Raw genomic sequence first — 57671 nt, forward strand, 5'->3', positions numbered from 1 at the left:
TCATCATGTAACACAAACTCTTTTTTAGCTCATTTAATGCACAAAATTATCCCGAATTTATTTGTTCAAAAATTGTGTGGATTACTTAGGCCCAGGCCTCTATGTTCCAATACATTTCTATAAACTGTGCATCTTTTTGATTATCACATTGGACAAGATCAGTTTCTCCGGAGATTCTTTTGAAAAAACGAGGCATCGCAGTCATTATTAAGTTAACTTAGGCATCATTTTACCTGAATACTTGTTATTTTTCTATTTGAACTGGTAAATTTATGTTCTCAAGTGTGATCCTGCTATAATGAATTGTTATAGACAACACTATCTTGATTCAAATTTTCAGATGCAACATAATGCTAGCGAATGAAATGGGAGCAAGTCCTAGGATTTCTTGACAAACTCCGATTTTAATTTCATGGCACCAATCCCATCAATTTTACAATCAATGTCATGGTCCCCTTCAACCAAGCGGATATTTTTTACTTTCGTTCCAACCTTAACCACCAAAGAAGTGCCTTTGACCTTTAAATCCTTGATAACAGTAACGCTGTCGCCATCATTTAATACATTCCCATAGGCATCTTGCACAATATTTTCTTGTTCAGCTGTGCCTTGAGCTGTTTCTATATCCCATTCGTAAGAACATTCAGGACAGATGAATAAATTTCCATCCTGGTAGGTATAGTCACAATCGCATTTTGGGCAGCTAGGTAATGTTGTCATGGCATTATCACTTATCATTAAGAATTATGTAGTTGATACTATAACCAAAACAGTTAGATTATAGAACACTTTATTTGTTGTCCTTAATTCATTTAAAATCGAGTATAGTAACTAAAACGACGGGCTGAAAGCCTTAATTAACATCAATCATTAGGTAAGCAAATGAACCGATATCCATTTATCACAGCTATTGCAATGATGCTATTTTCAATGCCGATTTGGGCAGACGATTGTGATCAACTGTGTTGGCAAAAGCGCCTATATGTATTACAAAAGCAACAAATCGTCAAACAGCGAAATCAGGTTAATACCGTAATGAAAGAAAATGAGAGACTAAGAAAGGAAAACGAGCTGTTAAAAAAAGCAAATGAAGCAACAGACAAAGCAGCTACCCGAAAGAATTTGTTAAACGCAATTCATGAACGTTGTGCAAAAGAAGATTTAAATCATGCAACCTTTGAAGAAAAATCATTATGCAGTGTGGTCAATAGCCATTTTGCCTATGGTAGCTCTGTTCCAGACGAAATGCTCGGCCTCAAATAATACAGGATTAACTCTGGCCACAGGCAGTCTAACGAGACAATAACCTACTGTTAACATTAATATTTTTGCAACCAAGCCTAAAACTTTGCTAATCTAGTTGCTAACGTTCATTAACAACAAACCATTGTGACTATTAATAAGCGACCCCTTGGCTGCCCATCAAAACGACAAATCACCCTTTGTTTTGTCACGGTCTTGATTGGCATTGGTTCGGGGTGTATTGGCATGATAATGGCACTTTTACTGAAAGCCGTGCAGCATCTTTCCTATGGATTAAGTCCTTTTGACGTGGTTAGTCATGAATCTTTTTTGCAACTTGTCTATCAAGCCTCGCCCATGCGGCGCATTATGGTGCTTACATTAGCTGGTTTTATTGCGGGATTTGGCTGGTGGGCTGTGCATCGTTATGGGAAAGGGCTAGTGAGTATCGCTAACGCGGTGAAAACAAATACTCGTATGCCACGATGGACCACTATTTTTAACGGGCTGTTACAAATTATCACAATTGGTATGGGCTCTCCACTAGGGCGTGAAAGAGCACCGCGTGAATTTGGTGTGGTTTGTGCGCAATGGATTTCTGCGAAAGCAGGGTTAAGTACGCAAGACACAAAAATCATGGTCGCTTGCGGCGCAGGGGCTGCTTTTGGTGCTATCTATAATGTCCCTTTGGCTGGTGCCCTGTATGTTATGGAAGTCTTAGTTTTCACCATGAACTGGACTGTGCTTCTGCCAGCCTTTGCCAGCTCCGCCATTGCAGTTCTCATCTCCTGGATTGGCTTAGGCAATGTGCTGCAATACCATGTCGCCCATGAACATTTCAGCCAATTGTTATTGCTATGGGCAGGATTAACAGGCCCAATCTTTGGTATAACCGCTTATTGGTTTATTAGACTTGCCAATCAAGCGAGCAATGCAGCACCTACCGGCAGGAAATTGCCCATTTATAGCATGCTTAATTATATCATGATCGGGGCGTTCGCCATTTATTTTCCGGCTTTGTTAGGCAATGGCAAAAGCCCCGTGCAATTAGAGTTTAATGATGCCATTGGGTTAGGTTTAAGTTTTACGCTTTTATTGCTAAGAGTGTTAATCACCTATACCAGTTTGCGCTCAGGGAGTTATGGCGGATTACTGACCCCTTCGTTAGCGAATGGCGCGTTACTTGGTGTGGTGCTTGGAGGATGTTGGGATTTGCTCTGGCCTGGTATTCAATTCAAAAACTTCGCCATCGTCGGTGCAACGGCCTTTTTGGCTGCCGCGCAAAAAATGCCAATTACAGCGATTATCTTGATGTTCGAGCTCATGCCGATGAAGTTGAGTTTTCTCATGCCCATCATGATTGCCGTGATTGGATCGGTATTATGCTTTCAACTTTGCTCAAAGTTATTCGATCTGGATAAATAGGTGGATTAATCAAATCTGACGTAATGAGGCCAATTATTTCACACCCGCCAATCTTTGTCTTGATTTAATCCACCCATGTTGAAGGCTCACAAGATTGTCAGTAGAATCTTTGCGAATCAGGTCGACTTTATTTTGATAAATAAGTAAGAATCATTGGGGTATAAGGAGATGCTAAAAAAAATTTGTCTATTTCTTATCTCTATCAGCATGGCATTGTTCATCTTTTTGGCTTATATCTTCGTCTATTTACCCGGCAGATATCAAATACCAACGGATTCCCTCAGCAATATCCAACTATCCTATCCCAACATTGAGATGCATAAAGACAATCCGATGATTTCTCGAGGGGAGACTTTAGTCAAAATAGGGAATTGTTTATCCTGTCATACCCCTGATTCCGGAGAAGCTTTTGCAGGCGGTAAATGGATAGAAACCCCCTATGGTCGTCTTCCTTCAACCAACATAACGTTTGATCCAGTTACTGGGATAGGAAAATGGCGCTTAGATGACTTTAAACAAGCGATGACCAAAGGAATATCCCCAAAAAATACGCATTATTTTCCGGCATTCCCTTATCCTTATTTTGCGCAACTAAATGAGGATGATCTACAGGCAATTTATGCCTATTTAAGCGTCATACCAAAGGTGTACCGTGAGAATAGCAAACCCGAATTCCCCTATAATTTATGGGGAGCGAGGTGGAGTATGAAGATATGGAACTATTTTGCTTTGCCGCTAACATTTCCAAAAAGCACTTTACCCGGAAAGGTTTATGTTGACGCATTAGGCCATTGTGGTGCCTGTCATACCCCGGCAAACCTTTTGAGCATGCCTAAACAGGATTATTACCTTGGTGGTCAATTCATAGCAGGCTATTATGCGCCCAATTTATCGAAGATAGGACTTCAACATGCCTCAGCCAATCAACTCTATCATTCTTTAAAGGATGGTAAGTTATTATTTGGGGCGGGCAATTATGTAGGTCCCATGGCAGAAGTGTATAGAAATAGTTTAAGCTCCTTGCCTAAAGGCGTACTAAAAGACATCGCAATTTATTTAAAAACTGTTAAATCAAAGCCGCTTCTGGAAGCCAATTTAAGCGGGATAGAATCAAATGATCATTATGCAAAGGGGGCTGCAATCTATCAACAAATATGTGCATTTTGCCATCAAAATGGCAAAATGGGAGCAACGCTATTAGGTAATAAAGCAAGATGGTTATTTCGTCTTAAGTCACAAGGGCTTGAAAACTTATATCAGCGATCCATTGATGGATTTAATCGAATGCCGACACAAGGAGGCTGTGTCAATTGTAGCAACGATGACGTCAAAGACGCCGTGGATTACTTATTATCACGTTCTATCGGCTATAAAAATTGGCAACATTATAAAAGAATCCATACAGAGCAAAAGCAAATGTAGTCATTTGTTGTAGCGCTGACTTTTATCCCAGAGGGACTTGGCTACCAACCTCGAATGGGTATGCCTATGTTTGTATTCTGGTATTTAACTACGAATTGTCATCGCAACGGTTAACCCTTGTAGGACTAAGTCATTGGTATGAGTTCCCGTTCCATCATCAAAGACCTGATATTGATTAAACCAATCTGAAACCTCATAGCCGATTTTGACCGTGGCGTTTTTATATTGGAGTTTAAGCCCAACTAATCCTTGTAATTGCAATGCCCCCATGTTTCGTTTGCCAAGTTGAACAGAACTAATTAGGGGGGAGTTATTTTGGGTCATACTATCCCGGATTGACCATTTCCCCCACATAAATGCAGATGATACTTCACCAGCTAGACTGTATTGTATATTATCGGTTGTATAAAAAATCCATTGTCCATCGATGCCAACTTTCGGACCAGCACCGGAAAAATCATTGGATACTTTTTCTAAAACAATCAGGGTTCCCTGAAAGCGGGTATTAACCTGTTGTTTAATGGCACCTGCTTTGAGACCAATGAGTGGGCGAAAAATAACTTGCTCCCCCAGGTTAATTTGTTTGTACAGATCAAAATCCACCATATGAAAATCAATAACAAAGTTAACCTGCCCTGTTTGATAAATTGACTCAGCAAATTTTCCTGGAAGGAATGCTGAGATAACATTGCCTTGTGTTGAGTCATGTTCATTCACATGATAGTAGGTATACAATAATCGGCCAATCCACGCCTCGTTTTGCATGCCAGCCCCAATTCGAAACCCTGGCGCAAAGTGAAAAGCAATGGTGTTGTAGGAAATGCGTTGGTTTGGCAGGCTTAAATTATTGGTCAACGACCAATCCACTGTTTCAGACGCTTGCCAATAGAGCACATCCGCATAATACTCGATGGCGTGGCTCAAGGATGAAAACAATAAACCAACGACCATTATAATTTGATTAAAATACCGCATGTACCACCTTGTAAAGTCAAATCACCATGAACAGGAAGCGCTTGAAACATCGGCAACCTTAACTGATTACTCCAAAACTGCATTTCATACCCTGCTTTAATAATCACCGTCGCTTTTGCTTGATAAGTATAGGCAAGGCCCAAAAAGTAACGTGCCATGAACGAACCAAGCATGGCGTTTTTGGTATTCGTTCGAATGGTGGTCTGTGGAATAAAGCTCAACAATGGCCCAGGTCCCTTATACACATCTTGAACATCCCAATGTCCCCATAATAACGCTGTTGAAAAATCACTTTGCAGGGTTACATTCTTAAACAGTGAAAAGATAGTATCGATGCCAACACTTGGGCCTATGCCCCAAAAGTTATTTTTTAAGTTTTCTTTGGCAGAATAGAGCTGTATATTTAAAAGAGTTGCTTGCCAGTCTGAGTGGATTGATTGATTGATCGTGCCACCCTTCACCCCAATGAAAGGTCGGACTGTGAGTGTATCGATGGGCTGAAACGCATGCCCCACTTCCGCGTCAAACATGTTCATGATAAGCCGCCAATCCAATTGGGCCGAATTATACAAGTTCGCTGTTGTAAACCCATTAAAAAATTCGGGAACAAAAAATTGGCCTGGAGGGGCGGTAATCGACTCAAGCGCTTTGGTAGAAAAATAAGTCCAATAAAGTTTGGTATCAAAAAACGATTGGGGGGTATAAAGTATGCCGATTCTTCCCCCAGGACTCCAACGAAAATAGGCATTGGGCTCTGTATAAACGGCACCTGGTGGGCGGTTATTTGTTTGCTGATAAGCCCACGGTGATGACGATTGTTGTGAGGTATGCCAATAGAGTAAGTCTTCAAACAAGGTAACTTGCCCGGACGCTGAGCCCATAGCGCTCATGATTGTTAGTAAAACAAAACCAATAAACTGTCCTACTTTCATTCTAAATCGCAACTTAAACATGCAAACTAACATCGAATACACCACCGTGGAAAAACAGAGAATCATTAGTCCGTCCCATATCAAATGAGTAATAGCGCAACTGATTAAACCAGACCTGCCCTTCATAACCAATGCGGATAGTTAGATTGGCATGGTTAAAGGCATTGGCCCATTCTAACCCTAAATAGCCGCGCGCCATGGGTGCTCCGGTTGACATCTTATCGTTTTGGATGGTAATCGAAACGGGGGTGTTGTTTTGATAAACATCGGTGATTGTCCACCTACCCCATAAAAAGGCACCGGAGAAATCACCCCTCAAATTTAAGGCTTGTTTTGGCGCTTGAACAAGATACCAAGTTGATTTCAAACCAACCGAGGGACCAATCCCTTTAAAATTATTCGTTATATTTTCATTGGCATAGGAAAAGGTAGTGATTGGCATTTTAGTGGTATTATTAAAAGGCCTTTGCCAATTGGTCTTCAAGGATTGCCTAATGGCACTTCCTTTGAGTCCGACATAGGGTCTCAAATTGACAAGGTTATCAATGATAATTGAGCGCCCCAGTTCAAGATCAAGCGAATGTAATTGAACCTGCCAATTGATTCCCGCTTGTTTATAGTATGGTCCGGACAGGCCTGCCCCATTTAAATTTTGAGCAAAAAAGTTACCAAGATACGCTGAGTGCACTTCACCATTATTGGTAGCAACGTGATTTTTTCCTCGGGTTTGGTAGCCGGTATAATACACGAGGATATTGCAAGGTCGCTCCTCGTTGTGCAGTCCAAAACCAACTCGAAGACCTGGGCTAAAGGCAAATGGAATGCTTAAAAATTGATTTTGTTGATATGTCCCTACGGGCCCAAGCAGTTGACCCCAATTATCATCACTGACTTCTCGGACCTGCCACATTAATAATTCTGCAAAAAACGAGGGTATTTGATGTGAATGTTGTATCGCAAAAATTTGACTACTAACGATCAGCAGCAAGCACAAAAATCCCTTTTTCAAAAAACCTCTCCAATAACAGTCATTCTTGTGAACGAGTTGCGCTCAAGACAAGAAATCATTAATTAACAGGACTTACGAAAATGAAACGGAGAAATCTACCCCACAAATCTTGGTTTGTCCATAAAATTATTTAATTTTATTAACTTGCAATACGAAACAGGATATATTCTAGTCTACAATGAAATAGTCACACCGTTCGTTTTAAGACACGATTGCAATAAGCTCTGGGAGAAAAGCGATGCAAACAAAAATGCTTATCAATGGAAAGTTAGAAGAAGGTCAAGGCGAATTACTATCCGTCTATAATCCCGCAACCGGTGACGTACTGGTGAAAATAGCTGAAGCAAGTCTTGAACAAGTGCGCAGTGCTGTACAAAGTGCAGACAAAGCGTTCGCGTCATGGCGCAAGCAAACTCCCAAAGATCGCGCTACGATTTTACTTAAAATTGCCGATTTGATTGAACAACACGGTGAACAATTAGCTCGACTGGAATCTGAAAACTGCGGAAAACCCTACCTAGCGGCACTCAATGATGAAATCCCTGCAATTGCGGATGTATTTCGATTTTTTGCTGGCGCAGCGCGTTGCTTAACCGGCTCAGCTGTGACGGACTATTTACCTGGCCACACCTCGATGATTCGCCGTGATCCAATCGGTGTGATTGCATCCATCACCCCCTGGAATTATCCCTTAATGATGGCTGCCTGGAAAATGGCACCGGCCTTAGCAGCCGGAAATTGCATGGTTCTTAAACCTTCTGAAATCACACCACTCACCTCATTGCGCTTTTTTGAACTCATTGCGGATCTCGTTCCAGCTGGGGTGGTTAATATCGTTTTTGGTCGCGGAGGGCTGGTCGGAGAAAGCCTGGTCAGCGCCCCCGAAGTACGAATGATTTCTTTGACGGGCTCTATTGCGACTGGTCAAAAAATGTTAGAAGTGGCATCGAAAACATTGAAGCGGACTCATCTTGAATTAGGCGGCAAAGCCCCCGTCATCATCTTTGACGATGCGGACATTCAAAGCGCTATTGAAGGCATTCGAACGTTTGGCTATTACAATGCGGGACAAGATTGTACCGCAGCTTGCCGGATTTACGTGCAGGACAAAGTGTATGAACGGTTTGTGGCGGATTTAACATCCACGGTGTCAAAAATCAAACTAGGCACCCAAAATGAATCGGGCGTTGAAATGGGCCCGTTGGTGAGTGAAGTGCAACAGCAGCGGGTGGCGGGCTTTATTGAACGATGCCGGCTTGAAAAGCACTTGGAAATCACCACCGGTGGTGCAACCATTGAAAACGGCGGGTATTTCTACCAACCAACCGTCATCGCTGGCGCCCAACAAAGCGATGAAATAGTTCAAAAAGAGGTTTTTGGCCCAGTCGTTTCAGTGTCGCGTTTTCGCGATGTCGAACAAGCCATTCAACTCGCTAATGACAGCGACTATGGATTGGCTTCATCGGTGTGGACGAAAGACGCGAGCAAAGCCATGCAAGTGAGTGCTGAATTACAATACGGTTGCACATGGATTAATTCCCATTTCATGTTATGCAGTGAAATGCCGCATGGTGGTTTGAAAAAATCGGGTTATGGGAAAGATATGTCCATGTATGGATTAGAAGATTATACAGCTATTCGGCATATCATGATTAAACATGGATAACTCAAATGGTCTTTTCAATTTCCTTGAGAGTATCCTCTAATCGGTCAAGCACGGCATCGAGTTGCTCGAGCGTGATGATAAGCGGTGGTTCAATGCGTATTGTTTGTGAGTTTGAAAGCGTACCTGCGACCAATACACCTCGCTTAAATAGCCCAGCAGCAACCTTAAATCCAATCTCTTTACTCACAAAGTGTTGACCGATTAATAACCCCTTACCCGTGATCGTTTGATAGATTTGTGGGTACTGCTGTGCGAGATCTTCCAATTTGGGGATAAAATATTCGCCTTTTGCAGCGGCTTGCTCCCACAGCTTATCGCGTAAAGTGATGTTAATCGCTGCAATTGCTGCACAACAAGCAAGCGCTCCACCGCCTGTGGTGGTGGTATGGATAAATGGATTAGGGTACATCATACATTGCCAGATTTCTTCAGTTGAGGAAAATGCACTAACAGGCATGATGCCGCCCCCCATCGATTTACCTAATACCATAATATCAGGCGTTACATCCCAATTATCGACACCCCAAAGTTGTCCTGTTCGCCCAAACCCTGTTTGCACCTCATCGGCAATTAATAATACATTGTGCTGTTTAGTAAGCTCTCGTATTTTGGGCCAATAATCATCGGGAGGGACAATAACACCCGCCTCCCCTTGAATGGGTTCCATCAAAACAGCAGCAATATCAATCCCAACTTTTTTTGCAATTTCCAATTGATTTTCTAATGCCTTTGCATCACCAAATGGCACATGATATACCGGGCCCCCGTATAACGTTCCAACCGGTTCACGAAAAGCAGGTTTTCCCATCATGCTAAGTGAACCCATCGTCTTTCCATGGAATCCATTTACTGCGACGATAAATCCGTTTTTCTGGGTGTGCATTTTCGCGAGTTTGATAGCTCCTTCAACGGCTTCCGTACCACTGGCTGCAAAAAAACTGTATTTAATATCGCCTGGCATTATCATGGCTAATAACCGAGCTAACGCACCTCGTAAGGGATCGATTAATTCCTGACTGGGCATGGTTGCTCTTTTTAACTGAGCGGTCACATGGTCGATGACTTCCGGATGCATCCAACCGAGATCCATCATGCCATAAGCGCCTAAGCAATCGATAAATTCTCGTCCTAGAATATCCTTTAAGAGTGCACCCGAACCAGTCCATTCAATGGCCGCCCAATCCCCTGCTTCTAAGATTGATTTTCGACATTCGAGCCAACCTCGATTAAAATGCTCTGTGAAGTTATAGATAGATTCTGTAATAATTGATTTTGCTTCGTCTTCATTAACATCGGGTTTATGAATGATATCAATCCATTGTTGAGCGAATTCTAGTGCATCTTTATGAGATTTACCCATGATATCCCTTACCCCAATTCATGTCTTTTTGAAGGCTTCCGATAGCAAAATAATGTTGTCCATGCGCTGCAAATCGATTCTAATCTATTAAAAATCGTTAACAAGGCACAACGACCGCTCTGGTTCTCTTCTTAAGACATGGCCATTTAAGCCATTGATTTTTAGTTCTTTGTATAGTTTAAATATAGCACATAGATTGCAGGCGATCCTGCTAGTCAGGCTGTTTTCTTTCTATGGATATACCCGTACAATCCATCAGACATATTGACCCGCAGCCCATCCGGAAGACCATGCCCACTGGAAATTATAGCCGCCAAGCCATCCGGTCACATCCACCACCTCACCAATAAAATAAAGATTGGGAATGGTATGTGCGGCAAATGTTTTCGAGGATAGCGCATCGCAATCAACCCCACCTAAGGTAACTTCTGCCGTTCGATACCCTTCTGTGCCATTCGGTTTGATTATCCATTGTGAGAGATGGGCTATGATAGTTTGCCAGTCCGTTGGGGTGAGTTGCTTAATGGCTTTTTCGAGTAGATGAACTGGCAATAATGTCAGAACAACGCGTTTCGGAAAATAGTCGCAAAACGCATTCTTGACGGCTACTTCCCGGTGATAGGTACAAAGTTTATCCATTTCCATCGACCAGTCTATATCCGGCAATAACGTGATAGTTAAATTATCGCCGGGTTGCCAATAGGAAGATATTTGCAACATGGCAGGGCCACTCAAGCCTCTATGCGTAAATAACATTTGTTCCCGAAAAGACTGGCCACGGCAGCTGACAATACAATCGAGTGAAATACCTGCCAGATCCGCAAAAATTTCCTTGTCATGGGGTTGTAAGGTGAAAGGGACTAATCCCGCGCGAGTCGGATGGACAGGAATCCCAAATTGCTCAGCCACTTGATAGCCGAATGGACTTGAGCCCATCGTGGGTATGGATAACCCACCCGTGGCAATGACACAGCTTGTGGCTTGTATCATCTGATTTGATGTGGATAGGGTGAAGCCATCCGAAGTTTGGGTAATTTTTTTGATCGTTTGTTGCAATTGAATGGTGACGTTTGCTCGCTCACATTCATTCAAAAGCATATTGACGATATCAGACGCTTTATTTTGACAAAACAGTTGGCCCAGCGTCTTTTCATAATAGGCAATATGATGACGTTCAACCAAGTGAATGAAATCCCATTGGGTATAGCGATTCAATGCCGATTTGCAAAAGTGGGGATTGCGAGAGATGTACTTATCCGGGTCAATATCATAGTTGGTAAAATTGCAGCGACCACCGCCAGACATCAAAATTTTCTTACCCACTTTATTGGATTGATCCAGCACCAACACCCGGCGACCTCGCTTTCCAGCCTCAATGGCACACATCAGGCCGGCTGCTCCAGCGCCTATGATCACCACATCAAATTTATCCAATCGCAACTCTTAGACAAATAAATGAACATTTTAACATGTTTTGTGATGGGACGTCATCCATACCTTTGTGCCGGTAATAGGCCCATACAAACCTGAACGTGTTACCTCAGCATAAAAATAGGAAGCAAACGCTAAGATGGAAATGAATAATCCTGCAGGGATTAGTTTGATTTTTTTTCGTCTGATAGCTTTCATCATCATGATAATTTATCCAAGCTAAACTTTCATTTCTTTAATTTCTTGAATTTTCAGTAAGTTATGCGAGTTAAACAACGGTGATTTATTTAAAGTAAATGGATACCAATATGCGATCAGATATTTTATTATCCGATATAAAATGGGAATATCATAAACACTAAGGAGCATCCCTCTATCGTTGATGCCGCCATAATGGTTGTTATCGAAATAGCGTTATCGAATGGACATTGACCTTTTAAATTTAACTAATGACATTTTTCAATCGAAGGCTTAGCTTTAATAACCCTATGAAAGACTGAATATGCTATATTTACAATAGTCCCTCCCAGAGTTTACCGATGATTGACTGGCATAAGATTTATTTATTTTTAATTGAAAATTTCAATCAGTTACCGTTCTTCTCAACGGGTGAGCGCTTATTTTGGGGTTATGTATTAGGCTATACGATTATTTCATACGGGATGTATATAAAATTACCGCCACATCTTAAACCAAAGCGTTTTTTCAATTATTTATTTCCGTCACAGATATATTTGCATCCGTCCGCAAAAGTTGATTATGTTTATTTTATTTGGATATCCCTTTTTAGCATGGCGATGCTCCCTTTTCTAGCACTTCAAGGAGAGGTCATTTATCGAGCGAGCTTGAGCATTTTAAATAACAACTTGGGTCCTTTATCCAAGCCTTTGTCCGTGACATTAGCATCAAAAATACTACTCAATCTATCGTTTGTTTTGGTTGCTGATTTTATTATTTTTATTACCCATTATATGCAACATAAAAGCACCATCCTTTGGCAATTTCACAAGGTACATCATAGCGCCGAGGTGCTAACGCCGATCACAACACAACGAATGCACCCCATCGATATTTTACTGACCTTTGGCCTATCAGTGGTTCTTATCAGTGGATTTGCAGCAATCTATAGCTATTTATTTGTTGAGCAGTTAAGCCTAGTTACTATCGCTGGCATGAATGCATTTTTCTTTCTTTTCTATATGACGATTTTTCATTTTAGGCATTCTCATATTTGGCTTCATTTCCCTCGTTGGCTATGCTACGTATTTATCAGCCCAGCACAGCATCAAATCCATCATAGCAGCTTAGAAAAGCATTTAAATTGTAATTACGGCTTTATTTTTTCCTGTTGGGACTATCTGTTTGGTAGCCTATACATACCCGATAAAAAAGAATATTTTCCGATGGGGTTGCATAATGACCCGGCGCAAAAAGAAATGTGTTCAACTGGGAAATTATTTTGGCTGCCTTTTACACACGCATTAAACCTCATGAAAAAGGATAAATCTAACAAGGCACACACGCACAATAAATCCTGTGATCACTTCCCTATAAAAAAATAATATTGAATTGCAAAAATCAATTTCACCGCTGACCCCTCCTCCATTTTTCGTTTTTTTCAACATAAATTGGTGTCGATAATTGCACCTAGTGAACCTAATCGTAGTTCACTGGATGCTTAATTTTTAGGGATGAGGCTGTACCTAGATACTGAGAATTTATTTATCTATTGGCGGCAACTACATACGGGTAATCCAACCCATGACGCGTGCAATCATCCACCGTTTTATACCTTATTTATCATAACCGGTTACCGCTCTGCGAAAAGTTGGTGATAAGCCCCCTAATTTTAATTTATTCAATGCTCTAGATAAACCAGTAAACTTTCGGATTATAAAGATAAAGTTGATTTTTTTAGAATGAGCTAACTATGGTTTAATTATCAAATGGACTTGCATGGTTAAATTATTATGAAATATCGATTTAGTTTTCTTGCTTTAATTTTGTTACTTACTGGTAGCGTTCAAGCTGCATCAACAAATATACAATCCACATCAAAAAACTTAATGGATACCCATTGGTAAGCAACCATAGAAACTGGTGGTTTTAAAATAGCTCATGATGTAATATATTGATTTAAATAGGATTTATACTTTATGAAACACATTTTTAAAACCTTTCTCCTATGGTGTCTTGGAGGCTTAATAACAACTGGTCAAGCAGGTACTGCCGGATCAGTTGCCAGCTCCCCCACTGCATTTTATGTTAGTGCAGGGATAGGCGGTTCGTTTTCAAATACTCATGATAGCTTTACGTCCAATTCCAATTCGGTTTTATACACACCCACAGCCGTTGGAACAAGCTTATTTACCTTGCCTAACATCAACATCAATAACACATTTAAATCTGGATTTGATTTGAATGCAGCTATTGGTGGTTATATTAATCCTCATTGGCGTGCAGATTTAGAGTTTTTATACCAAAATATTCGTCGTGATAGCTATGGTACCTACGATTGGTTGGAGCAAAGAGCCGACACATTAGCCATATATGCGCAGCAAGCTAATAATCGTATTAGTAAAGCTTCTAACCGAGCCCATATTTATTCATTTTTAACGAATTTGGCATATGATTTTACCCCCATACAAAAATGGCAACCATTAATAAGTGCCGGAGTCGGGGTAGCTTGGCTAAAAGCTGGTAGTTTACAAACAAATGACATATTAAGCATTGATGATCCCAATACTCCATTGATTGAAACCGCTCCTGCTATTCAAAATAGCCCATCTTTATATGGTACTGCATTTGCGTATCAATTTAAGGCTGGGATGGCGTATCAAGTAAGTGATAGTACTATGGCCATCCTTCAATACCGTCTATACGGAACCTCTCAATTCAAAGCAAACCCTACTACTATTATCACAAATCCAGGAACTGTGGGACAAACTTTGTTTTATACAAGCTCTAATGATATTAAAGGCTTGTTAATTAATTCTATTGAATTAAATATGCGCTTTAACGTTTAATGCAAGCATAGCCAACATTAGCTCGCGAGGGCGAGTCTAATGCGGATAAGAGTTTCATATTGCTTTTGGCCTCTTGTATCATTTTATTTACGTTGCCGTTTAAAGAAATAAAGTTTCCTATGGCCTTACTATGGCGAGATTGTATTAACACGGGCAACAGAGCCGTTTTTTGGGTATGGAGTCTTGCGCTAGTGCTGTTGAATGGCGCAACAAGATACCGGCTATGGGCAAGTGATGGATTTCAAGCACTTACCTTCCATTCCTTGTATTTCTTTGGAAAGTACTTGCGCTTAGTTCATAGGCATATCCAAGGGTATACTGTGATTTTGCATCATTTGTCTTGGATAGCGCCTCAAGAATATACATCGCTTTTGAAAAGCTCTGATGATGGCCTACCCCAAGCAAGTAGCCTAATCCTTCGCGATAACCAATTGGTTGTGAGGATTGAACAAATCTTTTTCTAGCCATTGATGCCATACTTAAAGCTTGCTTGAACTCGTCTAGCGCATGATTAAAACAAAGACGAAGCGATCTATCAAAATAATCGAGTGCATCTTGGGGCATATCTTTTTTTAAGGCTTTGTAAGCTTCATAGTACAGCCTACCTAACATGCAATTATTTTGACCATACAAGCGGCTTTCTTGGAGAGTTAAATCGTTTATTTTTTTTCCCTTCAGGCAATAAGGTCGATTGTTTGTCAATTAGTTTAGATATCGCTGTTTTAAATTGTTCGACATTCATGGATTTCATTTTTAGAATAAAAACTGGTTATTGGTCAGGACTTACGAACTTGGTACCACACATCAGGATATAATTTCATTTCAAAAACCCCTCTCCCGCCCTTTGGGCACCCTCTCCCCGTTTCCGGGGCGAGGGGAACAATGTGGAAAGTTATATAGAAGTCCTGTGGTTATGATAGTGGACGAAAAATATCATGAATTATTGGATAAAGATATTTTAAAAAAGATAACCCTTAGTTAATTAACAGCAAACTGTCTAACGTAGCGCTATGGATAGCTTGATAGATATGGCCCCAGGGTGCTTTGTACCGGACAAAAAACAAAGAACTAATACGAGCCCGTGAGCGTGCCCGATTTTGAAGAATTAAAAGATAAACTTTGATCTTGAAGCAGAGCACCGGAAAAAGTGATTTCTGCCCATTAAAAACCGGGCACGGGCACGTCTTAGATATGAGTTTTTGTCCGGTACAAAGCCCAGGGTGTCAAGCTGATAAAATTTGTATGACTCTCATGCAAAATGCGGCTACACTATCTCAGGCCCAATCAAAAGTTTGATGATGAAAAATAAGTTAGTTTACCTAGTCACCTTATTTCTAGTGACATCGCTCCATGCGACAAACCTACCGATAGACAAGCTACATCTACCGCAAGGGTTGAATGTGACGGTCTATGCACTTGTGCCGAATGCCAGACAAATGGCGCTGGGAGACAATGGTGTTGTTTATGTTGGTAGTACCGGAGATAAAGTATCTGCATTAATCCCCTCACAAGAGTTAACCCATGCTATCGAAGTCAATGTGATTGCAAAAGAACTCAATTTTCCCAATGGGGTCGCTTTTCATCAAGGTTCTCTCTATATTGCAGAAATCCAGCGAATTGTTAGATTAACGCCTAAGTCAAATCAGGGTGACGCTCATTTACAATTAGTCACGGATGACTTACCAGACAAAACATGGCATGGATTGCGAGTGATTCATTTCGGATCTGATAATTATTTATATGTTGGCGTTGGTGTTCCCTGCAATTCGTGCCTCTCTGATAATAAGCAGTTTGGAACCATATTAAGACGTCAGTTAGAGGATGATCACTGGCAAGTTTATGCGGATGGTATTCGCAATACAGTTGGTTTCGATTGGGAACCGAAAACCGGCAAATTATGGTTTAGTGATAATGGCCAAGATTGGATGGGTGATGAACTGCCGCCCGATGAAATTAACCATGCGCCGCAACTAGGTATGAATTTTGGCTTCCCTTATGTGTATGGAGATAATATCCCAACGCCGCAGCAATATCCCATCCCCAAAAATCTCGTTATGACCAAACCAGCTTGGTTATTACCGGCCCATGTTGCCCCTTTGGGTATCCATTTCTATCGAGGCAAGCAATTAGCAAAACAATTTCAGGGCAAGCTACTGGTGTGCGAGCATGGTTCCTGGAATCGCAGTAAAAAAATTGGCTATCGCGTAACTAGCTTAACCATCCAGAATGGCAAAGCGACAAATTATCAAGTGGAAATCGACGGTTGGATAGATGAAAGGGGTAAAGTATGGGGAAGACCCGTAGATATCCTTGAGATGCCGGATGGGGCCTTGTTGATATCCGACGATCATGCGGGCGCTATTTATCGTATTGCTAGTAGTTAAAAAAGTATCCTTCGACATAGGCAACATAAGGAGAGGTTAAGATGTTAAGAACGCGCTTACTTGCTGGTGGGCTGTTATTTTCTGCTTTGGCTATCGCTGGCGGTTATTGGATTGTTCATAACCATTCAACCGAAACCTTCATGAACATTGCCAGCGATTACCAAGCAGCTTTACTGAATGCATGGCCTGAAACTGGATTATTCGAAGGTAAGACGGACGTTTCACTCGATCGCTTTGCTGATTATTCCGAGACGGGTTATCAGAAGTGGCGAGAACTGGAAAACCATTTTCTCGCACGCCTTAATCGCATCGATCCGAAGACGCTTGAAGGAACACCACAATGGATTACCTATCAACAGTTAAAGGCCTCCTTAGAAAATAGTATCGATACTCGCGTTTGTAAGCGAGAACTTTGGGAGGTCAGCCCAATCGCTGGTTGGCATAACATGATGGTAGAGCTTGCTGAAATACAACCGGTTGATACCCTAAAGCATCGACAACAAGCGCTCAAACGCTGGTCACAGTTTGATGAGTTATCAGCCCAACAACTTGCAAATCTTAAACAAGGATTGGAGCAAGGGTATACAGCACCGAAACCCGCCGTGCAACGCGTGATAGCACAATTGAAATTAATGACAGAAGGAAATGCAACCAATTCACCGTTTGCAACGATGGCAAAACGTGCGAACGATCCCCAGTTCGAAAGCAAGATGTTGTATTTGATTAAGAACAAGATCAATCCAGAACTGCAAAAGCATATCACCTTTCTAGAACAAGAATATCTTCCTAATGCACGTGAATCGATTGGTGTTTCTGCATTGCCAAATGGCCAAGCTTGTTACCGTGCCAGGATAAAACAAGAAACAACCCTTGCGATGTCGCCACAAAAAATTCACCAAATCGGTTTGGTGCATATGAAAAAGCTGGCACAGGAAGTTGCCAAAATAGGGGCTGCTCGATATAACGTAGAAGACATGTCTATCGTTTTTTCGCGCGCCAAGAAGGACACCATCGGTGAGTTCGCAGATGAACAAAGCATATTAGCTTATACCAATCATGCCTTAGAAAAAGTGAAGGCGGCAGCCCCAAAGTGGTTTGATAAGATGCCCAAGAGTCGTGGAGAAGTGCATCCTTATCCACTGCACCGTGCAAAAACAGGCGCTCCTGGCGAATATAGTCCGCCAAGCGAAGATGGCTTGAAACCAGGAATCTATTATATGAATACCTATCAGCCGGTCAAACACAGTCGCATTGATGATGAGGCAACGTTATACCACGAATTGATTCCAGGGCATCATTTCCAAATCGCGCTACAAGCCGAAGATAAGACTCAGCTCGAATTGAACAAATTCCTAAGAAATTCAGGGTATTGTGAAGGATGGGGACTTTATGCCGAACGCTTGGCTGATGAAATGGGCTTGTATGAGGATGATATTTCACGCTTGGGCATGTTATCAAATGAAGCGATGCGTGCGTCGCGATTAGTTGTTGATACGGGGATTCACGCATTTGGATGGACACGGCAGCAGGCAGTCGATTATATGAAAGCACATACGGCAGTTGACGATGACATCATCGAAGGGGAAGTAGACCGTTACATCATGCTGCCCGGGCAAGCCAATGCTTATATGCTTGGCAAACGCGCAATCGAATCGTTGCGGGCCGAGGCGCAAAAGCAGTTGGGTGCGGACTTCGATATTCGCGAATTCCACAATCAAGTGCTAAAGCATGGCGCCGTGACACTGCCCATGTTAGCAGCACAAATACATCACTGGTTGGATGATAAAAAACAAAAGCAGAAAACCTAATGCTATTTGGATAAAACAGGAAAACGCCTTGGATTTAAAGCGATAGGCGCCGCATGAGAGTTGATAATGCAATCAGTGCCTTTGAAGCACTTGACGTTAATCCGAAAGAACATCAAGGAAAACACTCCGTCAAGACACATAAATTTCGTGAAGGGAATATGTTATTTTTCCCACTAAATACTGATACTACAAAAGCAACTGCTGATGGCCAAAAAACACCGCGTGCGCCTTCCACGCCCTGAGGCCAGGTCTTGGCTAAATAATGCCCCGGATAATTCTATGATAATAGGATTATCCATCCGTATGCTTCCTTTTTCACCCGACTGCTAGTAGTCGGGTCTGACGTTTAATGAGGCTATTTACTTGCATAAAATACGGCTGCTTTGCCCATCTCACAGCTAAATTTCATGTCAGAATCTATCTTCTCATAGTTATTAGGGTAGATGGTTTGCGCTGTAATATGTAGCACGTTATCATCGCCAAGATTATAAACGAGATACTCATAAATTGACTGACCAGGATGCTTGGGGTTATTGCGAGTAAAATGCGTGGTTGAAAATTTAAGAGTCGAACGCACTTTCATAGCAGGGTTCACATCCACAGTAAATAAGATATCAGTTAGCAGCGTTGTGGGCCCTTCGCATTGATCTAATTTGACTTGTAATTTAAGTGCCTCTCCCGCTTCAAAATGATGGATCACTTCCTGATAATTGCTAAGCGCTGTCGCTGAGTGCACACAAAAACTAGACATTAATAACACAGGCATCAAAAACTTCTTCATTCACCAGACTCCTTGTTGTTTTGGAATCAAGAGCCTAACAAAATGTTTGGTGATTTTCAAAAATATCTTTTTCCTAAAAGCTCCGCCATGCGGTATGTTACGCATGCTTTCCCATTCTTACCCAAACCAGAGTTTCTTTATTTTAAATCAGCCCGGATTCAGGCGCAGCCGAAATCCGGGATATTGAGCGTCTCGCATCCCGGATTTCGTTTCACTTCATCCGGGCTGGCATGCCCCTTCATTGATCAAATATAAATCATTTTACACAAACTTAACTATATTTGTGCTATTTATGCTCATTTTAAGCAGCTATATCCGGTATAATGAAAGTTATCCATCTGCTGTTTGCATACATAAGGATGTCCTATGAGTATTATATATGTTGGCAAAGGTAGTTACACAACTGATTTAGAATCTGGGTTTTCTGGCGTTGAAGACTGGACTGGTCAACCTATCTCACCTTTGGTGACAGATAATATAACTGGGGCCATTCCAACAAATGATTGGTGGTCTTCTTTACTACAACCCATGTTTGGTGATCAACATTCAGCTCCCCTATTTGCCCATCCGTTGGCAGTAAAGGCAGAAGCGGATGGTCTAGGTATTGGTTATACCGATACTGCATTTATTCATAATGCAGCAGATAAGCCGTCAGTGAAATATGAATATGCCTATCGTCCTGACTTAAAAGTAGGAATTGAAGGACTTTCTGCTGAACATACATTGGTAGATGATTTTTCTGACTGGACGGTGACTTCAAAATGGTCTGATAGTGACTCCGCAAACTCGTTCAATGCGACGATTGGTCATGGAATGCCGTTTGTGTATTTCATCCGAGATGGAGATGCGAATGCAAGCATTGAAATTATAGAACAAGCGCCTCTAAATGCCATTGGTCAACCTAATAACACCGTAAAAACCTTTGAAATTGACGGGATTAATGGTGATTATAATGGCGGCGAGATCCAGTTTTCAATATTACTCAATGCTTATGGGGAGCAGGCACGTGTAGTGGGTGATGTTGCTCAGGTTAAAATTTCTATTGATAGTGATGGCAGTGGTCAATATGATTATACGCAAACGTATGACTTTATACCCCTTGATGCTGCCACTGATACGTTTGAGGCATATACTCATACTGAGGAGCGAGGCGATGGTGCTAGCACATTTGGTCAGTTAGCAGATTTAAACAACGCCTCTATAAAAGTGGAAGTTTGGCAGCCTTTCGGAGATTGGGACTTACAACTGGAAACAGGTGTGAGCTCGTTAGTCCACCTTCCATTTGATAATTTAACGACAACCTCCGAACCAATACCTGATTGTAATTTATATCTTCATTCGAATGGTGAACTTGCCACTCTTGCCCCTGCTACAGAAGTGATTGAGTTTGCAGAAGCTCTATCTGGCAGTCCATCGTTATGGAATGGTGCCGGGCATATGTGGTATCACGAGGATGGGGTGATAGGTATAACCATCAATGGAAGTCATTATGGGATTTTTGCTCCCAGTTCTGCGACATGGCAGTTTGTTGATGGCAAAATTCAATCTGATTTAAATGGTGCCAATTATTTCTCTGTCGCTGTGTTACCAGACAATGAAATTGATACGTTGTTATTTTTCAAAGAGCATGCCTATGCATTTGTCACAGATACCACCGTTAGTTTTAGCTATGATCAGGAAACGTCAGAAGTCCTGACAAATTTTGAAGTACACACAGATCTTAAAGAAGCAGGGTTTTCAAGCGATCCGCTGTTAAGTTTATATCGACATCAGTGGCTCAATACCGATAGTGAGTTAACCAGCTATAGCTATCAATCACCCCGTGGTGAGATGAAGTTGTTATCTGGCAGTGATTTTTCAACCACCATGCAGTATCACGGCGTTTTACCAAATCTGCCATTGTTTATGGATAATTCACAAAAGTTGCAGTTATACGATGAGATTGAGTTGGCCTATCAAGAACTACTCGAGCGACCTATCAAAATTCCTGGTCAAGATACTTATTGGGTTGGCAAAGAAATATCGAAATTAGCTGAGCTTGCGAAAATTGCCAGTCAAGTTGGCCATACAGATGCCCTTGAGGAATTTGTGAACACCATCAAAGCTGAGTTAGAAGACTGGTTTACAGTGGGAGAGGGTACGCCAGAAAAGCCAGATAAGCATTTTTATTATAATGAGGAGTGGGGTGTTTTCCAAGGATTACCCGCTAGCTTCCATTCAGAAACACAAATCAATGATCATCACTTCCATTATGGCTACTTTGTTAACGCGGCAGCAACCATCGCACGGTTTGACCAGCAATGGGCTAAAGATTGGGGTGGCATGGTTGATTTGTTGATTGAGGATGTTGCTGGGCTCAATCGAGAGGGTAATTTTCCCTTTTTAAGAAGCTTTGACCCTTATGCGGGTCACTCCTGGGCTTCAGGCCATGGTGCATTTGCAGCGGGAAATAATCACGAGTCATCTTCTGAGGCAATGAATTTTAACGGGGCGTTGATTGAGTGGGGGGCGTTCTCCGCTAACCCGAAAATTCAGGAGTTGGGTATCTATCTCCATACCACAGAAAAAGAAGCAATTGAGCAATATTGGTTTGATGTCGATGATGTGGTGTTTCCTGAGGGATTTTTATATGGTGAAGTTGGCATGGTGTGGGGAGATGGTGGCGCTCATAGTACCTGGTTTTCAGCTGAGCCTGAACATATACATGGTATCAATTATTTGCCCTTAACTGGCCATGCATTATATTTAGGTCATCACATTGCAGATGCACAAGCAAACTATGAATCGCTAATCGCTCTGAATGGTGGGCAAGAAAATCAGTGGGTTGATTTGGTTTGGCAATTTCAGTCATTTTATGATCCCGATGCAGCAATTGATAAATTTTTGGCTAATCCAAACTACCAACCTGAAGAAGGTGAAAGCAAAGCGCATACTTTTCATTGGTTATATAACATGAAATCTTTAGGACAAGTAGAAACCAGTATTACTGCGGATACGCCTTTTTATGCTGTGTTTAATAAAGAGGGTGACCTTACTTATTCTGCTTTTAACCCAACGAATGAGGCCATAACAGTCACGTTCTCCAATGGGGCTACTTTGACGTTAGATGCAAATGAATTTATTGCCACAAATGGTGACAAAACTTGGTCTCTTATTGATGGTGAGCCAGTGGTAGCACCAGAGCGTGAACCAGAGCCAGAGCCTGAACCAGAGCCAGAGCCAGAGCCTGAACCAGAGCCAGAGCCTGAACCAGAGCCAGAGCCAGAGCCAGAACCAGAACCAGAGCCAGAACCAGAGCCAGAGCCAGAGCCAGAGCCAGAGCCAGAGCCAGAACCAGAGCCAGAGCCAGAGCCAGAGCCAGAGCCAGAACCAGAGCCAGACAGTGAAATCCATGGGGATGACAGTGATAACTTGATATATGGCACGTTGGCTTCTGATAAGATAATTGGCTTAAGGGGAAATGACACCCTTCACGGCTTACTTGGTGATGATCAATTACTAGGTAATGAAGGTAATGATACCCTCCATGGAAATAGTGGTCATGATGACTTAAGTGGTGGTGATGGAAATGATTTCTTGCACGGCAATGAAGGTAACGATTTCTTACAAGGCCAGCAAGGTAACGATCAACTTCATGGTAATGATGGCAACGATCGATTGTTTGGTGACACAGGCGATGACTTTTTATTTGGTAACGCTGGCAATGATATTTTAGTAGGAGGGCTTGGGCAGGATTTTTTATCGGGTGGCGCACAACAAGATATTTTTCGATTTGACTCTATACAGGATTCAACCTTCAACCATATCGATACCATTGAAGATTTTGTTCAGAACGAGGATATGATCGATTTATCTAATGTTGGCGTCACATGGCAAGATCTATCATTTCAATTTGAGAATGGCTATACCTTAATTGCCGTCAATGGGGAAGACATGCTTATTCGATTGTTGCGTCTTGTTGACCTAACTGAAGCAGATTTCTTTTTATCGAACAACCCAGAGCCAGAGCCAGAGCCAGAGCCAGAACCAGAGCCAGAACCAGAGCCAGAACCAGAGCCAGAGCCAGAGCCAGAACCAGAGCCTGAGCCAGAGCCAGAGCCAGAGCCAGAGCCAGAGCCTGAGCCTGAGCCTGAGCCAGAACCAGAGCCAGAACCAGAGCCTGAGCCAGAGCCAGAGCCAGAGCCAGAGCCAGAGCCAGAGCCTGAGCCTGAGCCTGAGCCAGAACCAGAGCCAGAGCCAGAGCCAGAACCAGAGCCAGAGCCAGAGCCAGAGCCAGAGCCAGAGCCTGAGCCAGAGCCTGAGCCTGAGCCAGATATAATTGGAACAGACAATGCGGAAACAATCCATGGTGATTTTAATAACAACCATATTGATGCAAAAAGGGGGAACGATACCATTCATGGTTTAGGGGGCGATGATATCCTTCAAGGTGGTGACGGCGATGATCATCTGCATGGAAATGATGGTGCAGATGAACTTTTTGGTGGTGAAGGACTAGACTACTTGTATGGAAACCTAGGAAATGACGAACTATTTGGAGGGGCTGGTGATGATTTCCTCTATGGCAATGAACAGGATGACACATTAACTGGAAATCAAGGTAAGGATTTTCTAGTTGGTGGTGCTGGAGATGATATCTTCCGATATCTCCAACTTGAAGATTCAACTCTGTCAGCAGCTGACATTATCGAAGGTTTTGAAAAGGGACATGATAAAATAGATATTTCCCACTTAAATATTAACAAAAATGATGTCGAAATTTCTTATGCCAATGGCAATACGTATGTCAGTATTGCCAACAAAGACTTTACTATTGAATTATTAGGCACAGTGCCCATAGATGACAGCGACTTTATTTGGTAAAAAATGGTCTGATCTGTCAGCTTTATGCTTTAAACATCCTCATTTTAGGACCCTTTGCAATATTCCATCGAAAAATAACTAGCGAGGGTTTCTTTGCTATTTATTAAATAAAATCTTAGTCCGCCCCCCCCCTATTCCGGTAACCCAGAGCGGATTTTTTGAGAAAAGTCAGTGCTGTCGTTTGCTTGCTGCGCTTTTTTATTTATATTTGACTGTTGACGCAGTTCGACGAACGGAATATCTGTTGGTTTTAATTGTCCCTGAGAATAGAAATAGCTATCGATTAACCCATTCAAGTAATGCCTAAAATCGATACGACCCACTCGCCCTGCTTTATTGGCATAACGGATAATATTGATAGTGCAGCTGTTACTTAAAAGGTGATAAAACTCTGGGTTGTCAGCCAATTCGTTAATACGTCTTAAATACACCAAAAATAACTCTCGCAGTTTTTGTTTTGACATCCTTATTCGATATAAATACACCTGTTCGTTTCTAAAATTTGTGCGAACGCGAACTATATCGCGCTCATCGCCTACCACATAAATTAATTCAAACTGCCTAAACATTGATGCAATCGGGGCAAAGCTTTCACCTATTTCCGGACGTGTTTCAATTGACACTGACAAAGGAGGCGCATTATCAAAAATAAAACTAACAAAGGTATGACCAACTGGCCCGGGCATAAAATATGAAATATATAGGTCAAGTCCGACTAAGTGAGATAATTGTACCGTGCGCTCTTCGTATTTAACCGTGAAATCATCACGACTGCGATAATCGAAGTTGCGTACACCCGTAATTCGCACCGTATCCCCATTAATATAGGCCTTCGGCATCACGGCGACCTCTTTAAGCCAGGGTCTGTCGTGAGAGGGTGTCATCAAGCTCCACCAGCTAATCAATAACCCGATATAGAGTAAGTAATAACCCCTTACCCATCGCTTCGTTTTTTCAAGCCAGAAAACCCAAATGCCAAATAAGGTAAATGAAATCGACAATACACCATTCACATAGGAAAGAGGCAAATCAAGTTTTATATAATACAGTGCCCCTGCCGCCCACAAGATAAAGCCAAGCTTTACTAAAAATAAACCAATTTGATAAAGCCAGTAAAAGGGCTTACCGTACCAAGGTAATTTTTTTTTATTCGAAACTGTTTTCATTCGCCCGCCTTTTAATTTGAGCTTTAACCATCATGACAAACCCATAACATCCAATTGCTGCCGCCACATGCTTGATTGTATGGCCACTCAAGAGCTTGAAATGATCAAATATAAAACGATCATAATATTCGGCTAATTTTGCTAATATATAAAAAAAACCCACGTATAGATAAGCTGTCGTCGGTGGATAAGGTTTGCGAAAAAGCACCAGAATCGCCACAATGATGAACATGGCATAAAATTGCACTAAAGCATAAGGGCGTAAATCACCAACCCCCGCCAGTTCGGTTGCATACCAATATACGACTGAGAAAACACCTAATACGATGAAAGGCAACAGTAAATAGAGCCCTAGCTTAGGGTGAATGCGTTGCATAATGGTTAAAGATAAAAGGGTCATAAAAATCACTGTCATTGGAATTCTATCCCAAACCAAAGTCGCATTATTAGGCGATAAATGATAATAAGTTGACCCGATACCCGTCAGGATAATCGCTATAAAGAGCAACGAATAGACAAAGGTATCAGGTTTGTTTGTTAGGCTATTTTTGTTCTTAACCAATAGAATTAAGCCATAAATTCCAAAGCTCAAAAACAACCCATTAGAGATGACATCAGCAAAGTTTGGGATCATCCAAAATACACGCGAATCTGAAAATTTATGGTAACTTTGCCACTGAGGAAATCTTGGCACCCATAATAAATATAAAATAGCTGGTATGACAGCTAACATGACATAAACAATATAGTTGATATGAAATCGTTTTGGCATACAATCCCTTGTATGAATTGGATGGTAACAACATTTAAAGCATATTATTCCATTCTAGGTAAAAAGAATATTTCCTGCAATTGGCAAATCATACCCACCATAACAAAATAGACATGATGCCTTTGCCTACACCATCGAGTACGACAGTCACCGTGCTAATCAAAAAGAATTAGGAATTGCCGATCTTTTTATACCGAAAAAATAACGTATCAGGAAATGTTTATATTTCGATAATTTCTTAAAGCCAATGCCAAAGCCAAAAAATAGATTCCAGCTATCAAATCAGATGTGTAGGCTAACAGGCAGGGGAAGGGAGTTGGCCGTCAACTAAAAAAATATCTCGGCTAAAATTTATTCTTGCTTGCGTATCATTCGATATGAAACCGATATCTTGATTTGTTATATTGCAGATCCAGTGTTCAATACTAATTGGCTTTTTAGACTGAAATGCTTTTGGCGAGAACAAGGCTATATTTAATCCTTTTTTTGGATCACGGGCAGATACAAATTGAAATGCTTCCAACTTTGCATGTCGCATTGAATTGCCTAATTCTTGCGTATCGGCATAGTATTTGGGGGATGTAATGATATGATGATATGGCTCAAAAGGCGGTTTATTTAAAAAGATCCCGTGAGCCGTTTTTATTCCAACTTTATAGCTTGAAAATCTCGTTAGAATGGTATCTGCGTACGGCTCTTGCATTCCTGCCATAAAAACGAATCGATAGTAAGCAGTCTCCGCTAACGCAGTTGATACATTGAGCGATCCATAAAATAAGCTGGGTTCTAAGCTACTGCCAAATCGTGACCCATATTTTAATGGCGGATATCGAAATGGTGTGATAAGCAAGTAGTCTAAGTCATCATAGCCTTTTGGTTTTTTAGGCTTTGTTTGTTCTAATAAATCTTCTAACACACCTTGTTCATCAATATTTTTAACCAGCGATAATGTCGCCGCTTTTTCCTGGTCTTCAACAACTCGGTGAATAGTTGCCATCATCGGAGTAATAAACTGTTCTCCTTTAACCGCTTCCCATATCTTTACCACTAAATCTTTCCTCTCACTGCATCTAAGTAATTAACAACGCGAGAAAGCCCCATAACCGTTTTCATTTCTTCCAATGGCACACCTTGAATATGATAATTATAGGTATTTAACCAGTGCGTCATTGCCTCTTTATTTCCACCATTGAGCGCATATAAAGCCCGATATACCCGAATTAATAGCAGCGCCAACTCGCCAGGTTTACTGGCAGGATCAAGTTCACCTTTTTTTAAGCATCGATCAATCGTATTTCTGTGTTGACCAATGATAGCGGCTAAGTCCTGGGCTTTAATTTTAATGTCATCTTTAAGCTTGTTTATAGCCGTGGCTAAGACATTGGAAGGATTCGGTGTCTCTACAATATTCATTACCCACCTCACAAATTAACCATATAGTGAATTATAGCATAATTTTCACCATATAGTAAAATTGTTTGGGCGAAGTTTATATGCTTCTATTTGTCCGGGCGGCGAGTTTTGAAAGTACTCCCGCTTTTCTTCGAGAAAATCTTTAAATTGTTCAGGAAATCCATCCAGCGACTGACCGTTAAATTCCGCACGCTGTCGCTGCCCTTCGTTGATAAAGGGATTACGTTCCAACATGCTTAAATTATTTTTCCATGGCCTTGCATGGAAAACCGCCTTACCCACTTCATCAATTGCTAAAAGCCTTTCCATAACAGCTATATCAGCCCTGGAATTAAAGATGTATTCTTTAAAAAACAGTTGGCATATAGAGACCCTATTAGTTGACTCTTGGGCAAAACGATGGTCACGCAAATACAGTTGCTGGACAAAATAAAAATACGCATCATAGTAGTCAATGTTTGCGTCATGAGGGCCACCACGTTTGTAGGAATGACCAATTAAATCGAATATAACTTCGCCATTGAGCAAATTAATAAACAGCTCTTGACGGGTATCATCCATGCTTTGAATATGGTTAAACATTTTATCTAATAGGGAATCTAACTTAATTTTGACGTCCTGTTCAATGTTCGATCTAAATATCACGATTAATTCATCGCGAATTTCATCTGCTAATCGCCCTAAATACTTAAGATCACCCATCAAAACGCTCCTCTTATTACTGTCATTTACTTTAACAAAATGAATGCAATATAAGATGTTTTGTAATGGATACCCATACAGGAATTCTACGGTATCTTAAAGAATCAATGGGATCAGACTGATTGAAATATTATTCAAAATTGGAGTTGAACATAAAATAATTTGCTTAAATCGAAATGATGTCTGATATACAGATAGAAAAACCCAGTGAACAATATCCATTGGCACACTGGGTTATTGACTAGGTTGGCATCTAATTCGCCAATGCATCCATTCTTTGGAGATAGTTTGTATCAGATTCACTTTCCCTTTGCTGCAAAAATGATGTTGATTCCTCTTTCGGTTGGTCAAAAAACGCACAGGAAGATTCTGAGATAGATGAACTTGATGTTTCTGCCATTTCAGGAGCCTTTTCTTGGCTTATTGGCGTTATATCGGAAGAATCATCACCATAGGTATAATTAGACGAGTCATCGCGATATGAATGATTATCGGATGAAACATTTCCCATGCCATTGCTGGTGTTTCTATTACTAAAGATGGAAGAAAAAAATCCCCAATAACTTTCCTTGCTCTCTTTTTTTTCAACTTCCCCTGTAGCAAGATTGATTCTCTCGACGTTATCTTGGCTATTTAAATTAGCTGCAAATTGAGAAGGTGTCGCCCAAGGATTTTTAGCTAAATCGGTCTTACCCCCAGTCACTAATAAATGTTCTGTCAGCGTGACGCAGTTATGGACTTCTACGCTCTGAGTTTTACCTGTTATATAAGGATAGATGAAACTTGGTAGTTTTACACCCGGTAGAAGTTGATAACGCAAATTACCTTCTTCGACTTCTTTTTCAATCCTATCTAGCTCATCCTCCATCTTTTTCTTATCAAGGCCATGTACGACAAATACTTTATCGGGTTGTTCTGGCACGATCTTGTCAGGTTCTAAAAGATTTGAAAAATCTGAAAACGGTCTAATTGCTTCCTGCCTACAATCATCGTCTAATTTTTTAGCAAAGGTGGCTTGTAGTGGAACAACTGAGGTAAATCCTCCTGCAGGTGTCGATTTCGGCCATATACTCAAATAATTATCTGACCCATTATTCAATTGAATTGAAACATGACCAAGGCCATTTAATCCACCTGACCAAACATAAACAGTAGCAGAATCGTCATCTATTTGAGACACCTCAAGTGCCTTTGCATTTTCATTACCCATATGTGATTTCCCTCATGATCTATCAGTTATTTATACAGCAAACCAACCAGATGTTGAACTTTAGACAAACATGTTTGTCATTTTTTTTGCAAAAATTATATGAAACAACTTAGCCGATTGCAAGGCAAGGTTTCTTATTATTGAAAAACCATTGCCTCACTTAGTCGTTAATATAAAATGTTAGGTTCTACATCACCGTGTTAATACCTACCATCCGTTATAAAGACAGTTGATATACACTTGGGCATGCTAGTTAATCATATTATCCATTCTCGTTAGATAAGCCGAATCGTCTTCCTCTGTTCTTTGTGAAATAAATGATTCTGAAGTGCTTGTAGAACTTGAATAACTTGTATCTACGTTGCTAGTATCTGTTGATGTTTCTGTTGCCTGAGTCGTTGAACTATTATCGCTATTCCAATAATAATCAGAATCGCTACTTGTTGAATAATCAGAATCATTACTACGCCAATCTGTATCATCGTTATGTGAGATTTCATACGCTGAAGTAGCGGTTACCGACATAATTGATTGGCTCGTAAAGAAGCTAAATGCACTACAAATATTATTATAAATGCTGCCCAAAAGACTTGGCTCTTCTTTAGTCGCTGTGGTTTTGCTTTCCTCTTTCGCAGCCACCATTGTTTCAGCATTTTGAATCAACGTTGGCTCTGCCTTCGTTTCACTGGGTTGGCTTTGCTCAGGCGCTTTCTCCGTGGTTTGATCGTTTGCCATTATAGCAGCAAAGTGAGTGTTAATACCGGATGGTGTTGGATAGGACAAAATGCCTTTTGGCCTCTTTATGCCAGCAGCTTCGAGGACTCTACAGATTGATTCAGCACAATTAATGACCTCAACTTTTTCCCTTTCTTCCTCAATTAGCTCTTTATCATACGTTTTCATTCCTAATAATATTCTAGCCGTAGAGGTATTTTTATTCAAAATTGTGGCAGTACCCTGCGTGACTACGTTAGGTGTTAAGCTGAAATGAGCATTTCCTGATTCCATTTTTTCATTTAACAATTTAATTTCTTCCATTGCCGCTTCCATATTAATAACCATTTCAGATAGATCATATGACGCATGAATCGGGCTGTCAGATTTTTGTATGTTAGGATGGTTAACTGCCATGATTGGAAATATATTGAAACTTGCAATGGCCAGGGGAGTGAATGGGGATAGATCGCTTTGTGGGTAAACACTAAGCTTAACGGTTTCTTCATTATGAGTACATTCAATGGATACGTGCCCAACTCCACCCACCTCTGGATGCTTGTGATAATTTAATATTAATTTGGAAGAGGTTCTTGTTACTTCAACTTCAACTTTGACTTCACTTTTCTCATTCATGATATATGTCACCTTGTATAATAGACATATGTATTATACTTGGACAATATTAAGAAAATATTAACAATCGGGCATTTATTGTACCATGTGAACAGATAAATTCATTGATTGGTAATTAAAGACCATTTTGCAGGGATTGAGCGCTATCCCAGACTGAGAAGTTTTGCATCTTTTTAAGAGAAATCATTGAGGTCAGAGTCTGACCCCAATGATATTCTGACCTGTTACATTTGAACTCCCTTCAATTTCTGACTAGCTTATCAATGAGCATCGTGCTTACAGTATTACAAGTGACATTCAGCATCGTTGCAATGGGATCAATGATAATACTAATAGCAGCAATTACCATTAATGCGGATGGTGGGAATCCATAAATCGATAAAATTAATAATTCACCTAACATTCCGCCACCGGGAATTCCCCCCATGACGGTACCAACAAGCATTGAAACCCCTAATGCCAGGATCAATACGTGGATTCCTGAAAAAGGAACATGGAAAAGCGCAAATATAAATGCAATTTTAAATATACCACCCATGACAGAACCATCTTTATGAATTAGTGCTCCAAGAGGAATGGTCGTTTCATAAACTTCTGGTTTAACGCCTATCATTTTTGAAGCACTTAGATTTGCTGGAATACTGGCTGCACTACTGCAGGTGGCAATGGAGGTAAACATGGGGAGCTGGATATAACGCCAAAATAAATAAACGCCTTTTTGTTTACCTGCCAGATAAGCAAATAAACTCAAACCGACAATAAAATAAAGCAATACACTGATATAATAGAGTACAGAAATTTGCAGATAATTTTGTACAATTTTCGGTCCTAACTCATGAACGATAGATGAAAAATAGGCAAAAAATCCGATCGGTGCTAAATACATTATAAAATTAAAAACTTGCATACAGACTTCTTCACCCGATTTTAAAAATAATGCAAAATCGTTTCCTCTTTCTTTAGCCTTGATGACTCCCATCCCGATAAACATTGAAAAAATGATTAATGGAAGGATATGTCTCGTTGAAAACAACTGATAAAACTCAGACACTGAAAATATGTTAATGAATTGTTTAGCTACATTAAGTTCTGGCCTGGGCAAAGAGTCTGTTAAAGCAATTGTCATATCCCCAGGGGAATAAAAAATTAAGATAACCCCCATGGCATACATCGCTGCTATGAAACTGGTGACAATAAAAACAAGAAACATCGAGGAGAAGATTTGACCTAACTTGCCGAAGGAATTGGTACTGGCAACAGCCGATGAAATACTAAAAAAAATTAACGGTACAATAATCATTAACAGCAAATTTAAAAAGATATCCCCAATCGGTTTTAACCAATAGGTGATATCTTCAAAATAATAGCCCGTGAACCCACCTGATATAATGGAAGATATGAGAATGATATGAAATAAATAGGATTTTAGTGTTTCGTTTGATTCGGTAATGACCTGGTTCATATTTTCTTTTTAACGAATGTTGACTAGGGGTATATAAGTAAATTAGTTGTAAGTCAATGGCTTTTATCATTATAAGCTTAATCGTGTATTTATTCTTGCGCAATTTCTTATCTGTCGCCAAATCGGAATGAACATTAAAATTCAGCCCGGATGCAGGCGCAGCCGAAATCCGGGATATTGATCTCCGAACATCCCGGATTTCGAGTCACCTCCTCCGGGCTGGTTTACTATGAAATTGACGATTTATAGGGACAATCACCAGGCTCTATATTCATATCAGGTTTAAGGATTGCAACTACCATCTACAGACGAAACCCCAACGCATTTGGTAATTGCTGGCAGGAATATACCCTTGAACTCTTGCTTCGTAATGACTGGTCAAAGCTTCAACGCCTGGGTTAACAAACCAGGCATGCGTATCATTTAATGAATAGGTCTTATCGACAAATACATAGCTGCCTAAGATGACATCGCCCCTTGTTGCTGATTATCAAACAACCCCTGCGCCATAATTCTGGGCGTCCAGGGGGAAGACTGTGTATCAAGTAAGTTTAAAGCCATCACTTGCTTAAAACTTACAGAAACACTTAGTAATGCCAATACTTTGACTAAAGGCTTTAGTTCAAAACGCTTTTTTTGTTCCCGTAGGCAGGGTGCTATTTTTGACTTTTAATCTTACCCACCTAGCTTGACTAATACAACCAGTAGGCTGCCATACAAACCAATTTTACAAACGCGATATTTAAAGAATCAATCGATCACTCAGAGTCTGACCCCATTGTTGTTTTGATGTTGTTATTGTTGAACTCGCCTTTTTTTCGTGCCCTGTCTAGCCCTAGTCCTTTTATTTTTTGGATTAAATTTCGGTTTAGTTCCCTTAATCTCAGCAGATGAGGTGGGTAAATTATGTTGAGGCTCAAAATCTTCAATTTCCTCACGCTGAATTTTCGTTTTGATCAATTTTTCAATGGAATGCAATAAGCCTACTTCATCCGCACTAACCAAAGAAATAGCTAATCCACGAGCGCTCGCACGACCTGTTCGGCCAATTCGATGCACATAATCCTCGGCAACTTGGGGTAAATCGAAATTTATCACACAGGGTAATTCGATAATGTCTAATCCTCTTGCGGCGATATCTGTTGCAACTAAAACATTTAATTCACCTGATTTAAATTCAGTTAATGCCTTCGTGCGTTGTGTCTGAGACTTATTACCATGAATAGCCGAGGCATGGATATTATTTGCGTCTAACTGCTTAACTAATTTATTTGCTCCATGCTTTGTCCGCATAAATACAAGCGTTTGCCTCCACTGATTGCTATGAATGAGGTGGCTTAAAAGTGCCGCTTTCCGACCTTTATCAACGGGATGGATAATTTGCTTGACAGACTTTGCCGCCGTATTGCGAGGCGTTACATTAATTTCTATGGGCTGACTTAAAATCCCTTTAGCTAATTTGCGAACCTCTTCAGAAAAGGTTGCAGAAAAAAGTAAATTTTGCCTGTTTTTTGGCAATAATTGTATTAACTTTCTTATGTCATGAATAAATCCCATATCAAGCATTCTATCTGCTTCATCTAAGACTAACGTATCAATTTGATCAAATTGAATGGCATTTTGCTGATGCAAATCAATTAATCGCCCAGGTGTTGCTACCAATAATTCAACACCTGCTCGCAGCCTCATCATTTGCGGATTAATCTTAACGCCGCCAAACACCACCGCGGAACGAAGTGCTAAATGGCGACCATATTTAACGATACTTTCATGTACCTGGGCCGCCAGCTCTCGAGTTGGCGTTAGAATTAATACCCTTGCTCGGTTACTTTTTGTGGGAGGTTTATTAGAAATATTTTGTAAAATAGGTAATACAAAACTCGCTGTTTTTCCCGTGCCTGTTTGTGCTGAGGCGATAATGTCTTTACCAGATAATATAGCAGGGATTGCTTTTAATTGAATGAGAGAAGGCTCATCATAGCCAAGTTCACTAATAGCCAGAAGAAGGGGTTTAATTAAACCTAACGATTGAAAATTCATTGTGTTCCTAGGTAATAAAGGGCTTTATTGCGAATACACAAATCAAAGCCAATGTGATCTATCAGGGAACAATTATATCATAAAACCCTTACTTATATACGTGTAAACATATATAATGACGTGGTCAAGCAAATGCCAACACTGAAAAGCCTCTCAATATTAATGTTTAAAACGATAGACGATTAATCATTTCCTCAATAATTGAGTCTTGATTATTTGAAGTTTCATATGGGATATTTGCAATCAAGTCTTTAAACCTATCCGGATAATCTCACATAGAAAACTTTGGCTAACTTAAGGAAATCAAGTTTGGTTTACAATAGAGTGAATTTACGCTATGCCATGATGTTGATTTATTGATCATAAAAGGTATAATTTTCCCTTCCGCTTGGTGGTATAGAGAAATAGCTAGGCATGAAAAAACTTGTTCGCAAACAAAAAAAAATTCAGCAAGCTGTATCCAACTTTGATGTTCGCAATCAATTGATTCAAAATCTAAACCAATCTGCACAAACAAATTATATGCGCTGGATTATGGCCCTTTGGTTAGGCTCAAATACCCATTTCGCTGATTTTCTTCGTCATCAACCAATCTCTTTGAAGCGTGGATATATTTGGGCTGGCTACTATTGTATGGTTATACTTGATAATGCTGTCAGCTTACTTGGCCAAGGGAATGAAAATATAGAAAATGACAACATTGAGAGCATTAGAAGCTGCCAATTCAAGATACTTCAGTATCTAAATAATCATTATAAACAACTCGAAGAAAATCCAAATCAATTATACCGTTATATCGAATCTCAAATTCAAAACCTGCCAGAAAAAGGAGCGCATCACGATATATTAACCAAATCAAAATCATTGTGCCTTAGTAATTTAACGACCGTTTTACACGATCCAGAAAAATACTGGTTTAGACTTGATGAGTTTGCTCAATTAGACATAGTCAAGCAATCTAATCTTGGCGTTTTTGTCAACAAAAAAATAACCTGTTATGTTGACAAAAAGCTGCTAGCACGGGAGCGAACTTTTGCAGATCAGAATTATTGGGTTGATAAGTTGCTAGTCCCTACAAAGGATGGTTTGATAATAGATGGGTTATATGTACGAAAGAAAGGAAGCCATTGTAAACAGGTTGTTATCGCTTTAATAGGTCATTTTCCTAATGAATCGTTTTACATTTCAGACTCCATGCTCAACTATCAAAATTTATTCGACTCGGACATAATCTTTATCAATCATAGGAATTATTCGATTAATGCCGCAAAAAAAGCAAGCCATATCACGCAATTAGCAGATGACGTCGTTAGTTTTGCAGACTATTTTCATCAACATAATAAACAAGTAGTTCTTTATGGTATGTGTGGTGGTGCCCCATTCACGATTTTGGCAGCAGAACAATTAAAGCAAAAACAAGTGCCATTCAAAATAATTGTCGATAGATTCTCAACAGATTTTCAAAATTGGCTAGATTACAAAGCAATAACAAGAATATTTGATTACACCAAAGACGATAGAACAGCAAACACGCTATTTAACAATATCGTAAATTCAGAATATGCATTTATTATCATATTTTTGGTCAGTACGCTTCTTTTACTAGTAATGAAAGTGATGCTGACAATTACTCGTTCAAACATTAATTTTGGAAAAATTTTAAAAACCATCCCCGAAGAAGATCAGCTTGTGTTGCAAGCAAAATCACATAAACGACTTCCTAATAATGAGCCGGTAATTCAGGACATATATATTCTACCAGAGCGTGATCTTCGTTCATCACAAAAGGAAAATCGACAGCGAAACAAAACATGTTTCAGAAAATTAATTTCAATTTGCGAGGCAATATGTTCTATATTAGATGAAAAAAGTTCGTTATACCCTATTTTCTCTAGCTTTAAAGATGGTTTTCAATTTTTCATTGATCTCATAAATAATGAAAAGTTAACCTCTTCCCATGTCAAAGAAAATAATACCAAACCTATCGATGGACATATCAAGCGATTATTCGAACTGTCCACTAGAAACGACATCGAAAGTTCGGATAATAACGATAAATCCTTTGGCCTTGCAAATTTCTTGCAAGGCTTTTTTAAGAAGCTTCCGTCAAATTGGTGCCAGAAATTATTCAAAATCGAACCTTATTCTGTTCAACAAATAGAACGTGCGCTTAATCATTCCAGCAACCGCGAAGAATCATTTACTGAATCGGACCAATTGCCCTTGCTATTGCAGCAGTTTTTCACTGAAATCGTTTCTGCCCAAAAACCCATATACAATTATGCAAAACGAGCAAAAGTAATGGAACGCTATGATTTATCCCAGACGATATCACAGCTGATGTCAACCAAATTCTATCAAACGTTGAAAGAGTCTAATGTACTTACCCATCAGGAAAGCTATTGAGCCCAACCACACGATAAAACCATTAACCATGAAGTTATCAGGTTTGAGAATCATTAGAATTTAAATTATAAAAGGAGGTAATTCCTTATGGAATTAGTATTAATGCTCCCAGTTGATCAATGACAACCGGTGGAAGGGGTTAAACGAGAGGAAGCGCAAAAATCGATTCTTTCGTTATTGCAAAAGCTTAGAGGTTCTGGGATGCCGGAAGAATATATCCTGAAGTTAGACGGCGATTGCCATTATGAGATAAACCTGACCTGTACTAATATCGAAAGCGTTTTGAACTATGCCGATGGCTCGTTTTCTGGTTCATCGAAAGCAATGTCGTTTCATTCCCTGGGATCGATGATCGAGCAGACCAGCATCAAAGAAGTACACCTTTTCAAAACAGCAATTCAAGACTATTCAAGCCGATTATATCCAGAAAATCTGCCTGCTTATGAGATGCTCGTCCCTTCCAAACCTGAGTCAATGCTAAGGCAAACCCTCCAAAACAATCTAGAAAACCATCTCATCTTTAACCCCAGACATTACCACAATTACCGTCCAGCAATTGATGATCGATTGTCTGACACAGATATTGCTAACTCATTTGATTGCCCTGAGAACATATCGAGCTCATTAGAACACTCATTCGGACACGCCTGGAATACTTAATAGAATACCTTCCTACGGGCCGTTCTCTCCCTGTCCATCAATCCAATCAATTTGAGTTCAATAATGGCCGACTGGATAAACTATATCTAGAATCCGCTCGAAAAGGGATGCTAAACGCATCCATTTATTTGCGATGGACATGGACCCCGAAGCAAAGGAACAGATAAAGAGCAAAAATTAATAAATTTACGCAAAGAATATTATTTATCCAGTGACAACGCCGAACAACAGCGGTTGATAGATGCTTTCGAGATAAATCTGGAAAATCATGCAAGTACTTATTTAATCTTTGGAAGCACTGCCTCAAAAGCTGCCTATGATGCCGTACTAAATAGCAAAGCGTTTAACCAGAATTTGCTATTAGGGGCCTGCCCCTGATATTCTAAATAAGCAAAAATAGCTTCTAAGATACATATTTATGTTTAACTGATTGTTAAATAATAGATTTTTTAGTCCGCCCCTATATAAGGTTACCCCTTCAGAAAAATGGAATATATTGTAGTGGTCTATCAATTTATTAGATCTTGAACCTACCTTAGGACAAAATGTACTATATTTATACATACATGCTAGGGAGTTTATTATGCGTCCATTCATACTTGCCATAGGCATCATAACCTCAACTTTTCTTCTCAGCAGCTGCGTGGTAGCAACAGTTAGCCCCGTGGTCCCAGCCTATTCACCCGGATATACAAGTGTTGGCATCTATACCTATCCTTCTTGGGGATATGGAGGCTACTATCCTGGTGGACTAAGTTACTTTGGCGGACCAGGATACTATGGGGGATTTGGGGGATTTGGTATGGGCTTTGGTGGCCCCGGTTTTGGCTTTTGGTAAATAGGTGCATTAACTACGCTTGCTTATTTTCTTAAGCGTAAGCGATCGGCGAAGGAGTTATTGTCAAATCTGGTGTCCATCAAACCAAGGCAATATCATCATGGCATAGTGGCTCGGTTTGGGATAATATCGGCCATAGTTAAATGTAATGACAGCATGTGGAGCCCGGATGAAGTGAAACGAAATCCGGGAGGTTCAACGCATAATGCCCTAGATTACGGCTACGCCTGCATCCGGGCTGGTATCTTCAAATGGTCGGCGATTTAGCTTAATCTCAAGGGCACTTGGGATGGGAGAAGAGATCTTGTAAACGGTCTGTAGCGTAGATTAGGACCTTCTCCTGTGCATAGCTAATTGTTATCTAAACCTGTACGTTTGGAATATCGGACAAATACTCGCGCAAACAACGCCTTTTTTGCGGATTTTCTGTAACCCAGAGAGGAAGGCTATCATGCCCATTGTCCAACGCCAGACTCACAAACGATATTGCATCTGGATAATAAATTGAAAGTGCCTCAGCCAGGTTCGTGGGCTTTAGGGCTATCTCAACCAACTCCCAATACATCTGGTTACTAATACTTTGCGCCATCATCTCCGGTGCAAGACTTTGCATCTTATCGACCGCGCGTGTGGCGATTCGCATCTTCAAAGTCTCAATAAAATTATCAGGCATTTCCAAGATCTCCTCCAAATGCCCTATCTCATGACCAAGTTCGATTAGTAAAACACGCTCACACAGGCCAGCATAATTAGCCACGGTTTCTAGTAATGTGGACAATAAAGCCTTGTATCTCGCGATTATCGCTGCCAGATCATTGATTGGTAATATAAAACTTTTTTAGGTTTTATTTGTCTATTTATCGAGCATTGTAATATACATCACGCAAATCAGTATGCAAAAACACCCGCGGATAAATGGGTTTTTCCAACACTTATGGGGAAGTCAGCCTTCGCTCGTCTTCAGCCGCCAATGGTTGGCCAACACCCCATTTGTCGCGTGTGTGTCGCTATTTCTTAATGTATTTTAAAATTCAATTGGCTTTGAAAAACACTCTTTTATTATAAAATACTTAACATGTATATATTTATCGCATTTATTTGTAACTTTGCTGTTGTTTGGTTGAGGTTATGTCTGCCAGATGGTGTGCGTAGAGTTGCCTCTGAAAATATTTCTCTGAGAAATCAACTGGTTTCTTTGACACGCAATAGTAAAAGAGCACCTAAGCTAACAGCCGGTGATAGAACTATATTTGCTATTTTGGCATCGCTTATTGGCGCAAAACGCTTATCACGAATAGCTATAGGGCTAAAACCAGCAACGATATTCAAGTTTCATCAAGCATTAGTAAAGCGAAAATATAGTATTCTGTTTTCAACTAAAGTCTATAAAAAGCCTGGGCCTAAAGGTCAATCTCAGGATTTGATGATAGCCATTCTTGAAATGAAGAAACGAAACCCAAGCTATGGCTATCGATGAATTGCGATGCAAATATCCAATACATTTGCTGTTGATATTGATTAGGATGTTGTTCGCAGGTTGCTGAATACACAATATAAAAATCATCCTGATAATTATGATGGCTCGTCATGGCTCACTTTCATTGGCCATATGAAAGATAGTCTTTGGTCAATTGATTTGTTTAAGTGTGAATCAATCCATCTAGAAACCCACTGGGTAATGGCTGTATTGGATCAATTTACGCGAAGGGTGATTGGATTTGCCACTCATCAAGGTGAACTCACTGGCGTTGATATATGTTGCAGGTTTAATCGAATAATTTCAAAAAATACATTGCAGAAAATTCTTCCATGAATATTTCGCCGGCGAAGGCAAGCTTGTATTTGGTGTTTTGTAAACAGACTTTCTATCAGACGATGCAGAAATTTCAGGTGAGTTTTGTGCGGCCAAAATTAGCATTTTGCAGGATTTTTGGGATATAATAAGCATGAGTTGCGGACGTAGCATGATGCGTTTACTGAAATGAAAAAATGTTCTTTACAAGCTCCTTTTATCAAAATCGATGAGGTGGATAATTTAATTAACTCCTGTCCGCAGAAAATCATCTTTTTGAAAGACAAAAATTCCCGCTATATCATTGGCAATGAGCTGTATGCGCAAAAATATGGTTTTCGAACGGTGGACGAGTTTAAAGGCTTAACCGATAAGGATTTAAATCCAAGGCACAACAGACTCTATTTAAATGATGATCAGGCTGTTGTGAAAACCCTGCGCCCAAAGAATATCTATAATCCTGCATATTATCCCATCCATGGTGATGTTTTTGTTGAAGGAAACATTGCACCGGTCGTCAATAACAATGAAGAGGTGGTGGGTCTCCTCGGAATGATAGAAATAAAAGAGCATCTGCTGGCAGGCTCCTTTTTGTCTGTTTTGCGGTTTATTTGTGATAATAATCTTGGAAAATACCTTAGACAGAATCAGTATGAAATCAATTCACTGCAAATCAGAATATCAAAGAATGAATTAGTTTGTTATTTTTATTCGCAATTACTGAATTTGAGTACCAAACAAGTCAGTCAACTCGTCAATTTGAGCCCGCGAACGGTTGAAAAATATATTGAAAGAGTCCGGGACAAAAGAGCTGAATTACCAGTCCATGTGTTTAATGAGCTCATTCAGCAGCTCATTTTAGATAATTTGTCGTAATTTCTACGATTCTGCCTATCAGGCAAAATCGATAGACTCCCTCTTGTACCATTTCACCTAAGGCATGGCAGCCTGTAATGGGTTAAGGCTGTCCGATGGCACATTAAAAAGTAAGCGAGTGCATTAATTACGCCGAGGTGAGACGTAATGACAAAGGCGTAGTTCGCTAACAAACATAAGCGTAGTAAGGAGAGCTAAAAATGATACAAGATAGTTTCAATTTGAAAAAAGATAAGGCAATATTGCTATTATTATTATTTTCCATGCTGTATGTCACTTTGAAGGTGACCTGCAACCCCCTTTTTTTTAGACAAATAGAGTTAAAGCTTTTTTTCGTTGATTACCCCATAAAATTAACCGGTTCAGCACTTGTCTATTCGTTTATCTATGTTATCAGTGACTTAATTGCATTGTTATCCAATCGTAAAACGGCTATTTTTATTATTTTATGCGGTATTGCCTGTGACGGATTGTTTTCATCAACCTTTTACCTTCTTTCGTCCATTGACATCCCATCGGTTATGAGCAGCAGCGAGCTGATAAAAACACAATCATTTAACCTTCTGGGCGCTGAAATGTGGAGACTGTTCTATCATGGCCTGGCCGCTGCCACTGTGGCTTCTATTGGTGAAGTTTTATTGTTTTCCCTGCTTTATAAAAAAATAAAGAGTTTTTTTGCTTCGACAGCACTGAGTGTGATTTTTACCTTATCTTGTCATAATCTTATTACAGATTATCCGATGCTTAAACATGAGCCTGACGCATGGAATTTAATCATACATAATCTAACGATTAATATCTCGATAATGGTTCTTTATGCTGCTATTGTTTCTTTATTTATTAACCTGGAAAGGCGCGTGTTAAATTGAGCTTAAGCGCATCATTATCCATAATTTCAATTTTTTTATTGAGGGTATTGGTCGCTATATTCTTTGCCTCACTCAAAGAATGCATTAAATAGCTGCCGCATTGATACAGGTTGGCTTCAGGTATTTGTTCTGTTTGGAGGATGTCCTGCATGGATTTCTTCCATGCTTTGGCAATCTCCATTTCGCCTGGGCAACCCGTCACACTCATGTAAAAACCGGTGCGACAGCCCATTGGCGAAATATCTATTATCTGGCAGTCTTGAACCTTTAAATGCTCTCGCATAAAGCCTGCAAATAAATGCTCAAGGGTGTGCATCCCTTTTTCAGGTAATTTTTCTACATTAGGTTTAGTAAACCGCAAATCGTAAACAGTTATGATATCGCCATTGGCTGTACGCAAATCTTTTGCTTTACGCACCGCTGGAGCCGGCATCAGGGTATGATCAACAGTAAAGCTTTCCAGTAATGGCATTGCAAATGCTCCATTGAAACTCATCGAAAATCAATACGATAGCAGATTCGTATAGAACACACCAGACTGACTGAAATCATACAGCCATTCCAAGTGGAATGGCTGGGCTTTTATCAGTGCATGCTTTTGTGAAAGGCGATTTACACAAGAATGCAGCTGCCAGACGGTTGTGGTTCTGCCTTTTTAACGTGTCCTTCTCGAATTACTAGTTTTCAATCAAAATTTAGTAACTAAATCTAAAAGCAATAATTTTCATCACCAATCTGATAAACTGTTGCACATGAAAATAGTATTCTACCTGCTATGCAGCACTTTTCGGTCACTGTTACTACTCCTACGACCAGGAGGAAGCAAAACTCTCATACTAGAAGATCTTCATCTCAAGCAGCAACTTATCGTTCTCTCTCGAAAGCATAAACGCGGTCCCAATCTATCAAGTATTGACAGGCTTCTATTTGGCGCTCTTTCTTCTCTATTACTTACCAAACGTCTCAGTAAAATTGGCATTATTGTTAAGCCTGCAACACTACTTAACATTGGTTAACAGAAAACACGACTTGATGAAAAAAATAAACCAGTTTAAATACTGTTACAATTATCATCGGTCTCACTCCCCAGTAAATGGTAAAACTCCTGGGCTGGTTAACGATAATTGCATCAAACCTATCTTATTAATAAAGAAATTTTCGTGGAAAACTCATTGCAAGGATATGTTTCAACTACCGATAGCTACTTGTACTTAAAATTCGAGAAGCACAGGCTAGGCAGAAATCCTATTTGGACAGAGCAAAAAATCATTGGCTCAGAAGAATTTCAAAATGCATTTTCGCAATAAAATAAACTTGGTCCAGTAATCATTTAATTATATTTGACTGAGATTTATTTAGGGGTTGTAATGCACTCCATGCCATATCTTTTGGTAATTTATTTTAAATAATCTATTTAATATCAATAACTTACTTCATATATTTATGGTGCGACCCCTATATGCTTAGTCGCTTCATTCACCGCATCTTTCGCTTCAATTCTCAGATGCTTCCCACCTGATGGTTGCTCCGTAAACATACTCATTTCTGAAGCAGTCCGTTTGCGTCCCTTCATTGGGCGTTCGGATAAATCGTTTAGTGATAATTCATCACTCACGGAAGAATGTTGTTGGTAAACTTGTTCTATTTCTTCAACTAATTGATCCAAAACCTCAGGTTTGGTCATTTTAAGTATTAAAGCTTGTTGTTTTTTATAAAAGGCATGGTTATGTGTATGTTCACCGGGATACTCTTGTTGAGCATGAACTAATTCATGGGCAACCACTTCAACCAAATTTACTAATGTCCCTCGATGTAATTTGCCTTTATTTGTGATTAACTCTTTTAGGATTGTTTCACCAAGGCCACTGATCATAGCAATAGCATTCCAATAGATGGTCGAACTTGATTGATAGGTATACATCAACGATCCGTTCGGCTTTGTCGATAATCCAACCCCCAGATTTGGATAGCCGTATTTTGCCACAACCAATTGCGTCACTGCAGTTAGCAATCCCCAATTCGATGTCGAGTCAATGTCTTGAGGACGCCATTCGCTATTCTTCATGAAAGTGCTTTCTTCGGTCATTTCCTCTTGCTTTTCTATTCTCGCTTGCTCTTCCTTATAAAAAGAAGTAAATCGCCTAAGACTTTCAGGGACAGACTTTAGAGATGGCAATACTTGTGTCTTATTATATTCTTTGGCGAGATCGACCAACGAATAGGTTTTATCACCGTAACTGGCTTCAAATAGAGGTAAAAAAGCAATTAATGAATGTAACATAAAAGGTGATTCATATTTTGCGTAATCCGACAAAGGTTGATTGTCCATAATTCTTTGTGCATCTTCTTCAATGCCACTATTGATTAATGTCGGGTTATAAAGGAATCTCTCAAAATGGAAGAAAAAGTCATATGGTAACTCATACAGGCCTAAATGATTATTCAAAAAGAGTCGCGCATAGGACTCGATATAGGCTCTTAAAACATAAGGTTTGATCAAATTATTCACTTCGCCTGCATTCGCAAAATCGGTTCTATCCCGACTAAGGGGTAAAGACTTTGGAAAATCGATGATAATGCCTTTCTTGCGAACAATGTCTCTGATTTCACTAGGAATATAAGCATCACTATCACCAATTGGTTTCATTGCAAGCCCGGCAACGGTCATCTTATCTTCAACCGACTTAAACGTTTTGATGTCGCCAAAAGGTGGCATGGCGATGGTTGCTAAGGGGGTTAATGGCTGGTTAATTTGCTGATCATTCAGAGTGATTTTAACAATATCTGCATCAACGGTTGCCCCATGCCCTTTAAACGTTCGTTGATGGCGAGCAGCACTCAACGCCGGCACACCGTCACGTTCAACCCGTTCAATGGCAAATCCTTTAAAGTCGCCATCAAGCTGTTGCCAGCTCATGCGAATATCAACAATCTTATCCTGCTCATCATAAACGGGTGTGAATTCAAATTGATAATATTGACCATCACCTTTACCACATTTAACCCGAACGGTTTTGGCATTATGATAAATGGTAAACAAGCCAACACCATGGCCACCAATAAAATGCTGGTGGTTATCCGATCGTTTTGTCGATGCACCCGGTAAACAAAAAAATTGAAATACTTGTTCCAGAGTCATACCGACGCCAAAGTCTTGCAATCGAAACACATTGCTATCGCCTTCTTGGAAAACACTGGCCTCAATCTTAGCCTTTGGATTAAGTTCGGGCTCAGCGAAATAGGCATCAATCCCATTCTGCAATAATTCTCTTTCATATAGATGCTGGTTAGGATCCGCTTGATGATAGATGGCATGTTGTAACAAACGCCTGAAATGTCCCTTTTTACCATAGGCACCGTAAGACTCAACTGCATGAATAAATTTCTCAGGTGAGTCTGCTAATGTGTTTAGCAAGCTGGAATCAAACTGAAAAGCCGTCATGAAGTCCAGCAAGGATAATTGCTGAACTGGCGACTCAGCCTGTGTTAACAAAGGAGGTTTATTTGAAACTAAGCGCTCTTTCGGAAACAAGAGATAATACGCCATTTGTCCACTAGTCGATGGCATCGCATCAATCAGGTCTTTCACTGACTCAAATTGACTCATATGATAGGACAACTTGGTTCGATTACTCGATAAATCCTGATTTAATTGCTCCAAGGCATCCATACCATAATGCTCAATGATATCGATTAATTTTTGGCTAATACCATCTTGACAGCCTTCATTAAGAATGTGGCAAAGCAGATCAAATGTTGATAAGACCAATACTTGATCCCGTTCACTCATGAGTTGCACGTAGCCAATGATCGAGCGGTATTCACTCGATGTTTTCTCCTCAGGGGTATACTTGAATAAATGGATATATGGCATCATTGCCTTGATTTGCTCAAGCGGTAAATGAATCAAACGCAAACAATGGGAGTATTGCTCATAAGACAAATTTTGCTGGTTCAACCAAGCTAATTTGGTCAATACCTTGGGAGAGGATAATTGCTCTGGTGTCAAAGGCGCAATGACTGCACCTTGAGGGTAGCCATCATAAGGTTTTGTTTTCACAACACCATGGCGCAATTTTACATGATATTCAGGAACAAATTTTCGATAGACCGGGTAACCATGATCCGTAATTAATAAATTGGATGGACCCTCACTCATAACCCAAATTTCTTGATGCGCTAGATAGCTGGAATTATTTGCGCCTCCTTTACGGGCTCCTGGTATAATGGCATGGGGGGTTGTTAAAACAGCCTCATGATCATCAATGTACAACTTGAATGTCCCTGGCGTATCATTCTCATACACATGCATGCTCTTAGACGTCTTTAGCACCTCGCCTTGTTGATTAATTAACCGGAAATTATCCGCTTCATCCGTCAAAATGAAATAGACTGCGCCTTCATCCTCAAACTGACTAAAATACTTTATCTTATCCTGATTGAGCTGATTGCCCATGGGATCATATAAAAATCCATCGACTTGATAAAAATCACCATGGCTAGTTTTATGAATTCTGATATCGTAGCCTTGATGAAGCACCGTACCTTGTTTATCAACCAAGGCCATATATCGGCTTACAAGAAAATAGTTATCTGTTTGTTTTGGTTTTGATTTATTTTCAATGAGATAATAGTCATCTCTTTCGAAGATTGAGCCGATGTCAGCAAAAGAAGCGTCTATATTTAACGGGATGTATGTTTGTCGTTTAGGCTCAAATATGGCCACCCCGCCATTCATTTGCACTATTTCGGGCTTGCCATGGGAATGAGCGTCTTCTTTCGTGTGGGGGATAAAATCACTGACTTTACCACTAGCAATGGTTGCATTCTTATTTATATCGTATAGTTGTGCATAACTCGAATTAGCGTCTGTTAAGACAAGCAGATTTGGATCAGTGGCAACAGGAATGATCTTATCCTGATAAATCGTATGCACCGATTTGCTATTGACATCATAGATAGCCCTTTTCTTATCTGAACCATACAATACATAAGCGGTTTTTGATAATCGTTTGACAGACCAATAATCTTCGCTAATCAATTCTCCTAACCCATTAACAACCTGTTTTTTCGAAGTTTTTTTATCTGTTATCAACAATACATCGTCTTCCTCTAAATCAATGTCTTGTTCTGGCAACTCCATCACCTTAGTATCATGGTTGTCAAACAATTGCTCTATTTTGGCAATTAATAATTGCCACTTGGGATCATGTAGTTTTTGAAATCTGTCATTATAGAGTTCATTTTGTCTATTTACTCCAAGAGAGTAATAAAATCGTTTGCCTTGATAACGAAATTGTAAGAGATAGTCGCCAATAGTGTAATCATTGTAGCCACTATAGAAAGGGTGGGTATAATAGGTTGCGACCAGGGATTTTGCGTGTGAAAGAATATTATAAGCATCTGGATTGGCAGATAAGATAGCATTGGTTGTGTCGTCGCCATATAAATTCATAATGCCATGCTGTTTATATAAATCATGTAGCGGGTTTTCAGTCGTTCTTGGTTTATATTTGATGCTTGATAGTTTTTGTTCCACCTTACTGCCATCAACATCCTCAACCATAGCCACACTGTTAAAAGATACCGATACTTCTCCTGGTGGATATTTAAACAACAGTGGTATCATGTTGAGCCGGTTGGTTGATTTCAATTGCTGATAATAGGTTTCATCTAGATAGATTCGGTTATTGTCTAGATCGATCAAGTAGGGTTTGTCGTCGTTGCCTATCAACTTGGTTAGATATATTTTTGTTTCACCACCGGAGAATTCCGGCGCTTTACTTGCTACCGAATCAAGCCACTGTTTAGGTGTTATCAATGGATGCAAACGCAACACGCCTTCGCTGGCAAGATGAGTGTATGGCTCTACATCCGGCACATATTGTTCACCTTCAAGGCGGGTCAACACGGTTTTAACCAGTGCATCAAAGACATTATCTTTGGCATTTAATGAAGCATTGCTGGCTTGTAATTGTTTGACGAGTGGCGCAATACTATTGGCATACCTAACCCATTGGGGATGGGGCATGGTTTCGATTTTTTTAATATAAGCTAACACACTGTTTCGTGTTTCATCACTGTCAAGAATCACTCGGTTTCTTGATTCAGAAATGGTTGTTTTGCGGGGCAATTCCCATGTCACATTGTCAGCAAGGTTCTCGAGTGGCTGTGTCGTTGTCGAAATGACAATGCCACCAATGGTAATGCTTGCTTTATACTCTTTTTCCTTCGCTTTAAACGGTTTTCCATTAATTAAAATGGGTATCTCAATATTGGGCGCCAAGTGATTGGTTAGCATTGCCTTATACTCAGGTTTGTGGATATCTGATGAATAGACTCTTGTCACTGTTCCCAAAGGAATCGAATCATCTTCTTCCATGGAAACACTGATTTCCCTATTGATGCGACGATATTCCAAACGACAGCCAATATGTCCTTCTCGGCGCGTTTCAATAACAACTTTTTCGCTCTCATCTTTCAAATGCGCTAATTTGATGAAACTACCAATACCAAAGCGACCAATTTGCTTGGCAGAATCCCCTTTTGTAGTTTCTTTAGGGAGTAAGTATTTGGTAAAAATGACCTCAGGAGACATTCCTTGCCCACCGATTTCTTTAATTTCATAAAAGCCTTCTTGTATTGTGCAATCAATTTGATCAGGATTTGCATCTAAGGAATTACTAATTTCTTCAACAATAGATCGAGCTCGGAAAGCATTTTGGTTATAAATATCCCCTTCGATGCTATCATCAACGGGCGGTTGAAACTGTTTAGTAAGCATCAATCTCAACTCATCATTCATAGCAAAATACTGAATGAATCGGTTAAAATCACTTAAGGAATATTGTTCTTGATCGGGTCGAATAATATTCAGTTTCAGGAAGGTTATTAAAGGAATTAAGGGGATATACTTTTTGATACCAAATTGCGCCCTAAGATTGCTGATGTCTTCTTTTGTCAGATGTTCAAGATCAATCGATTCTATATCAAGATAGGATGCGGCTTCCCTGACAAATTGCTCTAATTCAGTTTCTAATGTATATCGCGACATATTGGACCTCTTGAAAGCGAATCATAATTGTACATTTTATGTGCTATTAAGTCAATATTAAACCTGGCATATGTTATAGCAAAATGAAAATGTCACATCGTTAACAAGATAAAAATGTCACCTACCGTGTTGTATATGGCGCGCTCGGAGGGATTCGAACCCCCGACACCTTGGTTCAAAGCCTTATGCTTTAATTTTAAAATTTAATAAAATCAACACCTTACGATGCGTCAAAATCATGAAAAACGGCCTAAAACTGCCTAAAACGGCGTAGTACGGTCACAGTTATGTCACGTTTTCGTCACAGTGCATTTTGATTTCTAAAAAGTTTATGATAAATAGTATTTGATTCGCCTGATAAGACTATCGTCATATTTCAAGTATGTTTCTCTAAAACTATCTATTAAAATTTGATTAATTTCTGAAGATGGTTTTGAGTGTTTTACTCCAGGCATTTGAGACTCGATTTTTCTTAATGCAAGTTCGCATGCTGCAAAATTACAACTTAACAAATCCTGGTACGTTTCATTATTCATATCGACTTTTTCATGTATTTTAGGAATGGATTTATTTTGCATTTTTTTGTAAATCGATTTCATTTGTTTAATATTGTTATATGAAAAATCCATTCCGCCCCAGTGCTTATGGTCTCTCAAATTGCTAACTGCAAAATCAAAGAAATTGGTAATATCCTTACAGTCGATCATTGAGTCAACATCAATAAGAACCAAACCTTTTTTATCGTATCCCCAATTGTTTAAATTATGTAGATCATTAATGAATGTAATTGCCACCCCAAATTGAGCAACCCCATATTCACCAATTTTTTGTACTATATTTTTACGCATTCTTTCAAAAAAACCAACTTTATCGCTACTATCAAAAAAGCTATATAGTGAAGGAATAAAGTTAGTTGCCTTGGTGAAATTATCCATTTCTTTAGATGCTATGTAGTATTCACGTTTTACTGGAATATAAAAAAAATTATAAGCTTCTCCATTGGCTTCATATAAAAGTTCTGTATCTGGAACGGCTATTCCAAGATTTTTTTTAACGAATTCACGGGCAAAAGTTTCTTGCAGACTATTTGATGATATAGCTTTCATGTAATACTGGCTGTCATCTATTAAACATGTTTTTTTGGTATTCACTCCTGAGAACCAAGAGGGAAGTGTTGAGCAAAAATTAAGTTGATCAGTTACATTCCTAACCGGCATTCCTTCCCAAGTTAGTTCATTATTAGAACCCCGTGCTAAATTCATGGTAGCGGCAGCTAGAAGTAAAAACTTATATATGTCCTGTATTTTCATGTAGAGCCTAGATTAATCCTATAAATAGTTCTTAAATTATACAGATTAATTATTAACTTAATATTAAGAAGGGCGTTTATTCTTAATATGGGAAGAGCATTGTGGTTGAGGTATTTAGCTTAAAAATCGCTACAGTAAGGTAGGCAAACAGGCTACTTACTACTTGCTTATTTTGCTGGCTTTGGAAAAAATGGGTTGAATATACTTTTTTATCGAAGTCACTACCTCTGGCAATGGCTTGGGGTCCACTTCATTCTTATTTAAGAATGAATTCCACATTGCTTGTCTTGATCTATCTTGGCTATATTCGTCGGTGAGCCCAATAGGGGGGCTTTCAGGAACAGATATCCCTCTTTTAGCAAAGGTAGAGGTGATAGCATCCAACAAAGTTTCTTCATCAATTTCTTCATTTTTCAACAATATATACAAATCCAGATAATCCTTTAGTCTACTATTTGCTATACCTAATAAAACAATCGCATGCAATTTTTCAGCAATCACCGTATAGACTGGATAAGTTCGAATTTTTGGTGCGGGTAGTTCACCAAGCAGAACAGGATAATTAGAATCAATTGGACCGGGGGTCACAACATCACCATAACCAATATCAACTTGTATTTTAATCCTTGCTTTTGATAACTCAGCAAATAACTCGATTCTGGCACCTGTATAGGCACCCTCTTTTTTTATGGTATTGGCAGTAACCGACTTCTCATCAAAAACGATTCCATCATCAGCTGAAATTATGCAAATGTCTTTAAAAACATTGGTTAAATAACCTAACTCATTACTACCAAACCCTAGTAAGTCAATATCCATTGTTGGTCGGTGTGGCATGTCATACCAAAGATTAAATAGTAAAGCGCCTTTTAATAAGTATTGATTGGCGTATTCAGATTGACCTATTCTGTAAAGCAACCTTTCGAGACCATATCGAGTTAATATGGCATTAAAATCGGATTGTTCTGCTTTTGCTATTTTTTTTAATTATGCTCGGATAGAAGCACTAACATCTTTCGTCATTGAATGGCCTCTAGATATGGATGCATTACATTTGCAACACGACAAATTTTCGCATAATGCCATAGTTCATCAACAGTTACTTTATTTTTTTCATAAGCATCTTTCAGTGCTTCAATCGCAATATCAATGCCTATTTTATTTCTATGCTTAAAGCAGTCTGCGATAGTTTTAGCAACATTATAAACTCTGAATTCCATACCATCTGATTTTTGGATTTCAATCCCCTGAGAATATGCTTCGCCTGAGTATTTCACCATTTTTATTGGTGGATAATCAATCTTAGGCAAATGACTATCAATAGGCATAGCTACCCAAACTTTCCTTGGCAGTTGTGTTGTAAGCTCGTGTATTTGAAGAGCAGTTAGCAGACAAAAAATGGCTTGTGGAACTCTAGATGCAATTACAAGCAAACCTTCCTTTTCAGAAAATTCCTGTTGTGGAAGACAATAAAGCCCTCTTTCAAATTGTTGAAGTTGATTATTAGCAACTAGTCTGGATATAGTAATTCGAGGAATGCCCGCTTCAACAAATTCCGAAGATCGTACAATTCCCTTTTCTTTAACCAACGCTAGTGCTTTTTGATTTTGTGTGATTTTTGTATTCATATCTAGATTATGTTCCATATTTTCCCTATTTGCAAATAAATAGGGTAAAAACGGAACATGAAACTATTGCAGATAATATATTTGAATATAGTTAAATTTAAATGTAACTATCTAATAAATATCAAAAATATCCGTTATACATTTAAAACCTAAGTGCAGTTCCTAAAATGAGTTTTAAGACCCATAAATTACTTTTAAGCATTTAAATAGTGGTTATTTCTAATATATCTTATTGATTAATATATAATAATTTTTGGTCCGACCCCGACGATAATTAGTGGTCCATCATGGTTAACTTTCTTAAGCAATTTAAAAGACTCGCTTTGGCCAGTAGATTTCTTCCGACTTGAATCCATAAATTTAAAGTCACACTGGGTAATGGTCGTCATGGACCAATGTTCTCGACATATAATTGGCTTCGCTATCAATGATAGTAATTTAGATGGGCCTGCAGTTTGTCGCATGTTTAATAGTATAATCTCCAGCCGATTATTGCCACAGCATCTCTCCAGTGATAATGACCCTTTATTTCAATATCATCAATGGAAAGCAAATTTGCATATACTTAATATAAACGAAGTTAAATCTGTTCCTTATACGCCTATTTCTCATCCCTTTGTCGAACGTTTAATTGGCACCATTCGTCGCGAGTTTACCGATAATATCTTATTTTGGAATAAACGTGATTTAGCCGCCAAATTAAACGACTTTCAAAACTATTATAATCACCACAGAGCGCACGGTTCCAAAAATATGGTTCCACCATTAACTTCTAAGGCTGTTACTCATGAGAATGTAAAATCAGCTAATAAATATAAGTGGAATTTGTACTGCAGGGGGCTTTTTCAGTTGCCTGTTGCTGCTTAAATAGCAATTAGAACACCACACCATAAAATGCCAAAGATAATGGCTACGTATAATAAGAATGAAATGCTCCCTCAAAGAAAAGAAGCCTTAGAAAAATGGAGTTCATATATTGAAAGCCTACCAAATAGTGGGTCATTTGCCACTTGTATTTATAAGCAAAATTATAATTCGCACAACGCAAGTCATTGATACAATTTGCCGAACATTTATTTTTGATATAACATTCCAAGCTATCTTTTTATACAGATCATATTATGCCTCTAATACCCTCTTTGATATTTGGTGAATTTCATGATGATTCGATTACAGATAGAGTCATGCACGCCCTAACTCCTCATTTGAAAAATCTAGGCTACGATACGTTTATTGATGAATATTCGCCCAAGGAGATTAGTGAAAAAATAGATTATTGGCATAATTCTTCCAATGAGCAGTTTAATTTGAATCAAAATCTATTAATCCCTTGGTTAATGAAAAATGACATGAATATTAAAGGTGGTGATCATTATTATGCCAGGAAACTTATATTGACAATCATGGACTCTAATCCAGATACATTCTGGTTAAGAGTTCTACAAATGTACTCGTTGAAACTGGTAGATACAACTTTTGGAATGTACTTGCGCGATCAAAGTTTATGCCAAGCATATCATTATAATGAAACTCCCTTTTTCGCCAGGGTAGGATTAGCCCATTTTGAGGGCATTCAAAATATTTTGACTAAAATGCTGACCTTTGATACCACACAACGCTCATTTTTATTTTTTCATATATATACGAAGGATCATATTGACTTCTTTGATGACTACATTAATTATGGCGAGTTGAGTGAAAAAGCTCCTCTTGAAGAAGCCAGATATCATGAAAGTTTTTATACAGATTATTTACCGTCGTTGCCAATCAAGGTTAATATAATTAACGCTAAGAAAAAACCTGTTGAAAAAATTGTTAACGAGATTCTAAAGCAAATTCAAAAACATTCTGCACAAAATCTAAATGAGCGATCACTTCCTGGCGAACAAGAAAATGGTAAACAAGCTTTCTTTTCTTTGAATCAAACAAAATCATACACAAAGGATAATACTAATCACATTGACCTAGAATATGATGAGATTCAATTATGGTCGAATTTGAGTCTCTGATTCGGTTCATTATATGGGCAATCTAAGGAGGGCTTTATTTACTGCCATGCACTCTTTTCTCGACCCACGTAGAATTTTTTGGTCCGACCCTTATATCAGCTTTTACTAAGTGTTTTAGCGACTGTTTAGCTTGCTATCAGAAGTAGTGAGTGTCGGTCAAAATTTGAGCACCATGCTTGGCTTATGGTAAAATCCATGCGTTTTAATATTTTCAACCTGCCTAATAAGATATGAATTTTTTGGTCCGACCCTTATATCAGACCCTTATATCAGGTTTAAAAGTTAATGCAAAAGATAATCTATCAGAAAAAGTGAGTTCTGTTGCACGTTTTCGTCCTCGACTAGCGACCAATAGCTGCTGTCGCAGAGCCAAGTTTTCAGCGGCTAACGCTTTTACTCCACCTGGACGCATGGCTTTTAAGCACGTGAGTAAAAATGAGAATATTAATGTCGTGAAATGTACCATGATTACTCATATATAGACTATATCAATTTTTTCAACCCAACTGTTTAGCTAGTTGATATTTAAAACAGAATTAGATCTCGAGACGTACAGGTAAGTTCCTATTGATCCAACGTTCCTGTATTTTCATCAATCGCATATAATGAACCTGCAAGGGTTGTGAAATAGACAATGCCATTATCAATGGTGGGCCTTGATCTTATTTTGCCATCGGCTTTAAATTTCCATTTTAATTCGCCTGTTTCCTTGTAAATAGCGTACATATATTCATCATCACTGCCAAAAAAAACAATATCATTGTGAACAACAGGCGACGATCTTAGATCTTTTTTACTTTCAAAACGCCACAGGTATTTGTTTTTTTTGCCATCAAAACTATAGAGATAGCCAGCGTGTCCGCTTACAGCATATATTTTATCGCTATCACAAAATGGAGAGGCGCTAAAATCAGCAAAAATTGATTTAGGCATATAAAACCAACCAATCCCTCCCGAATTTGAATCATGTGTAAAAATAACGCCGGCGGTTGTACCCATGTAAATTCTGTCTCCTATGGCACAAGGTGTCGCGATAAATCCAGATAATCTCTCTGGGTAACCATAAGAATTATCTATTACCCACTCCATTTCTCCTGTATTTTTATTGAGTGAATAATATCCTGAATCTTGCCCAACCATTTGATCGTAATTTCCAACAAATACATGTTTATGATGAATAAGCGGGGTAGAGAAGTGTGCTCCAGTTAATTCAAAACGCCATTTTATTTCACTTGTCATACTATCAACAGCAATCAAGGCACCACGAGCCCCCCAATAGAGCACGCCTTCATCTAAAACAGGTTTAGATGAAACTGCCCAACCTGTTTTCCATTTTAATTGATTATTATTTAAATCGAATGCATACATCTTCCAAGCGCTTACGTAGAGCGTGTCATTGTTAACTACAGGCTCAAAAGAAGAGCTACGTTCCGTGTCATAGGTATGGATAACAACCCCGGTCGATTGATCAAGCGCATAGAGAAAATTGTCAAATCCTCTTGCATAAATCCTTCCTTTGTAAATCATTGGAGGGGCATGTCTCGTGCAATAACCCTCGCATGGTTCACTAAGCTTGATTTGAAAGGTTTTGAAATTTGATGAAGCTGCATCGACAGTTTGAAGATTGAGTGTTGAACTCACGAGAACAACCAAAATACCAAACCAGAAATCAATTTTAAAGCTAATCATAGTTATTACATCCATACTGTAGAACATGCCAACTATATATTTTTTCTTTACGTAGTCAAGTAATAATATATAGTTGGCATGATCTAAGACATACAGGTTTACCAGATGCAATTAGAACCGATAATGGTGTCCCATTTTCTAGTCCAAATGCGTTATTTGGGTTAAGTAAGTTATCTGTTTTGTGGCTAAGACTAGGTAACGCCATTGAACGCATTAAGCCTGGCAATCCTCAGCAAAATGGACGCCATGAATGCATGCATTAACGGCTCTACCCCAAATAAAGGGGCACTTTAATCCAAGTTAGGTTAACCTAACTTATTGACTCGCCAATCAAAAGGAGATTAAAGTGCCGAGATATAATCTTATCCAAAATTTTCCAGGATTTTCTATAGCCACTATTAGGGGTCTGACCCACTATTAGGGGTCTGACCAAAATATTTAATTGAAAAACATAAAGTTAACTACAAGACAAGCTTAATATTGTGCCTTAAACCCTATTTTTCTTTAAAAAAATTGATTTTAAGGGATATGGCCGAGAAGTGAGGTGCTTTTATCAGTCTATTTTTCTTAGAATCTATATTAGTAAGCAAAAATAGCTTCTAAGACACAATAAGCATCTATATTTATGTTTAATCAATTGTTAAATAATAGAATTTTTTGGTCCGACCCTTATATATATCTATATTTTAATCAATTGTTAAATAATAGAATTTTTTGGTCCGACCCTTATATATATACTAGTAGATCCGCATCGGCAGTTGAGACAATTTATGGCTGTAAATGGTCACTGACTGTCTACTCTCTTTTGAGAGACGGAATCAATCGCCCTGGAGAAATGGTACAAAGTGTAGAAGGCCTTTCAACGAAAGTTTTAAACCAATGCTTAAGGAAGAATCTGGAATTTGGTATCCTGGGCAAAAACACCTTTAATGAAATACCCCCCAGAGTCGAGTATTTTGTAACTCCTTTTGGAGAAAAATTTTTAAAGATTCTAGATCAAATAGAAGCGCTCAATGATCAAATCAAATGATTTAGCTAATATGGTTTGATATCAAACTAAACTGTTCTGAATGGATTCAGTATAAGTACTAATTAATTCTTACACCTAAACGAGATTTAGCAGATCAGCAAGGTCGGGCCTTGGCCCATAGCCGTTAAGCTAAGGAATAATCATTATAATCGTCTGATGAATCGGCGCAAAAAGGAAAAAAGAAATCATTATTATCAATAAGATATTGAAGTGCATAAGACAATATGATCCAATTTGTTTGTCGAGAACAAATAACCCAGAGGTCTTATGCACGTACAAGAATTATTACATGGAATACTATCTAAAGCACTTCCTCATATTCATATTAAACGTATAAAAGCGTTAGTTAACGCAGTTAACTCTCTACTTCATGGGAAAAAACTGTCATTAACCCAGTTAGGTCGAACAATGCGTGGTTCTGCAAAAGAACGTCATTGCATTCGAAAAATGGATAGGCTTTGGCTCTGTTGTGTATGATGACTTATCGGGAACTTGCCAGCAATGTAAAAAGCAATCGTGGCATCTTAGCCTTGCTTCGTACTAACCCCGATAATCTGACTGCAAAACGTAAAATTAAAAGGGATGCCTTCTTTGAAGACCCCTATTTTTATAATTTGGCGCGCTCGGAGGGATTCGAACCCCCGACACCTTGGTTCGAAGCCTGATGCTCTGGTTTTAAATTCGTTATAAATCAATATCTTGTGAAGCGTCAAATTCACCAGGAACTGCCTAAAACTGCCTATTACAGCATAGTGCAGCCACAGTTGAGACACGCTTTGGTCGCAGAAAAAAATTAATCGTTTGTCTTAAATTAACTTCAATGTGTTATTTCTTATTAGGGTAAAATGATTTTCTTAATGCTAAACTTGGACAACACAGATTTCCGATTTCCAAATTGGAAATTATAGTATAACCCCATTTCTATGGAGCAAGAATTGATAAACTTCTTGAGGACTGTGCTCAAAGGTCAATATTGGCAAAAAACAGCTTGGGTAGTTTAATATTATTAATATGGTTAAACCATAAGTATATTTATGTCCTCAAAAATAAACTGGCTTCTAAAATATTGCC

At 39.3% G+C, this 57671-nt stretch carries 47 protein-coding genes and 1 pseudogene; 22 read left to right on the forward strand and 26 right to left on the reverse strand.

The genetic code is table 11. From position 1 onward, the window contains the following. Nucleotides 1-378: 378 nt before the first annotated feature. The gene (locus tag AB3348_RS10775) at nucleotides 379-720 is read right to left on the reverse strand and encodes a zinc ribbon domain-containing protein YjdM (RefSeq protein ID WP_367607627.1); all 342 of its coding nucleotides are present in this window, start codon (nucleotides 718-720) and stop codon (nucleotides 379-381) included. A gap of 162 nt (nucleotides 721-882) precedes the next feature. On the opposite strand from AB3348_RS10775, the gene AB3348_RS10780 reads away from it, so the two are divergent. The 3 genes from AB3348_RS10780 to AB3348_RS10790 all read left to right on the forward strand — a co-directional run bounded on the left by AB3348_RS10780 (nucleotide 883) and on the right by AB3348_RS10790 (nucleotide 4089). Further along, the gene (locus tag AB3348_RS10780) at nucleotides 883-1263 is read left to right on the forward strand and encodes a hypothetical protein (protein WP_367607628.1); all 381 of its coding nucleotides are present in this window, start codon (nucleotides 883-885) and stop codon (nucleotides 1261-1263) included. 126 nt (nucleotides 1264-1389) lie between these two features. Next, a complete protein-coding gene (locus AB3348_RS10785) occupies nucleotides 1390-2667 on the forward strand; it encodes a chloride channel protein (RefSeq protein WP_367607629.1) in 1278 nt (425 codons plus the stop codon). A 168-nt stretch (nucleotides 2668-2835) separates the two neighbouring features. Continuing rightward, on the forward strand, nucleotides 2836-4089 hold the full coding sequence (locus AB3348_RS10790; protein WP_367607630.1) for a c-type cytochrome: 1254 nt from the start codon (nucleotides 2836-2838) through the stop codon (nucleotides 4087-4089). A gap of 84 nt (nucleotides 4090-4173) precedes the next feature. Here the strand turns inward: AB3348_RS10790 and AB3348_RS10795 are convergent, their stop codons facing one another. From AB3348_RS10795 to AB3348_RS10805, 3 genes are read right to left on the reverse strand one after another with little or no spacing between them, the layout of a single operon-like run. Further along, nucleotides 4174-5064 (reverse strand): Lpg1974 family pore-forming outer membrane protein, encoded by an 891-nt coding sequence (locus tag AB3348_RS10795; protein ID WP_367607631.1) that lies wholly within the window; start codon nucleotides 5062-5064, stop codon nucleotides 4174-4176. Next, nucleotides 5040-6017, reverse strand: coding sequence for an Lpg1974 family pore-forming outer membrane protein (locus tag AB3348_RS10800; RefSeq protein ID WP_367607632.1), 978 nt, complete (start codon nucleotides 6015-6017; stop codon nucleotides 5040-5042). The genes AB3348_RS10795 and AB3348_RS10800 overlap by 25 nt, the downstream gene beginning before the upstream one ends. Then, nucleotides 6010-7005 (reverse strand): Lpg1974 family pore-forming outer membrane protein, encoded by a 996-nt coding sequence (locus AB3348_RS10805; RefSeq protein ID WP_367607633.1) that lies wholly within the window; start codon nucleotides 7003-7005, stop codon nucleotides 6010-6012. The genes AB3348_RS10800 and AB3348_RS10805 overlap by 8 nt, the downstream gene beginning before the upstream one ends. A 238-nt stretch (nucleotides 7006-7243) precedes the next feature. On the opposite strand from AB3348_RS10805, the gene AB3348_RS10810 reads away from it, so the two are divergent. Then, nucleotides 7244-8671, forward strand: coding sequence for a gamma-aminobutyraldehyde dehydrogenase (locus AB3348_RS10810; protein ID WP_367607634.1), 1428 nt, complete (start codon nucleotides 7244-7246; stop codon nucleotides 8669-8671). A gap of 1 nt (nucleotide 8672) precedes the next feature. On the opposite strand, the gene AB3348_RS10815 is transcribed toward AB3348_RS10810, so the two are convergent. After that, nucleotides 8673-10031, reverse strand: coding sequence for an aminotransferase class III-fold pyridoxal phosphate-dependent enzyme (locus tag AB3348_RS10815; protein ID WP_367607635.1), 1359 nt, complete (start codon nucleotides 10029-10031; stop codon nucleotides 8673-8675). Between the two features lie 255 nt (nucleotides 10032-10286). After that, on the reverse strand, nucleotides 10287-11465 hold the full coding sequence (locus AB3348_RS10820; RefSeq protein WP_367607636.1) for an NAD(P)/FAD-dependent oxidoreductase: 1179 nt from the start codon (nucleotides 11463-11465) through the stop codon (nucleotides 10287-10289). Between the two features lie 536 nt (nucleotides 11466-12001). Here AB3348_RS10820 and AB3348_RS10825 point away from each other — a divergent pair. Together AB3348_RS10825 and AB3348_RS10830 are read left to right on the forward strand one after the other, a co-directional pair. Then, nucleotides 12002-13024 carry a sterol desaturase family protein gene (locus AB3348_RS10825; RefSeq protein ID WP_367607637.1) on the forward strand — a complete coding sequence of 341 codons (1023 nt, stop codon included), beginning with the start codon at nucleotides 12002-12004 and terminating at the stop codon, nucleotides 13022-13024. A 594-nt stretch (nucleotides 13025-13618) separates the two neighbouring features. Continuing rightward, a complete protein-coding gene (locus tag AB3348_RS10830) occupies nucleotides 13619-14488 on the forward strand; it encodes an outer membrane protein (protein ID WP_367607638.1) in 870 nt (289 codons plus the stop codon). Between the two features lie 249 nt (nucleotides 14489-14737). Here AB3348_RS10830 and AB3348_RS10835 read toward each other — a convergent pair whose 3' ends face one another. Both AB3348_RS10835 and AB3348_RS10840 read right to left on the reverse strand, forming a co-directional pair. Continuing rightward, entirely contained in the window at nucleotides 14738-15100 is a 363-nt protein-coding gene (locus AB3348_RS10835) for a hypothetical protein (protein ID WP_367607639.1), read from the reverse strand. A 4-nt stretch (nucleotides 15101-15104) separates the two neighbouring features. Then, on the reverse strand, nucleotides 15105-15230 hold the full coding sequence (locus AB3348_RS10840) for a hypothetical protein (RefSeq protein WP_367607640.1): 126 nt from the start codon (nucleotides 15228-15230) through the stop codon (nucleotides 15105-15107). Nucleotides 15231-15783: 553 nt separating this feature from the next. Here AB3348_RS10840 and AB3348_RS10845 point away from each other — a divergent pair. The 3 genes from AB3348_RS10845 to AB3348_RS10855 are packed head-to-tail and all read left to right on the forward strand — an operon-like array spanning nucleotide 15784 to nucleotide 18922. Beyond that, complete coding sequence (locus AB3348_RS10845) at nucleotides 15784-16872, forward strand: sorbosone dehydrogenase family protein (protein WP_367607641.1); 1089 nt, start codon at nucleotides 15784-15786, stop codon at nucleotides 16870-16872. 41 nt (nucleotides 16873-16913) lie between these two features. Continuing rightward, nucleotides 16914-18680 (forward strand): DUF885 family protein, encoded by a 1767-nt coding sequence (locus AB3348_RS10850; protein ID WP_367607642.1) that lies wholly within the window; start codon nucleotides 16914-16916, stop codon nucleotides 18678-18680. 53 nt (nucleotides 18681-18733) lie between these two features. Next, nucleotides 18734-18922: a hypothetical protein gene (locus AB3348_RS10855; RefSeq protein ID WP_367607643.1), complete on the forward strand. Its 189-nt coding sequence runs from the start codon at nucleotides 18734-18736 to the stop codon at nucleotides 18920-18922. 113 nt (nucleotides 18923-19035) lie between these two features. On the opposite strand, the gene AB3348_RS10860 is transcribed toward AB3348_RS10855, so the two are convergent. Then, nucleotides 19036-19461, reverse strand: coding sequence for a VirK family protein (locus tag AB3348_RS10860; RefSeq protein WP_367607644.1), 426 nt, complete (start codon nucleotides 19459-19461; stop codon nucleotides 19036-19038). Between the two features lie 366 nt (nucleotides 19462-19827). Between AB3348_RS10860 and AB3348_RS10865 the strand changes: the two genes are divergently transcribed. Further along, nucleotides 19828-24324, forward strand: a complete 4497-nt coding sequence (locus AB3348_RS10865; RefSeq protein ID WP_367607645.1) for a glycosyl hydrolase — start codon at nucleotides 19828-19830, stop codon at nucleotides 24322-24324. 131 nt (nucleotides 24325-24455) lie between these two features. On the opposite strand, the gene AB3348_RS10870 is transcribed toward AB3348_RS10865, so the two are convergent. From AB3348_RS10870 to AB3348_RS10910, 9 genes are all read right to left on the reverse strand, one after another. Next, nucleotides 24456-25490: a DUF4105 domain-containing protein gene (locus tag AB3348_RS10870; protein WP_367607646.1), complete on the reverse strand. Its 1035-nt coding sequence runs from the start codon at nucleotides 25488-25490 to the stop codon at nucleotides 24456-24458. Further along, nucleotides 25471-26262 (reverse strand): ceramidase domain-containing protein, encoded by a 792-nt coding sequence (locus AB3348_RS10875; protein ID WP_367607647.1) that lies wholly within the window; start codon nucleotides 26260-26262, stop codon nucleotides 25471-25473. Before AB3348_RS10875 ends, AB3348_RS10870 begins: the two co-directional genes overlap by 20 nt. Before the next feature lie 295 nt (nucleotides 26263-26557). Continuing rightward, nucleotides 26558-27310 (reverse strand): RES family NAD+ phosphorylase, encoded by a 753-nt coding sequence (locus AB3348_RS10880; RefSeq protein ID WP_367607648.1) that lies wholly within the window; start codon nucleotides 27308-27310, stop codon nucleotides 26558-26560. After that, nucleotides 27310-27675 (reverse strand): MbcA/ParS/Xre antitoxin family protein, encoded by a 366-nt coding sequence (locus AB3348_RS10885; protein WP_367607649.1) that lies wholly within the window; start codon nucleotides 27673-27675, stop codon nucleotides 27310-27312. Before AB3348_RS10885 ends, AB3348_RS10880 begins: the two co-directional genes overlap by 1 nt. 45 nt (nucleotides 27676-27720) lie before the next feature. After that, nucleotides 27721-28377 carry a hypothetical protein gene (locus tag AB3348_RS10890; protein ID WP_367607650.1) on the reverse strand — a complete coding sequence of 219 codons (657 nt, stop codon included), beginning with the start codon at nucleotides 28375-28377 and terminating at the stop codon, nucleotides 27721-27723. 253 nt (nucleotides 28378-28630) lie between these two features. Further along, a complete protein-coding gene (locus AB3348_RS10895; protein ID WP_367607651.1) occupies nucleotides 28631-29587 on the reverse strand; it encodes a hypothetical protein in 957 nt (318 codons plus the stop codon). 249 nt (nucleotides 29588-29836) lie between these two features. Further along, complete coding sequence (locus AB3348_RS10900) at nucleotides 29837-30937, reverse strand: hypothetical protein (RefSeq protein WP_367607652.1); 1101 nt, start codon at nucleotides 30935-30937, stop codon at nucleotides 29837-29839. A gap of 241 nt (nucleotides 30938-31178) precedes the next feature. Next, a complete protein-coding gene (locus AB3348_RS10905; RefSeq protein WP_367607653.1) occupies nucleotides 31179-32399 on the reverse strand; it encodes a dicarboxylate/amino acid:cation symporter in 1221 nt (406 codons plus the stop codon). Nucleotides 32400-33194: 795 nt separating this feature from the next. Then, nucleotides 33195-34439, reverse strand: coding sequence for a DEAD/DEAH box helicase (locus tag AB3348_RS10910; protein ID WP_367607654.1), 1245 nt, complete (start codon nucleotides 34437-34439; stop codon nucleotides 33195-33197). A 414-nt stretch (nucleotides 34440-34853) separates the two neighbouring features. On the opposite strand from AB3348_RS10910, the gene AB3348_RS10915 reads away from it, so the two are divergent. The 3 genes from AB3348_RS10915 (at nucleotide 34854) to AB3348_RS10925 (ending at nucleotide 38343) form a co-directional block, all read left to right on the forward strand. Beyond that, on the forward strand, nucleotides 34854-36845 hold the full coding sequence (locus AB3348_RS10915; protein ID WP_367607655.1) for a hypothetical protein: 1992 nt from the start codon (nucleotides 34854-34856) through the stop codon (nucleotides 36843-36845). A gap of 129 nt (nucleotides 36846-36974) precedes the next feature. Further along, nucleotides 36975-37505 (forward strand): hypothetical protein, encoded by a 531-nt coding sequence (locus tag AB3348_RS10920; protein WP_367607656.1) that lies wholly within the window; start codon nucleotides 36975-36977, stop codon nucleotides 37503-37505. 583 nt (nucleotides 37506-38088) lie between these two features. Beyond that, on the forward strand, nucleotides 38089-38343 hold the full coding sequence (locus tag AB3348_RS10925; RefSeq protein WP_367607657.1) for a hypothetical protein: 255 nt from the start codon (nucleotides 38089-38091) through the stop codon (nucleotides 38341-38343). A 361-nt stretch (nucleotides 38344-38704) separates the two neighbouring features. Here AB3348_RS10925 and AB3348_RS10930 read toward each other — a convergent pair whose 3' ends face one another. Further along, entirely contained in the window at nucleotides 38705-39100 is a 396-nt protein-coding gene (locus AB3348_RS10930; protein ID WP_367607658.1) for a hypothetical protein, read from the reverse strand. Nucleotides 39101-39418: 318 nt separating this feature from the next. Between AB3348_RS10930 and AB3348_RS10935 the strand changes: the two genes are divergently transcribed. The 3 genes from AB3348_RS10935 to AB3348_RS10945 all read left to right on the forward strand — a co-directional run bounded on the left by AB3348_RS10935 (nucleotide 39419) and on the right by AB3348_RS10945 (nucleotide 41880). After that, nucleotides 39419-39820, forward strand: a complete 402-nt coding sequence (locus tag AB3348_RS10935) for a hypothetical protein (protein ID WP_367607659.1) — start codon at nucleotides 39419-39421, stop codon at nucleotides 39818-39820. Between the two features lie 504 nt (nucleotides 39821-40324). Further along, nucleotides 40325-41011: a helix-turn-helix transcriptional regulator gene (locus tag AB3348_RS10940; protein WP_367607660.1), complete on the forward strand. Its 687-nt coding sequence runs from the start codon at nucleotides 40325-40327 to the stop codon at nucleotides 41009-41011. Nucleotides 41012-41211: 200 nt separating this feature from the next. After that, nucleotides 41212-41880, forward strand: a complete 669-nt coding sequence (locus AB3348_RS10945; protein ID WP_367607661.1) for a VUT family protein — start codon at nucleotides 41212-41214, stop codon at nucleotides 41878-41880. On the opposite strand, the gene luxS is transcribed toward AB3348_RS10945, so the two are convergent. From luxS to AB3348_RS10970, 5 genes are all read right to left on the reverse strand, one after another. Further along, nucleotides 41852-42352 carry an S-ribosylhomocysteine lyase gene (gene luxS / locus AB3348_RS10950; protein ID WP_367607662.1) on the reverse strand — a complete coding sequence of 167 codons (501 nt, stop codon included), beginning with the start codon at nucleotides 42350-42352 and terminating at the stop codon, nucleotides 41852-41854. The two genes, AB3348_RS10945 and luxS, sit on opposite strands and share 29 nt — an antisense overlap. Nucleotides 42353-43321: 969 nt before the next feature. Continuing rightward, nucleotides 43322-48934 (reverse strand): hypothetical protein, encoded by a 5613-nt coding sequence (locus tag AB3348_RS10955; protein WP_367607663.1) that lies wholly within the window; start codon nucleotides 48932-48934, stop codon nucleotides 43322-43324. A gap of 329 nt (nucleotides 48935-49263) precedes the next feature. After that, on the reverse strand, nucleotides 49264-50244 hold the full coding sequence (locus AB3348_RS10960; protein ID WP_367607664.1) for a hypothetical protein: 981 nt from the start codon (nucleotides 50242-50244) through the stop codon (nucleotides 49264-49266). Between the two features lie 159 nt (nucleotides 50245-50403). Further along, nucleotides 50404-51162 (reverse strand): nucleotidyl transferase AbiEii/AbiGii toxin family protein, encoded by a 759-nt coding sequence (locus AB3348_RS10965; RefSeq protein ID WP_367607665.1) that lies wholly within the window; start codon nucleotides 51160-51162, stop codon nucleotides 50404-50406. Between the two features lie 101 nt (nucleotides 51163-51263). Then, on the reverse strand, nucleotides 51264-51890 hold the full coding sequence (locus AB3348_RS10970) for a type IV toxin-antitoxin system AbiEi family antitoxin domain-containing protein (protein WP_367607666.1): 627 nt from the start codon (nucleotides 51888-51890) through the stop codon (nucleotides 51264-51266). Nucleotides 51891-52145: 255 nt separating this feature from the next. On the opposite strand from AB3348_RS10970, the gene AB3348_RS10975 reads away from it, so the two are divergent. From AB3348_RS10975 to AB3348_RS10985, 3 genes and pseudogenes are all read left to right on the forward strand, one after another. Continuing rightward, the gene (locus AB3348_RS10975; RefSeq protein WP_367607734.1) at nucleotides 52146-52739 is read left to right on the forward strand and encodes an integrase core domain-containing protein; all 594 of its coding nucleotides are present in this window, start codon (nucleotides 52146-52148) and stop codon (nucleotides 52737-52739) included. A gap of 21 nt (nucleotides 52740-52760) precedes the next feature. Then, nucleotides 52761-52928, forward strand: a pseudogene (locus AB3348_RS10980) (site-specific integrase); the annotation flags it as partial. 65 nt (nucleotides 52929-52993) lie between these two features. Continuing rightward, nucleotides 52994-53881, forward strand: coding sequence for a hypothetical protein (locus AB3348_RS10985; RefSeq protein WP_367607667.1), 888 nt, complete (start codon nucleotides 52994-52996; stop codon nucleotides 53879-53881). Between the two features lie 256 nt (nucleotides 53882-54137). Here the strand turns inward: AB3348_RS10985 and AB3348_RS10990 are convergent, their stop codons facing one another. Further along, complete coding sequence (locus tag AB3348_RS10990) at nucleotides 54138-54347, reverse strand: hypothetical protein (protein ID WP_367607668.1); 210 nt, start codon at nucleotides 54345-54347, stop codon at nucleotides 54138-54140. A gap of 98 nt (nucleotides 54348-54445) precedes the next feature. Beyond that, nucleotides 54446-55585: a PQQ-binding-like beta-propeller repeat protein gene (locus AB3348_RS10995; RefSeq protein ID WP_367607669.1), complete on the reverse strand. Its 1140-nt coding sequence runs from the start codon at nucleotides 55583-55585 to the stop codon at nucleotides 54446-54448. A 679-nt stretch (nucleotides 55586-56264) separates the two neighbouring features. On the opposite strand from AB3348_RS10995, the gene AB3348_RS11000 reads away from it, so the two are divergent. From AB3348_RS11000 to AB3348_RS11010, 3 genes are all read left to right on the forward strand, one after another. Further along, nucleotides 56265-56600 (forward strand): winged helix-turn-helix transcriptional regulator, encoded by a 336-nt coding sequence (locus AB3348_RS11000; RefSeq protein WP_367607735.1) that lies wholly within the window; start codon nucleotides 56265-56267, stop codon nucleotides 56598-56600. A gap of 267 nt (nucleotides 56601-56867) precedes the next feature. Then, on the forward strand, nucleotides 56868-57077 hold the full coding sequence (locus AB3348_RS11005) for a hypothetical protein (RefSeq protein ID WP_367607670.1): 210 nt from the start codon (nucleotides 56868-56870) through the stop codon (nucleotides 57075-57077). After that, nucleotides 57074-57265 carry a hypothetical protein gene (locus tag AB3348_RS11010; RefSeq protein ID WP_367607671.1) on the forward strand — a complete coding sequence of 64 codons (192 nt, stop codon included), beginning with the start codon at nucleotides 57074-57076 and terminating at the stop codon, nucleotides 57263-57265. Before AB3348_RS11005 ends, AB3348_RS11010 begins: the two co-directional genes overlap by 4 nt. Nucleotides 57266-57671: the final 406 nt, after the last annotated feature.

The organism is Legionella sp. W05-934-2, from assembly GCF_964199965.1.
GTDB lineage: Bacteria > Pseudomonadota > Gammaproteobacteria > Legionellales > Legionellaceae > JAFIFT01.

Bases quoted from the DNA above. Each gene is read 5' to 3' on its own strand.
- AB3348_RS10830 (WP_367607638.1), top strand. From the start codon at position 13,619: ATGAAACACATTTTTAAAACCTTTCTCCTATGGTGTCTTGGAGGCTTA.
- AB3348_RS10810 (WP_367607634.1), top strand. From the start codon at position 7,244: ATGCAAACAAAAATGCTTATCAATGGAAAGTTAGAAGAAGGTCAAGGC.
- AB3348_RS10935 (WP_367607659.1), top strand. From the start codon at position 39,419: ATGTATATATTTATCGCATTTATTTGTAACTTTGCTGTTGTTTGGTTG.
- AB3348_RS10910 (WP_367607654.1), bottom strand. From the start codon at position 34,439: ATGAATTTTCAATCGTTAGGTTTAATTAAACCCCTTCTTCTGGCTATT.
- AB3348_RS10780 (WP_367607628.1), top strand. From the start codon at position 883: ATGAACCGATATCCATTTATCACAGCTATTGCAATGATGCTATTTTCA.
- AB3348_RS10885 (WP_367607649.1), bottom strand. From the start codon at position 27,675: ATGAATATTGTAGAGACACCGAATCCTTCCAATGTCTTAGCCACGGCT.
- AB3348_RS10960 (WP_367607664.1), bottom strand. From the start codon at position 50,244: ATGAAAATACAGGACATATATAAGTTTTTACTTCTAGCTGCCGCTACC.
- AB3348_RS10875 (WP_367607647.1), bottom strand. From the start codon at position 26,262: ATGCCAAAACGATTTCATATCAACTATATTGTTTATGTCATGTTAGCT.
- luxS (WP_367607662.1), bottom strand. From the start codon at position 42,352: ATGCCATTACTGGAAAGCTTTACTGTTGATCATACCCTGATGCCGGCT.
- AB3348_RS10860 (WP_367607644.1), bottom strand. From the start codon at position 19,461: ATGAAGAAGTTTTTGATGCCTGTGTTATTAATGTCTAGTTTTTGTGTG.
- AB3348_RS10940 (WP_367607660.1), top strand. From the start codon at position 40,325: ATGAAAAAATGTTCTTTACAAGCTCCTTTTATCAAAATCGATGAGGTG.
- AB3348_RS10985 (WP_367607667.1), top strand. From the start codon at position 52,994: ATGCCTCTAATACCCTCTTTGATATTTGGTGAATTTCATGATGATTCG.
- AB3348_RS10995 (WP_367607669.1), bottom strand. From the start codon at position 55,585: ATGGATGTAATAACTATGATTAGCTTTAAAATTGATTTCTGGTTTGGT.
- AB3348_RS10865 (WP_367607645.1), top strand. From the start codon at position 19,828: ATGAGTATTATATATGTTGGCAAAGGTAGTTACACAACTGATTTAGAA.
- AB3348_RS11005 (WP_367607670.1), top strand. From the start codon at position 56,868: ATGCACGTACAAGAATTATTACATGGAATACTATCTAAAGCACTTCCT.
- AB3348_RS10855 (WP_367607643.1), top strand. From the start codon at position 18,734: ATGAGAGTTGATAATGCAATCAGTGCCTTTGAAGCACTTGACGTTAAT.
- AB3348_RS10945 (WP_367607661.1), top strand. From the start codon at position 41,212: ATGATACAAGATAGTTTCAATTTGAAAAAAGATAAGGCAATATTGCTA.
- AB3348_RS11010 (WP_367607671.1), top strand. From the start codon at position 57,074: ATGATGACTTATCGGGAACTTGCCAGCAATGTAAAAAGCAATCGTGGC.
- AB3348_RS10925 (WP_367607657.1), top strand. From the start codon at position 38,089: ATGCGTCCATTCATACTTGCCATAGGCATCATAACCTCAACTTTTCTT.
- AB3348_RS10990 (WP_367607668.1), bottom strand. From the start codon at position 54,347: ATGGTACATTTCACGACATTAATATTCTCATTTTTACTCACGTGCTTA.
- AB3348_RS10795 (WP_367607631.1), bottom strand. From the start codon at position 5,064: ATGCGGTATTTTAATCAAATTATAATGGTCGTTGGTTTATTGTTTTCA.
- AB3348_RS10775 (WP_367607627.1), bottom strand. From the start codon at position 720: ATGACAACATTACCTAGCTGCCCAAAATGCGATTGTGACTATACCTAC.
- AB3348_RS10850 (WP_367607642.1), top strand. From the start codon at position 16,914: ATGTTAAGAACGCGCTTACTTGCTGGTGGGCTGTTATTTTCTGCTTTG.
- AB3348_RS10900 (WP_367607652.1), bottom strand. From the start codon at position 30,937: ATGAATGAGAAAAGTGAAGTCAAAGTTGAAGTTGAAGTAACAAGAACC.
- AB3348_RS10955 (WP_367607663.1), bottom strand. From the start codon at position 48,934: ATGTCGCGATATACATTAGAAACTGAATTAGAGCAATTTGTCAGGGAA.
- AB3348_RS10890 (WP_367607650.1), bottom strand. From the start codon at position 28,377: ATGGGTGATCTTAAGTATTTAGGGCGATTAGCAGATGAAATTCGCGAT.
- AB3348_RS10815 (WP_367607635.1), bottom strand. From the start codon at position 10,031: ATGGGTAAATCTCATAAAGATGCACTAGAATTCGCTCAACAATGGATT.
- AB3348_RS10800 (WP_367607632.1), bottom strand. From the start codon at position 6,017: ATGTTTAAGTTGCGATTTAGAATGAAAGTAGGACAGTTTATTGGTTTT.
- AB3348_RS10790 (WP_367607630.1), top strand. From the start codon at position 2,836: ATGCTAAAAAAAATTTGTCTATTTCTTATCTCTATCAGCATGGCATTG.
- AB3348_RS10840 (WP_367607640.1), bottom strand. From the start codon at position 15,230: ATGAATGTCGAACAATTTAAAACAGCGATATCTAAACTAATTGACAAA.
- AB3348_RS10915 (WP_367607655.1), top strand. From the start codon at position 34,854: ATGAAAAAACTTGTTCGCAAACAAAAAAAAATTCAGCAAGCTGTATCC.
- AB3348_RS10835 (WP_367607639.1), bottom strand. From the start codon at position 15,100: ATGTTAGGTAGGCTGTACTATGAAGCTTACAAAGCCTTAAAAAAAGAT.
- AB3348_RS10970 (WP_367607666.1), bottom strand. From the start codon at position 51,890: ATGGAACATAATCTAGATATGAATACAAAAATCACACAAAATCAAAAA.
- AB3348_RS10825 (WP_367607637.1), top strand. From the start codon at position 12,002: ATGATTGACTGGCATAAGATTTATTTATTTTTAATTGAAAATTTCAAT.
- AB3348_RS10845 (WP_367607641.1), top strand. From the start codon at position 15,784: ATGATGAAAAATAAGTTAGTTTACCTAGTCACCTTATTTCTAGTGACA.
- AB3348_RS10895 (WP_367607651.1), bottom strand. From the start codon at position 29,587: ATGGGTAATGAAAATGCAAAGGCACTTGAGGTGTCTCAAATAGATGAC.
- AB3348_RS10870 (WP_367607646.1), bottom strand. From the start codon at position 25,490: ATGAAAACAGTTTCGAATAAAAAAAAATTACCTTGGTACGGTAAGCCC.
- AB3348_RS10905 (WP_367607653.1), bottom strand. From the start codon at position 32,399: ATGAACCAGGTCATTACCGAATCAAACGAAACACTAAAATCCTATTTA.